At 64.1% G+C, this 56756-nt stretch carries 51 protein-coding genes, 1 pseudogene and 1 riboswitch (2 of these 53 cut by a window edge); of the genes and pseudogenes, 20 read left to right on the top strand and 32 right to left on the bottom strand.

The window, feature by feature from the left end:
- Together PLAV_RS09670 and PLAV_RS09665 are read left to right on the top strand one after the other, a co-directional pair.
- Window positions 1–1162 carry the 3' portion of an acyltransferase family protein gene (locus tag PLAV_RS09670; protein WP_012110820.1) on the top strand. 866 nt of this gene lie to the left of the window's left edge, so only the last 1162 of its 2028 coding nucleotides appear in the window; its start codon lies off the left edge, out of view; its stop codon occupies window positions 1160–1162.
- Window positions 1159–2577, top strand: coding sequence for an O-antigen ligase family protein (locus tag PLAV_RS09665; protein ID WP_012110819.1), 1419 nt, complete (start codon window positions 1159–1161; stop codon window positions 2575–2577). Before PLAV_RS09670 ends, PLAV_RS09665 begins: the two co-directional genes overlap by 4 nt.
- On the opposite strand, the gene PLAV_RS09660 is transcribed toward PLAV_RS09665, so the two are convergent.
- The 6 genes from PLAV_RS09660 to PLAV_RS09635 form a co-directional block, all read right to left on the bottom strand.
- The gene (locus PLAV_RS09660; protein ID WP_012110818.1) at window positions 2574–3302 is read right to left on the bottom strand and encodes a hypothetical protein; all 729 of its coding nucleotides are present in this window, start codon (window positions 3300–3302) and stop codon (window positions 2574–2576) included. The genes PLAV_RS09665 and PLAV_RS09660 overlap by 4 nt on opposite strands.
- On the bottom strand, window positions 3292–5562 hold the full coding sequence (locus PLAV_RS09655; RefSeq protein ID WP_012110817.1) for a GumC family protein: 2271 nt from the start codon (window positions 5560–5562) through the stop codon (window positions 3292–3294). Before PLAV_RS09655 ends, PLAV_RS09660 begins: the two co-directional genes overlap by 11 nt.
- A gap of 157 nt (window positions 5563–5719) precedes the next feature.
- On the bottom strand, window positions 5720–6991 hold the full coding sequence (locus tag PLAV_RS09650) for an outer membrane beta-barrel protein (RefSeq protein WP_012110816.1): 1272 nt from the start codon (window positions 6989–6991) through the stop codon (window positions 5720–5722).
- Window positions 6992–7089: 98 nt separating this feature from the next.
- Complete coding sequence (locus PLAV_RS09645) at window positions 7090–7617, bottom strand: hypothetical protein (RefSeq protein WP_012110815.1); 528 nt, start codon at window positions 7615–7617, stop codon at window positions 7090–7092.
- A 353-nt stretch (window positions 7618–7970) separates the two neighbouring features.
- Window positions 7971–8636, bottom strand: a complete 666-nt coding sequence (locus PLAV_RS09640; RefSeq protein WP_012110814.1) for a polysaccharide biosynthesis/export family protein — start codon at window positions 8634–8636, stop codon at window positions 7971–7973.
- Window positions 8637–8828: 192 nt separating this feature from the next.
- A complete protein-coding gene (locus PLAV_RS09635) occupies window positions 8829–9635 on the bottom strand; it encodes a metallophosphoesterase family protein (RefSeq protein ID WP_012110813.1) in 807 nt (268 codons plus the stop codon).
- A 217-nt stretch (window positions 9636–9852) separates the two neighbouring features.
- Here PLAV_RS09635 and PLAV_RS09630 point away from each other — a divergent pair, with 217 nt between their 5' ends.
- From PLAV_RS09630 to PLAV_RS09625, 3 genes are read left to right on the top strand one after another with little or no spacing between them, the layout of a single operon-like run.
- Entirely contained in the window at window positions 9853–10842 is a 990-nt protein-coding gene (locus PLAV_RS09630; RefSeq protein ID WP_012110812.1) for a KpsF/GutQ family sugar-phosphate isomerase, read from the top strand.
- A 44-nt stretch (window positions 10843–10886) separates the two neighbouring features.
- On the top strand, window positions 10887–11030 hold the full coding sequence (locus PLAV_RS19655) for a hypothetical protein (protein ID WP_168713185.1): 144 nt from the start codon (window positions 10887–10889) through the stop codon (window positions 11028–11030).
- 31 nt (window positions 11031–11061) lie between these two features.
- Entirely contained in the window at window positions 11062–12030 is a 969-nt protein-coding gene (locus PLAV_RS09625) for a YihY/virulence factor BrkB family protein (protein ID WP_012110811.1), read from the top strand.
- Between the two features lie 284 nt (window positions 12031–12314).
- Here the strand turns inward: PLAV_RS09625 and PLAV_RS09620 are convergent, their stop codons facing one another.
- Complete coding sequence (locus tag PLAV_RS09620; RefSeq protein WP_012110810.1) at window positions 12315–15401, bottom strand: hypothetical protein; 3087 nt, start codon at window positions 15399–15401, stop codon at window positions 12315–12317.
- A gap of 18 nt (window positions 15402–15419) precedes the next feature.
- A complete protein-coding gene (locus tag PLAV_RS09615) occupies window positions 15420–16730 on the bottom strand; it encodes a porin family protein (RefSeq protein ID WP_041535930.1) in 1311 nt (436 codons plus the stop codon).
- Window positions 16731–17051: 321 nt separating this feature from the next.
- On the opposite strand from PLAV_RS09615, the gene PLAV_RS09610 reads away from it, so the two are divergent.
- Complete coding sequence (locus tag PLAV_RS09610) at window positions 17052–17630, top strand: D-sedoheptulose 7-phosphate isomerase (protein WP_012110808.1); 579 nt, start codon at window positions 17052–17054, stop codon at window positions 17628–17630.
- On the opposite strand, the gene PLAV_RS18910 is transcribed toward PLAV_RS09610, so the two are convergent.
- Window positions 17621–18403, bottom strand: a complete 783-nt coding sequence (locus PLAV_RS18910; protein ID WP_012110807.1) for a CPBP family intramembrane glutamic endopeptidase — start codon at window positions 18401–18403, stop codon at window positions 17621–17623. The genes PLAV_RS09610 and PLAV_RS18910 overlap by 10 nt on opposite strands.
- Window positions 18404–18411: 8 nt before the next feature.
- The gene (gene rfaE1 / locus PLAV_RS09600; RefSeq protein ID WP_012110806.1) at window positions 18412–19878 is read right to left on the bottom strand and encodes a D-glycero-beta-D-manno-heptose-7-phosphate kinase; all 1467 of its coding nucleotides are present in this window, start codon (window positions 19876–19878) and stop codon (window positions 18412–18414) included.
- A 100-nt stretch (window positions 19879–19978) separates the two neighbouring features.
- Between rfaE1 and PLAV_RS09595 the strand changes: the two genes are divergently transcribed.
- Window positions 19979–20614 carry a D-glycero-alpha-D-manno-heptose-1,7-bisphosphate 7-phosphatase gene (locus PLAV_RS09595; RefSeq protein WP_012110805.1) on the top strand — a complete coding sequence of 212 codons (636 nt, stop codon included), beginning with the start codon at window positions 19979–19981 and terminating at the stop codon, window positions 20612–20614.
- Here the strand turns inward: PLAV_RS09595 and atzF are convergent.
- The 7 genes from atzF to PLAV_RS09560 all read right to left on the bottom strand — a co-directional run bounded on the left by atzF (window position 20611) and on the right by PLAV_RS09560 (window position 30316).
- The gene (atzF, locus tag PLAV_RS09590) at window positions 20611–22401 is read right to left on the bottom strand and encodes an allophanate hydrolase (protein WP_012110804.1); all 1791 of its coding nucleotides are present in this window, start codon (window positions 22399–22401) and stop codon (window positions 20611–20613) included. The genes PLAV_RS09595 and atzF overlap by 4 nt on opposite strands.
- On the bottom strand, window positions 22398–26015 hold the full coding sequence (uca, locus tag PLAV_RS09585; protein WP_012110803.1) for an urea carboxylase: 3618 nt from the start codon (window positions 26013–26015) through the stop codon (window positions 22398–22400). Before uca ends, atzF begins: the two co-directional genes overlap by 4 nt.
- A 33-nt stretch (window positions 26016–26048) precedes the next feature.
- Entirely contained in the window at window positions 26049–26684 is a 636-nt protein-coding gene (locus PLAV_RS09580) for an urea amidolyase associated protein UAAP2 (protein WP_012110802.1), read from the bottom strand.
- Complete coding sequence (locus PLAV_RS09575; protein WP_012110801.1) at window positions 26684–27520, bottom strand: urea amidolyase associated protein UAAP1; 837 nt, start codon at window positions 27518–27520, stop codon at window positions 26684–26686. The genes PLAV_RS09580 and PLAV_RS09575 overlap by 1 nt, the downstream gene beginning before the upstream one ends.
- Before the next feature lie 94 nt (window positions 27521–27614).
- Window positions 27615–28388 (bottom strand): ABC transporter ATP-binding protein, encoded by a 774-nt coding sequence (locus PLAV_RS09570; RefSeq protein ID WP_012110800.1) that lies wholly within the window; start codon window positions 28386–28388, stop codon window positions 27615–27617.
- A complete protein-coding gene (locus tag PLAV_RS09565) occupies window positions 28385–29206 on the bottom strand; it encodes an ABC transporter permease (RefSeq protein WP_012110799.1) in 822 nt (273 codons plus the stop codon). Before PLAV_RS09565 ends, PLAV_RS09570 begins: the two co-directional genes overlap by 4 nt.
- A gap of 30 nt (window positions 29207–29236) precedes the next feature.
- On the bottom strand, window positions 29237–30316 hold the full coding sequence (locus tag PLAV_RS09560) for a putative urea ABC transporter substrate-binding protein (protein ID WP_012110798.1): 1080 nt from the start codon (window positions 30314–30316) through the stop codon (window positions 29237–29239).
- A 92-nt stretch (window positions 30317–30408) separates the two neighbouring features.
- A riboswitch (guanidine-I (ykkC/yxkD leader) is annotated at window positions 30409–30527 on the bottom strand.
- A 159-nt stretch (window positions 30528–30686) separates the two neighbouring features.
- Here PLAV_RS09560 and PLAV_RS09555 point away from each other — a divergent pair.
- Entirely contained in the window at window positions 30687–31580 is an 894-nt protein-coding gene (locus PLAV_RS09555; protein ID WP_049767752.1) for an aldose 1-epimerase, read from the top strand.
- Here PLAV_RS09555 and PLAV_RS09550 read toward each other — a convergent pair.
- Both PLAV_RS09550 and PLAV_RS09545 read right to left on the bottom strand, forming a co-directional pair.
- The gene (locus tag PLAV_RS09550; RefSeq protein WP_012110796.1) at window positions 31577–32317 is read right to left on the bottom strand and encodes a rhomboid family intramembrane serine protease; all 741 of its coding nucleotides are present in this window, start codon (window positions 32315–32317) and stop codon (window positions 31577–31579) included. The genes PLAV_RS09555 and PLAV_RS09550 overlap by 4 nt on opposite strands.
- A 78-nt stretch (window positions 32318–32395) precedes the next feature.
- The gene (locus tag PLAV_RS09545; RefSeq protein WP_012110795.1) at window positions 32396–33046 is read right to left on the bottom strand and encodes a cytochrome c oxidase assembly protein; all 651 of its coding nucleotides are present in this window, start codon (window positions 33044–33046) and stop codon (window positions 32396–32398) included.
- Window positions 33047–33263: 217 nt separating this feature from the next.
- On the opposite strand from PLAV_RS09545, the gene PLAV_RS09540 reads away from it, so the two are divergent.
- From PLAV_RS09540 to PLAV_RS09515, 6 genes are all read left to right on the top strand, one after another.
- Entirely contained in the window at window positions 33264–35372 is a 2109-nt protein-coding gene (locus tag PLAV_RS09540) for a TonB-dependent receptor (protein ID WP_012110794.1), read from the top strand.
- Window positions 35373–35423: 51 nt separating this feature from the next.
- On the top strand, window positions 35424–36872 hold the full coding sequence (locus tag PLAV_RS09535; RefSeq protein ID WP_012110793.1) for a phospholipase D-like domain-containing protein: 1449 nt from the start codon (window positions 35424–35426) through the stop codon (window positions 36870–36872).
- A gap of 108 nt (window positions 36873–36980) precedes the next feature.
- The gene (locus PLAV_RS09530; RefSeq protein WP_041535929.1) at window positions 36981–37250 is read left to right on the top strand and encodes a DUF883 C-terminal domain-containing protein; all 270 of its coding nucleotides are present in this window, start codon (window positions 36981–36983) and stop codon (window positions 37248–37250) included.
- A 9-nt stretch (window positions 37251–37259) separates the two neighbouring features.
- Entirely contained in the window at window positions 37260–37769 is a 510-nt protein-coding gene (locus PLAV_RS09525) for a phage holin family protein (protein WP_012110791.1), read from the top strand.
- Window positions 37770–37771: 2 nt separating this feature from the next.
- Window positions 37772–38263, top strand: coding sequence for a hypothetical protein (locus PLAV_RS09520; RefSeq protein ID WP_012110789.1), 492 nt, complete (start codon window positions 37772–37774; stop codon window positions 38261–38263).
- 25 nt (window positions 38264–38288) lie between these two features.
- Entirely contained in the window at window positions 38289–38891 is a 603-nt protein-coding gene (locus PLAV_RS09515; protein WP_012110787.1) for a glutathione S-transferase N-terminal domain-containing protein, read from the top strand.
- A 90-nt stretch (window positions 38892–38981) separates the two neighbouring features.
- On the opposite strand, the gene PLAV_RS09510 is transcribed toward PLAV_RS09515, so the two are convergent.
- From PLAV_RS09510 to PLAV_RS09470, 10 genes are all read right to left on the bottom strand, one after another.
- A complete protein-coding gene (locus PLAV_RS09510) occupies window positions 38982–40076 on the bottom strand; it encodes a zinc-binding dehydrogenase (protein ID WP_012110786.1) in 1095 nt (364 codons plus the stop codon).
- A gap of 89 nt (window positions 40077–40165) precedes the next feature.
- Window positions 40166–40453, bottom strand: coding sequence for a SemiSWEET family sugar transporter (locus PLAV_RS09505; protein WP_041536563.1), 288 nt, complete (start codon window positions 40451–40453; stop codon window positions 40166–40168).
- A 66-nt stretch (window positions 40454–40519) separates the two neighbouring features.
- The gene (locus PLAV_RS20060; protein ID WP_425357300.1) at window positions 40520–40591 is read right to left on the bottom strand and encodes a type II toxin-antitoxin system RelE/ParE family toxin; all 72 of its coding nucleotides are present in this window, start codon (window positions 40589–40591) and stop codon (window positions 40520–40522) included.
- A gap of 16 nt (window positions 40592–40607) precedes the next feature.
- Complete coding sequence (locus PLAV_RS09500; protein WP_202943977.1) at window positions 40608–40793, bottom strand: type II toxin-antitoxin system RelE/ParE family toxin; 186 nt, start codon at window positions 40791–40793, stop codon at window positions 40608–40610.
- Window positions 40794–41051, bottom strand: coding sequence for a type II toxin-antitoxin system RelB/DinJ family antitoxin (locus PLAV_RS09495; protein WP_012110783.1), 258 nt, complete (start codon window positions 41049–41051; stop codon window positions 40794–40796).
- 155 nt (window positions 41052–41206) lie between these two features.
- A complete protein-coding gene (locus PLAV_RS09490; protein WP_012110782.1) occupies window positions 41207–42301 on the bottom strand; it encodes an acyl-CoA dehydrogenase family protein in 1095 nt (364 codons plus the stop codon).
- 11 nt (window positions 42302–42312) lie between these two features.
- Complete coding sequence (locus PLAV_RS09485; protein WP_012110781.1) at window positions 42313–43506, bottom strand: acyl-CoA dehydrogenase family protein; 1194 nt, start codon at window positions 43504–43506, stop codon at window positions 42313–42315.
- A gap of 153 nt (window positions 43507–43659) precedes the next feature.
- Window positions 43660–45891 carry a putative bifunctional diguanylate cyclase/phosphodiesterase gene (locus PLAV_RS18905; RefSeq protein ID WP_049767751.1) on the bottom strand — a complete coding sequence of 744 codons (2232 nt, stop codon included), beginning with the start codon at window positions 45889–45891 and terminating at the stop codon, window positions 43660–43662.
- 82 nt (window positions 45892–45973) lie between these two features.
- Window positions 45974–46780, bottom strand: coding sequence for a DUF1365 domain-containing protein (locus PLAV_RS09475; protein WP_012110779.1), 807 nt, complete (start codon window positions 46778–46780; stop codon window positions 45974–45976).
- On the bottom strand, window positions 46777–48165 hold the full coding sequence (locus PLAV_RS09470; protein ID WP_012110778.1) for an NAD(P)/FAD-dependent oxidoreductase: 1389 nt from the start codon (window positions 48163–48165) through the stop codon (window positions 46777–46779). The genes PLAV_RS09475 and PLAV_RS09470 overlap by 4 nt, the downstream gene beginning before the upstream one ends.
- 258 nt (window positions 48166–48423) lie before the next feature.
- Here PLAV_RS09470 and PLAV_RS09465 point away from each other — a divergent pair, with 258 nt between their 5' ends.
- From PLAV_RS09465 to PLAV_RS19335, 3 genes and pseudogenes are all read left to right on the top strand, one after another.
- Window positions 48424–49008 (top strand): sigma-70 family RNA polymerase sigma factor, encoded by a 585-nt coding sequence (locus PLAV_RS09465; protein WP_041535928.1) that lies wholly within the window; start codon window positions 48424–48426, stop codon window positions 49006–49008.
- Window positions 49005–49685: a ChrR family anti-sigma-E factor gene (locus PLAV_RS09460; RefSeq protein WP_012110776.1), complete on the top strand. Its 681-nt coding sequence runs from the start codon at window positions 49005–49007 to the stop codon at window positions 49683–49685. The genes PLAV_RS09465 and PLAV_RS09460 overlap by 4 nt, the downstream gene beginning before the upstream one ends.
- A 290-nt stretch (window positions 49686–49975) precedes the next feature.
- Window positions 49976–50314: pseudogene (locus PLAV_RS19335) on the top strand (endonuclease domain-containing protein).
- 161 nt (window positions 50315–50475) lie between these two features.
- Here PLAV_RS19335 and PLAV_RS09455 read toward each other — a convergent pair.
- Window positions 50476–52593 (bottom strand): TonB-dependent receptor, encoded by a 2118-nt coding sequence (locus PLAV_RS09455; RefSeq protein WP_012110775.1) that lies wholly within the window; start codon window positions 52591–52593, stop codon window positions 50476–50478.
- 144 nt (window positions 52594–52737) lie between these two features.
- On the opposite strand from PLAV_RS09455, the gene ppk2 reads away from it, so the two are divergent.
- From ppk2 to PLAV_RS09440, 3 genes are all read left to right on the top strand, one after another.
- The gene (ppk2, locus tag PLAV_RS09450; protein WP_012110774.1) at window positions 52738–53529 is read left to right on the top strand and encodes a polyphosphate kinase 2; all 792 of its coding nucleotides are present in this window, start codon (window positions 52738–52740) and stop codon (window positions 53527–53529) included.
- Between the two features lie 7 nt (window positions 53530–53536).
- Window positions 53537–54376, top strand: a complete 840-nt coding sequence (locus tag PLAV_RS09445) for a 23S rRNA (adenine(2030)-N(6))-methyltransferase RlmJ (RefSeq protein ID WP_012110773.1) — start codon at window positions 53537–53539, stop codon at window positions 54374–54376.
- Window positions 54377–54508: 132 nt separating this feature from the next.
- The gene (locus PLAV_RS09440) at window positions 54509–55831 is read left to right on the top strand and encodes an MFS transporter (RefSeq protein ID WP_012110772.1); all 1323 of its coding nucleotides are present in this window, start codon (window positions 54509–54511) and stop codon (window positions 55829–55831) included.
- A gap of 237 nt (window positions 55832–56068) precedes the next feature.
- Here the strand turns inward: PLAV_RS09440 and PLAV_RS09435 are convergent, their stop codons facing one another.
- Window positions 56069–56365: a DUF2834 domain-containing protein gene (locus tag PLAV_RS09435; RefSeq protein WP_012110771.1), complete on the bottom strand. Its 297-nt coding sequence runs from the start codon at window positions 56363–56365 to the stop codon at window positions 56069–56071.
- 353 nt (window positions 56366–56718) lie between these two features.
- Window positions 56719–56756 carry the final stretch of a hypothetical protein gene (locus PLAV_RS09430; protein ID WP_012110770.1) on the bottom strand. Its footprint extends 1273 nt past the window's final position, so only the last 38 of its 1311 coding nucleotides appear in the window; the start codon falls outside the window, past its right edge — the gene reads right to left on this strand; it ends in the stop codon at window positions 56719–56721.

Below are 56756 nucleotides of genomic sequence, written 5' to 3'. Positions count from 1 at the left end.
GCCGGTGGTCTTTATCGGGCTCATCTCCTATTCGCTTTACCTCTGGCACTGGCCGATCCTCGTCTATACGAAAATCTATCTCTCCCGCGCATTGACACCGGTGGAAATCGCGCTGGCGCTGGCGGTCATTCTCGCCGTGTCGGTGGCGAGCTGGCACTTCATCGAAAAACCCTTTCGCGGGCACAGCGCCACGACGCGAACCCGCAGCCGCATCATCGGCACGGCGCTTGCGACACTCGCCCTTCTCTTCGCCGCCGGCATTGCGACCGATATACGCGACGGCTGGCCGGGACGCGCGAGCGAGGCGACGCTGATCGCGGAGCGGGAACACGACGTTCCCGCGCGCGGGCCGAAGGGATGCGTGGTGGATGCGAACAAGGCGGTGGAACCGCGCGGGCACGGCTGCCTGCTCGGCGCGGGCAGCGAGGCGGAAGCGCGCATGGTGCTGCTCGGCGATTCCCATGCCGGTTCCTACGCCGCGGCCATCGACGCGGCGGGCAAGGAGCGCGGCTTCGGCGCGCTGCAATGGACGAAATCCGCCTGCACGCCGCTTCTCGAGGCAGAACCGCTTTCAACCGGCATCCTCGAAGGCAATTCGGACGGCTCCTGCCGCGCCTTCATGAAGAATGCCGTCGCGAAGCTCGCCGGCATGGAGAGGATCGACACCGTCTTCATTGCCGGCTTCTGGTCGAATGCAACGACCGACCGGGAAGCCGTTGCCGCCCGCGCGCCGGCCGCACCCGAGACCTATCGCGAATTCGCCGAAGGCCTCCAGAGCCTCGTCTCAGCCCTGCGCGGCGCGGGCAAGAGGGTGGTGCTGCTCGGACAAGCACCGGTCTATCCGAATGGCGGCGGCGACTGCGTCATCCGCCAACGCTTCCTGCAAAAGAACGACAGGGAGATATGCAAGGTGCCCCGCGCCTATGAGGAAGCGATGCTCTCGCCCGCCCACGCGGTACTCGCGGACATCGCGGCGAAGGATGAGGGCGTCCTCGTCTATCAGGGCTGGGAGAAGTTCTGCGAGGGCGCCTTCTGCCATGCGACCTTTGACGGGCATATCGTGGTGCGCGACGAACATCACATGAGCTACCTCGCATCGCGGAGCCACGCGCCGGGCATTGCCGTCCTCATCGAAGGGCGGCGGCGGGGAGGCAGGGGATGAGCGAGGCGGCGGCGAAGGACGCGCGCGGAGCGGCCGCCGAGCGGTGGCTCTTCCGGGGGCTGATCGCGCTTGTGGCGCTGGCGCCCTTGCCGCTGGCGAGCAACCGGCCGCTGCCGGCGGCGCTGCTGGCGCTGGGGGCGGGCCTGCTGCTGATCGGCTGGGGCGCGCATATCGCGATTGGAGGGCGCATCGCCGTTTCGCCCGCAAAGCTCCGCCTGCCGCTGATCCTGTTCGGCGCGGTGGCGGCGTGGATCGCGGTGCAGGCGCTGCCCATCATGCCCGCGAGCTGGGCGGACCCGATCTGGACCGAAGCCGCGGCGGCGCTGGGCGAACCGCTCGCCGCCAGCCTGTCGGTGAACCCGGCGGCCACCTTGTCCGGCCTGATGCGGCTTCTCTCCTATGCGGCCGTCTTCTGGCTGTCGCTGCAGCTGACGCGGCATGACGGCAATGCGCGCGTAGCACTCGCCGCCGTCGCCTTCATCGGCGCGGCCTACGCGCTTTACGGCATCGCGGTCTATTTCTCCGGCAACAACTGGATCCTGATCTGGCGGAAATGGGACTATCACGAGGCGCTCAGCGCGACCTTCGTGAACCGCAACTCCTTCGCGACCTTTGCGGGGCTCGCCCTGCTCTGCGCGGTGGCCTGGTTCATCAACGGTTTCCGCCACCTGCTGACGCTGGAGCGGCCAGCCCGCCAGCGCATGGCGCTTGTCGCGGAGGCGATGTTCAGCCAGTCGCTCATCCGCACCATCGCGACGCTGGCGCTGATGACGGCGCTGGTTCTGACGGGATCGCGCGCGGGCATCGTGAGTTCGATGGCGGCGCTCGGCGTTCTCATGCTGGCCTTCGCGGGCGGAGGGACATTGCGGACGAGCCACGCGGCGGCGGCCGGGGCGCTTGTCGCCGCCCTCATGGCGGCGATCTTCGCGGTCAATGGCGGGCTCTTCGCCGACCGCATCGCACGGGCGGACGCGAACCTCGCCACGAACGACCGGGGCATCGTCTATGCGGCGACCATGGACGCTGTGGCGACGGCGCCCTGGAAGGGAACGGGCTACGGCACCTATCGGGAAGTCTTCACCGCCTACCGGCCCGAAGGCCTGCCGACGCAATTCTATTGGGACAAGGCGCATAACGACTATCTGGAAAACGCACTGGAACTCGGCCTCCCCGCCGCCATCGCGCTCAACCTGTCGATCCTGCTGCTCGCGGCCGAGGCGCTGCGCGGCCTGTGGCGGCGGCGGCGCGACCGCACGGGCCCCGCAATCGGCGTGGCGGCGACGGTGCTTGTCGGCCTGCATGCCTTTTTCGATTTCAGCCTGCAAATGCCCGCCGTCTCGGTGCTCTATGCCTTCATCATGGGCTTCGCGATGAGCCAGTCCTGGCCGAAGGCAGGCAGCCGCAGCCCGCGTTAGCGGGGCAGGCGTTCCAGTTCCTTCGTCAGCCCGGCCTTCCACAGCGTGTAGCGAAAGAAAGCATTCCGCTTTTCTTTCTCGCCGAAAGCGACGTCAAGAAAGCGGACGCGTTCGGGATAATCGAGCGATAGATAGAGAAGGCGGAGCTGCCGCCGCAGCGTTCTGTCCTCCCACATCCGCTCGATATCCTGCCGCGTCATGCGCTGCAAATCGGCGGACAGACTGTCCCAATAGGCGAGCGCGACGGCAGGCCGGACCCGCATCGCCGATCTCTCGAAGCGCCCCGTGAGCCAGGACAGACGGAGATAGGCCGATGCCCGCTCCGCCGGCGCATCGCGCAACAAGGCGGTCCGGGCAAGCTCGGTCCAGACAAAGGTATTATTGGGCATGGAAGCGGCCGCATCGCGCATCTCGGCCTCCGCCGCCGCCATCCCGTCCCGATCCCCGGCCGCATGAGCATGGCGAAGGTCCAGCCTGCCGAGATCGAGCGCGATATTGCCGTCCGAGGGATGAAGGGAATGAGCCGCCGAATAGCGGTCCCGGGCGGCGAGCAGCCGATCGGCGGACAAGGGCTTCTGCGCCCTCATCGCCGCCTGCGCGATGCCGCCGTCAGCCGCAATCATGCCATAGGCAGCGGCGCGCGGAAGGGCGAGAGCGACCAGTAGAAGGCCGGCTGCGACGGAAAGACCCGCCGCGATCCGCCGCGATCGTCCGTCAGTTGACATAGTACTTGCTGTAGCGGCCGTAATAGCCGCCATCGCCATAGCCGTAGCGGGCCTGCTTGGCCGTGTCGACAATGGCGAGAACCACGCCGGCGATATTGGCTTCGTAGCGCCGGAGCTCTTTCACCGCGGTCTGCGCCGCATCGCGGGGAGTCGTCGCCCAGCGGACGACAAACACCGTCTCGTCGACAAGCCGGGAGAGAACGCGCGAATCCGAGACCGGCAGGATCGGCGCGCTGTCCAGCACGACCAGATCGTAGCTATCCGCCAGACGCTGCAGAAGCAGCTTCATTTGCGAGGAGCCGAGAACGTCGGGCGGATTGGCCGTGCCGGCCGCGATCGGAATGATGTCGAGGTCGGATTTCGGATCCTTCACGACGACCGCCGAAACTTCGAGACGTTCCGCCAGAAGTTCGACGAGCCCCTCTTGCGGCCGGGCGAGGCCGAAGGTGCGGTGGACCGAGGGATGCCGCAGGTCGCAATCGATCAGAACGACCTTCAGCCCGGACGCCGCCGCCGCGCGGGCAAAGCTTGCCGAGGTGGTGGTCTTGCCCTCGCTCGGCAGCGCGGAGGTGAAAAGGATCAGCTTGGGCGGATTGTCGACATTGGACAATTGGAGCGCGCTGCGGAGACTGCGCAGGGATTCAGAGAAAGCCGATAGCGGTTTGGCGAGGAGATAGTCATGCGGCGGCATGATCTTGCCGTCCGCCCCCTTCTCGGAAGGCACAACGGGAAGCGAAACCAGATGGGGCAGATCGAGCGCCTGCTCGATATCCGACCCGCTCTGGATTGCATTATCGAAATGCTCGACCAGAAGGGCGATGCCAATGGCGATGAACAGCGCGAGAACGAAGCCGATGCCGACAAAGCGCTTGGTGTTCGGATAGGAGGGCCGGGAGGAAGCGATGGCGGCGGAAATGATCCGCGTGTCGGGCGTCTGGAGGCCCTGCTGCTCGGAAGTTTCCTTGAAGCGGTTCAGGAAGGCCTCGTAGACGGTACGGCTCGACGCCGCCTCTCGCTCGAGTTCGCGTAGCTGGATGAGCGCCTGATTGTCCGTGCCCGCGTCGCCCTTGATCTGCCTGAGGCTTTCCTCAAGCGCCGTCACGCGCGTTTCCGCCACCGACACATTGTTCGCGATGCTCTCGATGATGCGCCCGACTTCGGCGCCGATCTGGGAGCCGATATCCGCCTGCTGCGCTTCGATATTGATGATCGCCGGATGCCGGGGACCGTATTTCGCGGAGAGATTGGCCTTTTCGCGCGCAAGCTCCGCCTGTTTCTGGCGAAGGCCGGAGATCGTGGTCGACTGGAGCACGTCCGCCACGCTTTCGATGCTGCCACCCTGGCTGCGGATCTGCCGCGCCCGGGAATATTTGGCCCTCGCCTCGACCAGCGCCGCACGCGCGAGAATCAACTGGGCGTTGAGTTCCGACAATTGCTGCTCACCGACGGTGAGGCCGGATGCCTGCTCCAGCCCGTGCTGGGTACGGTAGATTTCCACGGCGCGCTCTGCCTCGGAGACCTGCACCCGAAGATCGTCGAGACGGCGCGACAGCCATTCATTGGCCTGTTTCGTCGCATCGAACTTGGCCTCAAGCTGATCGACAACATAGGCATCCGCGATGGCATTGGCGATCCGTGCCGCCTTTTCGGGGCTCTCGGATTCGAAGGTGAGTTCGATCACATAGGTGGCGCCACGGCGCAGAACCGTCATCCGGCTGAGAACGGCGCTGATGACAGCTTCTTCCGGCCGCTCTTCGGCTTCCGGCGCATCTTCGGCTTCCGGCGCCGAGGGAGAAATCGCCCTCATCGCCAGCCTCATCCAGTAGCCGGGGTTTGCCCAGCGCCACGGCGACGGCTCCGCAAGGCGCCAGTTGAGCTCGGGATCCTCAACCAGGTTCAGATCCTCGACCACCCGGCGGATCAGGTTGCGCGACTGAAGAACCTGAACTTCGCTGTCGATGGCGGCGGCCTCGCTCGTGCGGCCCGACATCACGGATTCGATGTCGACCACCTGCATCTGCTGATTGCTGAGCAGTATGACGGTTTCGCCGGTGTAGAGGGGTGTCATCTGGGAAACGGCGAGAGCAACCAGCGCCGTCAGGACGACGGTAATGCCGGCGATCATGCCCAGCCGTTTACGCAGGCCGCGCACGACACCGGAAATGTCCAGCGAGAGAATTCCGTCGTCGAGCGCCCCGGACGGGCCGTCGGGGGAACCGCCGGCGGACCTGGCCGACGCGCCTTTAACCGGTGCATTCATCGCCGAATTCCCATATCCGCAGCCTCAAACACTAGCATACACACGCCCGTTTCTTGTTCCTATGCGGAGCCGTCACTACCGGCCCTCAAACAGACAGGGCAGGCCGAGGCTTTCGCCTTGCCTGCCCCCTGTATCTTCGTCCGGCTAAGCCAGCTGTTCAGAGCTTGCCGGTAACGGTGAGCCCGATGATGTTCCGCGTATAGCTGAAGGCCGGAACGCTCGAATCCCGGTCACTGTAGTTGTAGCCGAATTCGAGATCGAGATTACGGTTGAGCAGATAGACGAGACCCGCCCGCGCACCGATGATGTCGTCCTCGCGCGCCGCATCATTGTAGTCGTTATTGGCATAGGACAAGGCGCCGCGCAGGATCAGGTTGCGAAGCAGCTCATGGTCCACTCCAACGCCGAACTGCTGCCTGTCGTAGCCGGAAGAGCCGGCGACAGTGGTTTCCTGCACGCTGGCATCGGCCGTGAACTGGATCGTCGTAAGCGGCGTCACGAACCAGTCGACATTGGCGCCATAAGCGATGCCGTCCGTATCGCCGAACGCGGCATCGTCATATTCGCGCTCCTGATAGCCGACATAGACGCCACCCTGCGCGAGATTGGTGAGGCGGAATTCCGAACCGACGACGATCTGGCGACCATCGGAGTCGCGATTGGTGGCGACGGCGGGCGGCTGCAGGTCGTATTTGCGCTGATCGAGCTGCCCTTCCACATAGACGAGCGTATCGGGCGAGACATTATACCCGAGACGGAGACGCTGGATGAATTCCTCGCGGTCGCGGTCATCCTGCAGGATCGGGGCGCCGGCCGTGGTAACGGCGTTGTCGAAATCATAGCTGAGATATTCGCCATCGAGGCCCACGCTGATCCGGTTGAACCTGTGCTGGATGCCGGCCGCCGCATTGAAGAGCGTGTATTCAATGGGTTCGTCAGCCGCTGCAGGCGCATTCGGATCGCCGCGATCTTCATGAAGCACGGCATAACCCGCATTCGCATTGATCGAGGTGTCGCGCGTCACATCGAGCCGGCCGCCGACGCCGACATTCCAGTTGAAACGGTTCTCGTCGGTATTGTCGGCGTAGAAATCCTGCGCAACACCGGCCCGCAGGCTGATTGCATGGCGGCTCCAGGTGGAGTTCGCATTGACGCGGGCGGCAACGGTGGTGATGAAATCATCCGTCTCGTTGCCGGGCAGCGCGTAGATGTTGTCGTTAAAGGCGCCCGAGATGGAGGCTTCGGGATAAACCATGAAGCCGCCTGCGCGGATGCCGGCGGCATCGTAACCGGGACGCTCCCGCTCCATGACGCTCTGGCCGCGCGCATCAACAAGATTTGCCTCGGCTTCCTGGGCGTCGGCCGCGAAGGCAGACGCCATCAAAATCCCCGCAGCCAGGGATGCAACGCGTGCTTTGCCACGTGTCATGGATATTCTCCCGCTGAAACTAGTCACGACTCGCACCCCCAAAACCGCCCCGCACCGGCCATCCGGGCGGAACGTCGTACCGACGCAATTGTAAATCTTCAGTTGCCGCTCGCAGCCTCTTCAGGCGTCGATTCTTCACCCTCAAGCACATCCGCACCGGTATCCACACCGCGACCGACAAGCGACGCCGTCTGGGCATCGCGACCCTCGACGACGGCGGCGATCAGCGTTTGATCGCCCGACGCCTGCACCAGGGCAAGCATGTTTTCCGCAGCAGTCGGATTAGTGAGCGCAACGATGGCGATCGCAGCGCCAATGCCGCGACCGGCCGCGAGCTTGAGGCCGGGCTTTTCGATCAGCAGCTGCACCAGTTCCGGGTTCTGCGAATTCACGAGGGCCGCAATGACGGCCTGGGTGGCGAGCTCGGGATCCTCGGCGGAGGTGATGTAGGTGGAGATCGCCAGTTCGAGAGCCGCCTCGTCATCCTGGTTTGCCAGGATCAAGGCCTCGACTTCAGCCTGCATCTCAACGCTGCCTTGTGCGGCGGCGGGCGAGACAGCCAGCATCGCCGGGGCAAGAGCAAGGCCAAACGCCAGCACAGCTGCCGCAAAGAAGTTCTTCATCATGGACTTAACTCCCCTGTCAGACCCGATAAACCGGCGCCGGAAAGGGCCGGTTCCAATCCCACAGTCTCACAAAAATACAACAGAACGGCGAAGCGGAAACGGAAGCCTGCAGACCATTCATTCCTAACAAAATCTTACCACAAGCCGCATCCGAGTCCCGCGCGACTCTTGCTCCCGCGGGCCGCAGGCGCCCTGACGGTCGAAGTTTTTTCTCGCCGTTGCGAAAATACCTCGCTTCTGCAACCGCCGGTTTAAATAGCTATACTGCCCCGCAGCATGAATGCGCGGCGCGGGTTTTGTTTCCAGCCGGGGGGCTTTTTTCTGCTGCACAGGCCGGTCGACAGCCAGTCACGTCAGAAGAATCGCTCGGGCACGCGGACCACGTCGCCGGGGAGAACCTTCACGGCCTGGCTCGCCGGATACTCGACCTCGTCGCCCGTGCCGCGTGTGATGTAGACCCGGCTCTGGTTCGCCCGGTAGGTATAGCCGCCCGCCACGGCCACCGCGTTAAGCACGGTGAGGCCGCTCGTGTATGGATATTGTCCCGGTTCGCCCACCTCGCCATAGATATAGAAGGGCCGGTAATTCAGAACCTCGACGCTGACGCGCGGGCTGGTCAGATAGCCTTCCTGCAGCTTCTGCTCGACCGCATCCTCGAAGGTGCTGAGGGTAAGACCTTCCGCCTGGACCTGGCCGATGAGAGGCAGGGCCGCCCTGCCGGAGCCGCTGACATCGAACTCGCCGGAAAGATCCGGCTCGCCGAAGACGATGACGCGGAGCCTGTCGCCCGAGCCGAGCTTGTAATCGATATCGGCATCCGGCGGCAAAGGCACGTCGCCCTCCGAGGTGGCGGCAGCGGGGCCGGCCGCATTGGTCCGCGGACCATCCGTGCAGGCGGAGAGCAGGACCAGGACAAGCAGCCCGCCAGCCGCCAGCGCCGCGCGGCGCAACCATCCGGCGGCCAAAAACCTGCTGCCGTCACCGGGCATAAAATCGAAAAAATCCGCAGTCCAACGCATGGGTAAGCCTCTGTTATCGCTCGAATTTCCGCCCGGGAGGGGTCTTGGGCGAAATCGTTCTGCCGCGAACCGGGCCGCTCGGGTGGCTGGGGAAGCCCTTCAGCAGCCGGAACTCGATATTATGTAACACCTTGTCCGTTTTATGACTTCAAAACAGGCAAATGCCAACCTCCCGGCCGGAAATCTCGGCCGCTAGCTGGCAGCCGCGAAGGACATCGCTTCTCCGGTCTGGAGAAGGCGGCGCGATGCGCCCTCCAGAACCAGCGCCGTCAACACGCCCGTCATATAGGCGCCGGTATCGACACCAATGCGATTGGCCCGGAACACGACTTCCTCTCTCGGCGTATGGCCATGGACCACGACTTTTCCGAAATGACTGCCGGATTCGAGGAAATCCTCGCGAATCCATAGCAGGTCCTCCTCGATCTGGCGGTGCAGCGCCACGCCCGGCCGAACGCCGGCATGGGTAAAGAAATAGTCGCCGAACTCTGCGGAGAGCGCGAGATCGGTCAGGAACCGCCGGTGGCTCTCCGGGAGGACCTCGCTGAAATGTTCCCGCGCCTGCTCGAAATCGCGCGGGTCGTCGGAGAGGGTGAGTTCCTTGATACCGTAGGAATGAAGCGTCTCGAGGCCGCCATAATATTTCCAGGTGCGGCCGAAGGCGGCGTCGGAGAGGAATTGCAGAAGCGCCTGCTCATGATTGCCCTTGAGAAACACCGGTTCGAAGCCCGGTATCAAACCGTCCGTCAGCCGGTCGAGCACCTGCCGCGACTGGAGCCCCCGGTCGACATAATCTCCAAGGAATATCAATATGTTACGGTCGAAGGGCTGACGCCGCGCATCTTCCGCGATGCGCTCCAGAAGCTGGGTCAGCAGATCGGCGCGGCCATGGATGTCGCCGATTGCGTAAAGACGCGTGTTCTCGGGAGCCTGGGCCGGGCTTCCGCCCGACCCGAGCGCGCCACGTAATCGGCTTACCAGTCCGTTGAACACAACCATCCTTTTCGGCACCGCTCCCGGCCCCGTTTCACTTGTCCGTCTGGCTGAGAGTAGAGATTTCAGTTTCACAAACAAGCAAAGGCCCCACCACTTCCGATCCGAAACCCGGCAGTGAGGCAAATAGATCACGCCGCCGCCTGCCAAGCGCCCCCGAGCTGTTATATAAAGGACCGGCGCCGCACCGCCACCGGGCTGCGGCGGCCTCAAGGAGAAGAGCTTGCCCCGTCCCACCGACCAGAAAATCCCGGATACCCGCGCCGCCCATCTCGCCTCTGCCCAGCGCACGCTGATGCTCGAAATCGAAGGGCTGAAGCAGCTCGCCGCCTCGCTTGACGGGCCCTTCACGGAGGCGGTCGAACAACTCGGCGAGGCCACCGGCCGCGTCATCGTGACGGGCATGGGCAAATCCGGCCATATCGCCCGCAAGATCGCCGCGACCCTCGCCTCCACCGGCACACCGGCCCATTACGTCCATCCCGGAGAGGCAAGCCATGGCGACCTCGGCATGATCACCTCGGGCGACGTCATCCTGGCGCTGTCCTGGTCCGGCGAGACGGCGGAACTCTCCAGCATCATTTCGCACGCAAAACGGTTCGCCATCCCGCTCGTCGCCATGACGGCGGAGGCAAAAAGCGCGCTCGGCACCGCCGCCGATATCGGCCTCTTCCTGCCGCGTGCCGAAGAGGCCTGCCCAAACAAGCTCGCACCGACCACCTCCACCACCATGCAGCTCGCGCTGGGCGACGCGCTGGCGATGGCGCTGCTCGAACGGAAAGGTTTTTCCGCCCGCGACTTCAGCGTTTTCCATCCGGGCGGCAAGCTCGGCGCCATGCTCCGCCATGTCTCCGAGGTCATGCATACCGGCGACGCCCTGCCGCTGGCAGCGCCCGCCACCCCGATGTCCGAAGTCCTCCTCGTCATGTCGCAGAAGAGCCTCGGCTGCGCCGGCATCGTGGACGGCGCGGGCAAGCTTGTCGGCGTCATCACCGATGGCGACATCCGCCGCAATTCGGGCGAGGGCCTGCTCGGGCGGAACGCGAGCGACATCATGAACCGGTCGCCGAAAACGGTCGCCCCCGGCCTCCTCGCCTCCGAAGCGGTAAAAATCCTCAACGAGAAAAAGATCACCAGCCTCTTCGTCGTCGAGGACGGACGGCCGGTCGGCCTGGTCCATATCCATGATTTCCTGAAAGCGGGCGTCATCTAGACGGCGACGGAACGTCCGGGCCCTGCCGGCGTTTTTCAGGAAGTATGGAACGCGCCCCTGAACGAAATCGGTCCGGCACCGGGATAACGATCTTTGCCGCCGCCGGCTTGCTGCTGGCCATCGCCCTCCATCTCTGGCTGAGCCTCGGCGCATTGACGGCGCCTCAGCCGGAATCGGCCATGGCGTAATGCCCGGCACAACCACAAGGCCACGGCAAAGATGACGGAAGAAGAACGGCAAAGACAAAGCGGCCGCGGCCGTAGCGCAGAGCAACCCTCCGACATCCCGGCGAAGGGCTGGCGCGATGTCGCTCTTCGTGTCTGGGCGAAAATCAACGAGGACAGCGTGATGCTGGTGGCGGCGGGCGTCAGCTTCTACATTCTGCTCGCACTCTTCCCCGCCCTCGCCGCTTTCGTTTCGATCTATGGCTTCGTCGCCGACCCCAAAACCATCGCCGACCACATCGCCTTTCTCGGCGGCTTCCTGCCCACTGACGGGCTAGAGCTCATCCGTGCGCAACTCGACGGGTTGCTCCGGCAAAAGCCGAACTCGCTCGGACTGGGCTTCCTGCTCGGGCTCGGCGTTGCACTCTGGAGCGCGAACAACAGCGTGAAGGCGCTCTTCGAGGCGATGAATGTCGCCTATGAGGAGGAGGAGAAGCGCTCCTTCGTGAAGCGGCATCTCGTCTCGTTTTCGTTCACGCTGGGCGCGATCGCCATCGGCGTTCTCTTTCTGCTGACGGTTGGTATCGTTCCGGCGGCACTCGCCGTTCTGCGCATCGAGAGCTGGGCCGAAACGCTGATCCGCCTCGGCCGCTGGCCGGTGATGCTGATTGCGGTCGGCATCGCCATCTCGCTGATCTATCGCTACGGACCGAGCCGCGAGCACGCGAAACTTCGCTGGCTAAGCTGGGGCGCGGCGCTGGCAACATTGGTCTGGATCGCGGCCTCTGTCGGCTTCTCCTACTATCTTGAAAACTTCGCCAACTACAACGCTACCTATGGCGCGCTCGGCGCCGTCATCGGCCTGATGATGTGGACCTGGATTTCGGTGATGATCATCCTGATCGGCGCCGAGATAAACGCCGAGATGGAACACCAGACAGCGCGGGATTCGACGACCGGCGATCCGAAACCGATGGGAGAGCGCGGCGCGACCGTCGCCGATACGCTGGGCGAAGTGCCGTAAGCGGCATCAGGGAACCTATTGGCGGCTCTTTCGTTAAGAAAGACAGTTGGAAATCCACACGGAACGGGAGGAATCAAATGCCAATCATCCTGTGGCTTCTTGGCGTACCTGTCAGCCTTATCATCGTGCTCTGGCTGATCGGCATATTCTGATCGCCCCCTGAACGGAACAAGGGCTGGATGTCGCCATCCAGCCCTTTTATTTGTCCGCTTGCTGAGTATTGGTGACATGAAAAAGCGGGACATCTTCGTCCCGCTTTTCCACGGCGTCGTAAAGCGCTTCGCTTATGGCAGCACGATCGGACCGCGCTCGAAGCCCGCGACGCCCTGAACCGCTTTCGCCGTCGGATTGCCGTTGGCCGAGATCGTATAGGCAAGCGCGGCATGGCTGGCGCCGCTGCCGGCCAGCGCGCCCGCAACCTTCGCCTGACATGTCGCGTCGGGACAGGCAACGCCGCCCGTCGCAACATCGATCGTACTGGAGAAGCCGGAGAAGTTGCTCAGGCTCACCTGGCTCGATCCCGGCGTCGCCGTGCCGCCTGTCGTCGCGATATTGTAGGTGTGGCCGCCGATCGAGACGTCGAGATCGAGGCCGATCTTCGTATTTGCCGCATTGAAGCCGAAGGCAACGGCCATCTCGCCCGCAAAGCTGCCGGGAGCAAGCGAACCGTCCGCAACCGTCGGATTGGTGGCGCCGGCCAGCGTGTAGGTGGCGACGCCTTCCGACGGCAAATTCGTTGCCGGCGACCAGGCGAGCACGTGCATGCCCTGATCTTCGCCGAGCACCGTGGTGCGTGGATTTCCGAAGCTTTCTCCGCCGATCAGGCCATCGGACCAGCGCTGCCACGAGACGACGCTCTGCACACCGCCCACTTCAGACACGGTGGCATCGCCGGGCGCATAGGAATTGTTGAAGCCGTGAATCTCCTTCACTTCGTTCGCGATGATGGTGATGTCGGTCGCACCGGCGCTGATATCGCCGAAGCTGCCGGCGAGCACCCCGCTTTGCGGACTGCGGATCGCATAGGTCATGCCCATCAGATAACCGTCCAGCGTATCGCCCACATCGTCGCGGGCGAAGATCGCTGCACCGTAGATGGAGTTGGCCGCCGTGTTGCCGACCGCATAGCGGATGCCGGCCTCGCGCGCCTGCGGTCCGGCAAGCAGCCCTTGAATGCTGACATTGCAGTTTACGGCTGAGCCGGAGCAAGCAGCGCCGTTCGGCGCCTGCACCTGATAGCTGCCGGAAATCTGGCTGCCGAAGACGTCGATCTCGCTGGTGCCTGGCGTCGCTGTGCCGCCCGTGGTCGAGATATTGTAGACGATGATATCGTCGCCTTCGTCCATCGTGACCGTGGCATTGAGGCCCATCTTGGCATTGGCATTGGAAGCCCCGAACTGGATCGCCGCCGTGCCGTCGAATACGCCCGGCGCAAAATTGCCGCCCGCAAAGATCGGCGCGGTTGCGCCGGCAAGATCATAGGTCGCGGTGATACTTTCGGGCCGCAGCGTGCTGCCGAGCATATTGCCGACAAGATAGACAATGCCCTGATAGCCATTGGGCGAAAAGGTCTGGTCGCCACTCATATAGACGTCAATGTCGCCGCCATTCCAGCGGCCAATCTGCAAATACTCCGTACCATAGAGATCCGCCGTGACGGCCGTGCCCCGATCGAAACTCGCAAGCGATGTCTCGGTCGCCTGGATGAAGGTCACCGCCCCATCGTCGCCCCAGGCAACGATGTCGTTCTGCATGCCGAGGCTCTTCCCGCTCGAGAAATTGATCTGCGGAATGTAATAGACGCCGCCATGCCATTTGGTCGTCCCCGGGGAGGCGACGAGAAGCGCATCGACCGCGCCGCTCTCCATCGGCAGCGGCGTGTCCGGCCCGCCACCCGCATCGTAGCTCGCCTGCGAGAAGGCGGCCGCACCGGAAATCCGCTTGGCCCGGCCGAGACTGTCGGGAGCGATGGAGAAATCCATGATCTGGTAGCTGACACCGATATCGGAGGCATCCGTTCCACCGAAGAGCCCATAGACAACCGCGTTGCAATTCGCCGTCGGACAGGCCGCACCGCCCTGCGACATCGCAATGTTGCTCAGGCGGAAGACGCGCGCCGCATTGTCCCAGTAGATGCCGCCCGTCGTCGGGCTGCCGACGCCGCCCGGCGTGCGGATGTTGTAGAGGTGGTCACCAGGCATATCGATATCGAAGTCGATACCGATGCCGAGCGTCGCCCCGAACAGGACCGACATCTCCCCCGAGAAACTGCCTGGCGCAAAGCTCCCGTCATCGATGGTGGGATTGGTCGCCGCCGCCAGCGCATAGGTGGCGACGCCGGCTGCAGGCATGTCCACTGTCGGTTTGCCGTAGGCGATGTGAAAGCCTTGATGGCTGGTACGGCCCATATCCGAATAGAACGTGCCATTGTTGCTGTTGTAGTAATTGCCGCGCGTCTCGCCGCCCGCCCAACGTTCGATGAAGACCGCATTGCCCGAATTGCCGCGCTCAAGGGATTCGTTCGAATTCCGCTCCAGCCGCTCATCAAAATCGGGTTCGACATCATATTGATTGAGCTCGCCATTGGCGCCGATCGTCACCTTCGCCGGGTCACGCGCGTCGATGCCGATGGCATCCGCCGCATAGACCACCGAATAGCCCGCCTCCTCGTCGCCTTCGAGCGGCACGACGACACCGGTTACAGGCGGCGTACCGCCATAGCTGCCACCGCCGCCGCTTCCCCCGCCCGCGGCTTCCTCGACGATCTGCGACCCGCCCGAGCCCTGCTGATCGGCCGGCGAGTAGTTCGTGTCGTCGTCGGGTCCCGTCTGCTGCGCGAGTTGCGTGCTGCCCGGCACGGGCGGCGTGAAGGTGCCCGCAAGGCTCGTCTCGCTCGCCTCGTAACCCTCGCCGCGTGCGAACTCGCGCGTGCCCGATCCGTTCTGAACCGTTGCCGTGCCCTGATTGACGCGGCCATCGAGCCCGCCCTCATCATTGCCATAGGCGCTGAAGACGCCACCCTCCGTGGTGACGGTGACGCCGCCGCGCGAGACCGAAATCGGCGTGCCACTGGAAGCAACGCGCATGGCGCCCGAGACGAGCTCGAAGGAGAGGCTGTCGCCCTCGCCCGTCATGGTGAAGACCGAGCCGGGCTCGACCGTGATGATGCTGCCATCCGGCGCGACAAGCTGGAGAAGCGTCGTTGCCGTCACGGTCTGGCCCGGTTCGATATTGGCGACGTCCATGGTCACGCCATCGACGCTCGCCTCGCCGAAAAGGACGGGCAAGGCGGATGCGGCGGCGGGAAGGAGCGCCAGCGCGGCGGCAAGCGCCGTCGTCGAGAGAAGCCGGTTGAGCGTAGTCGTTTTCATGATCAAGGCTCCCTGGGATCAGAAGTCGAGGCTGAGGGAAACGGAAGCAACGACGCGGTCATACTCGTAGAGCACGATGTTGCTGTCGGAGCGCGTATAGGCGAGTTCCGTACCGAGGGTGAGGTCGTTGCTGAGCTGATAGCGCAAGCCCGCCGAGAGGTCGCTGCGCACCGTAGACCGCTCTTCGAGGAAGAGGGGATCGGGCTCCTCATATTCCGAGACTTCGACGGCGGCGACCGCATAGCCACGCAAGCGCGGCATCAGAGTGAGCTCGCCGCCAGCCCGCAGACCGGCAAAGACATAGGAGAGATGATCGAAGGTGCCGTCGGTGAGCTTTTCGTAGCCCGCATAGCCGCCGCCATAGATGTAAGGCTCGCTTTCGCCGCCGAGCAACTGGCCGATGGTCGCGCCCGCCGTGTAGCGGTTCGCGTTCTGGGCGCTGTTGTTCGGATAATTGAGCTTCGCGTATTGCAGATAGACGGCGTAATCCGTCATGCCCGCCGTGCGATAGGTCCACTGGCCGAGCGCGCCATAGGTGTAGCGGTAAGCCTCGTCATCGACCCAGTAGGACTGGAGCTGTGCCGTGATGGCGAAAGTGCCGTAATCGGGCGTGCGCTGCGCGAAGCCGACATTGAGGCCGGCAAGGCCCTGATTGAACTGGTCGAAGTCGGAGTTCGCCCTGTAGGACGCATTCAGATCGACCAGAAGCTGCTTGTCGATGGCGAGGCCATGAGTAAGCGAGGTGCGGCCCGAGATCTCGCCGAAGAAATCCTCCTCCGATGTCGCGCCCGCGCCGAGCGTCGCGAAGCCGAGGCCGGCAAAGGCCGGGATCAGGATTCGGCTGTCGCTGGTCGAATTGTTGACGTTGGTGTCATAGCCCGCACGCAGCGTGACGCGATTGTCGATGGTCGTGCCGCCGCCCGACAGCCCCGTATCGAGGGCCGCGACATAGCGGTCGATGGTGGCGCGGACACTGTCCGGGACGTCCCGTTGCGCTTCCACGGTGGCGAGTTCGCGCCGCGCCGCTTCCGGCTCGTTCATCGCGATATAGGCGCGGCCAAGCTCCGCCCGCGCCTGCAGATGATTGGGCTCGACGGCGAGCACGCGCTCGAAAGCCGCGACGGCTTCCGCCGGACGGCCTGAATCGATGGCCGCGATACCGAGCATGTAGTCGTAATCGGGCTTGCCCGCCCGGGCCCGTTCTTCCGGTTTCAATATCTGATAGGCGCCGCCCGGATCGCCCTGGGCGAGGCGCTGCGAGGCATCCTCAAGCGTGCCCGCTGTCGCCACCCCAGCCGCGCAAAGCGCCAGCGCCGCCGCGAATGCCACCGGCCGTACGCGGCTCCGGCCCAATTTACTGAATGCGGACCTGCCCGCCCCCCATCGCCCGTTCATCGTTTCACCCCGTTTTTACATCTAACACCCGCTTCACCGGAAAGGCGCCGGCCGGCTTTCGCCGCCCTGCGTCGCATTGGTGAATCGGAAGGCGCTCGGCGCCTCGGGGCACATTAGGAAAACGCGGCAGGCGACCGCATGACGCAATTGGACTAAAAGAGGGAGAAAGGGCGCGGATATGTCGCGCCGCGTCGCTCGTCAGGGGCAACCGTCCCTATATAATGAGTGCCGTCACAAACGCGGGAGACGCTGGCCTTGGGCGCACACGATATTTTCCACGCCGCTTTCGACGAACACATGAAAGTGGCGCATGAGACGGCGAAAAAGCTCGAACAGGACTTCGCCGGCCTCGTGGCGGCCTGCTCCGAAGCGGTGGCGGGCGGCGGCAAGCTGCTCTTTTTCGGAAATGGCGGCAGCGCGGCGGATGCACAGCATATTGCCGCAGAACTTTCCGTGCGCTTCATCAAGGACCGCCCGGCCATCGCCGCCATCGCGCTCACGACCGACACCTCGGTGCTGACGGCGGCGGCAAACGACATGGGCTATGAGCGCGTCTTCGAACGGCAGATCGAGGCGCTGGGACGGCGCGGCGATCTCGCCATCGGCTTCTCGACCTCGGGCAAGAGCCGCAACGTGGTTCTGGCGCTTGAGGCGGCGCGGAAGCAGGGCCTCGTCACCGCCGCCTTTGCCGGCGCCGAGGCGAACCTCATGGAAGGTCTCGCCGATCACATTCTCTGCGTGCCGTCGAAAACCACCGCCCGCATCCAGGAAATGCACATCACGCTCGGCCACATGCTGTGCGGCGCGCTGGAGGAACAGCTCGGCTACGTCTGAACGCCCGTCAGCATGGCCGCCATGCCGGGCGCCAGAAGCGTGAAATTATAGGCCGCATGCATGGCAATGGCGGGGCGGAGCGAGCCGCTCCACCGTACCGACCATGCCAGCACCATACCGAGAATGAAAATCACGCCTGTCAGCACCCACCCGCCAAGGCCGGGAAGGTTGAACAGATGCCCGTGCATCAGCGTGAAAAAGACGGCGGTGATCGCCGCAGCCACGGCAAAGGAAAACCTGCCCTCGAGCACGCGGAGCACGATGCCGCGAAAGTAGAGCTCCTCCACCAGCGGCGCCAGCAGGGCGGCAATGACGAGCAGCATCAGGGCTTCCCCCACCGTCTCCGGCATCAGAAGTTCGCTCCCCTCGACAAGCTGGCGCTGCGTGTCCTCCGGCAGAAGCGACAGCAAAAGCACGGCGAGGATCGCAAGCATGGCGCCGATAGCGACAGCCGCCAGCAAGGAGCGCGCGCGAGTGGCGGCAAAATGCGTTGGAAGGAGGCGGTATCCGCGCAACGCCAGAACCACCCAGACCGAAAAGACGATTGCCAGATAGAGCACCGCCTGTGCGCCATAAACGACATAGGTCGAGCGGAACGCGCGCGTTGCCGTCTCCCGGAGTTCCGCCAGCGGAATTTCCTGCATGAAAACATAGAGAAGGGCCGCACCTCCTGCAGCCACAGCCGCCATCGCCATGGCGAGCAGCGGCACCGCCACAATATCCCACCAGGAGTGAGGAGGACGCGACGCCGGTTCTTCTTCCAGGCCCGGCATATGTTTTCCTAGCCCTTGAGACGCGCGAGCGTGCCCGTGGTGCTGAAGCCCGGCACGATGTCGACGATCTCGACGCGTCCGCCATGCGCCTGCACGAAATCGGCGCCGACGATCTTGTCTATCGTGTAGTCGCCGCCCTTGACCAGAATATCGGGCCTGAGCGCCTTGATGAGCGCCTCCGGCGTATCCTCTTCGAAAATCACCACGAGATCGACAGAGGCGAGGGCCGCAAGCACGGTTGCCCGCGCGATATCCGGCTGGACGGGACGCTCCGGCCCCTTGAGGCGGCTGACGGATGCATCGCTGTTGAGGCCGACGACGAGCCTGTCGCACAGCGCGCGCGACCGCTCCAGCAGCGTTACATGTCCAGGATGCAGAAGATCGAAGCAGCCATTGGTGAAGCCGACCGTGAGCCCGCGCGCACGCCAGCCCGCCACGATGTCCTCGGCGCTTTTGAGACCGGCGACCTTGGCTTCGAGCATGGAGAGTTCGCGTTCGCGCAATTTCGCCAGAAGCTCGTCCTGGTGCACCACGGCGGTGCCAACCTTGCCGACGACGATGCCCGCCGCAGAATTGGCGAGACCCGCCGCCTCCGCCAGCGTGAGGCCGGTGCCGAGCGCGGCGGCGAGCGTGGAGACGACCGTATCTCCCGCACCCGACACGTCGAACACTTCCCGTGCTTCCGCCTTGAGATGCGTAACCGCGCCATCCGCAGTGATGACGCTCATGCCCGCCTGTGCCCGCGTTACGACAACGGCGCCGATGTCATGCGCTTTCATGAGCGCGCGCGCGGCGGCAACGATTTCCTCATCCGTATCGACGGCGGCGCCCGTCGCCTCGCCGAGTTCCTTGCGGTTCGGCGTTACGACGCTTGCGCCCGCATAGAGTGAATAATCGCGGCCCTTGGGATCGACGATCACGGGAATGCCGGCCGCCCTGGCGGCGGCAATCGCGCCGCGCGCGAAGGCAGGCGTCAGCACTCCCTTGCCGTAATCGGACAACACAAGCACCTGCCGGTCTTTCAGTGCGGAGGTGAGCGCGGCGAGAAGCCTTTCCGCCGATGCCGCATCGAGCGGTTGCGTCGTCTCGCGGTCGGCACGCAGGATCTGCTGGCTCATCGCGACGAAGCGGGTTTTCTGGGTCGTGGTCCGGCCCGGAACGACGGTGAGCGCCGCCTCGATGCCGCCCTCGCGCTCGAGTGCCGCCTTCAGGTCGGCGCCCGCTTCATCGTCGCCAACCGCCGAGAGAAAGGTGACCTCGGCCCCGAGCGCGGCGAGATTGCGCGCCACATTGCCCGCACCGCCCGGCATCGCCCGCTCCTCATCCACCCGCAGCACGGGGATCGGCGCCTCCGGCGAGATCCGCTCTACATGGCCATAGACGAAACGGTCGAGCATGACATCGCCGGCAAGCGCCACCCGCGCATGGCCGAGCCCCTCGACAAGCGATTGAATATCCGGGCTTTTTACGGTCATAAGGCGGTCTCTGGTAAACTGGCGGGCGCAATCATGGCGAAGCGGCGCTCAAGATAGCGTAAAAACGGCTGAATTGTTCGGCTCCCATCAAGGCTCCTTCATGCTCACCCAGGACGGCATCTGGCTTTCGACCGGCGACGAACCCTCCGGCAAGGGCGCCCCGGCGCTCTTTCTCGACCGGGACGGGGTGCTGGTCAAGGAGGTCAACTATCTGAAAAACAAGGAAGATGTGGCGCTGGAGGCAGGCGCGGCCGAGATCATCAACTGGGCGAAGGGGTGGCCCCGGGAATATGCCGCCATCTGCGTCACCAACCAGTCCGGCATCGCGCGGGGGCTTGTTTCATGGCCGGAATTCGAGGCTGTGGAAGCCGAGATCACACGGCAACTGGCCGGCAAGGGCGCTGCGCTCGACCTCACCATCGCCTGCCCCTTTCATCCCGACTTCACCCCCGGCTATGGCTCCGCCGAGGACGCATGGCGCAAGCCCGGCTGCCGGATGCTCGAATATGCCGCCGAGCGGCTCGGCCTCGATCTCGCCGCAAGCTGGCTCATCGGCGACAAGGCGGCCGACATCGAGGCCGCGAAACGCGCGGGCCTCAAGGGCGCCCTCCTCGTGCTCACCGGCTATGGCGCCAGGGAACGCGAGGCGGCGCTCGCGCTCGCCGGCGGCACTTTCAAGGTCGCCGTCCTGCCCGATCTCATCGAAGCGCGCGGCTTTCTCGACAGCGCGTTCTAGCTCGCCTTCTCCAGCTTCCGCGCCATATAGGCGCGCCAGCCGCCCAGCGCCGTGATCTCCTCCGCGCCGTCGAGCCCGCTTTCCTCGCAGAGAAAACCCTTCACCTTGCGTCCGCTCGCAAGATCGAGCGTGCCGATGCACAAGGGCTGCGGCACGCCGGCTATGAAGCCGCCAAACGCCGCGCGCGGCAGCCTCCAGACTTCAAGCTCGATCGAAGCGCCGCCGGAGGCAACTCGTACGAGGCCCGGCCGGAAGGGCGGGCCGCCCGCCAGCGCATAGAAGCGGTAGCCCGGCATCGTGCGCGTCCGCTCGACGAACATGCCCCCCCGCGATGTCAGCTCATGATTGAGCGGCAGGCCGGACATATGCGCGCCGACAACGGCAAGTTCGATAAAGCCTTCATCCTCGACAAGACGCCCCGGCGCACCGGGCGCAAGCCCCTGAGCTGCCGCAAAAGCGGAAGCAAGACCGATAAGCTTTGCCTCGGAGAAGGCGGGAGCCGCCAACGTGATGCCGAAAGGCAATCCCTTCGCGCCGATGCCGGCTGGCACCGCGATGCCCGCCATGTCGAGCAGGTTCATGAAATTCGTGTAGGTGCCGAGCCGGCTGTTGAGCTTCACCGGCTCCGCCATCACCTCATCCACCCGATAGATCGTCGGCGCGGTCGGCACGACGAGAAAATCGATATCGGCGAACAGCGTCGTCATGCGCCGCTTCAGCGCCTCGAGCTTGTACATCGCCTCGAATGTCTCGACCGCGCTGCGCGCACCTCCGCCCAGCACGATGCCGCGCACGGTCGGATCGGCGGCCGCCTCGTGCTTCTGGATAAAGCCGCCCACAGCTGCCGTACGTTCCGCAACCCACGGTCCGTCATAAAGCAGGGCGGCAGCCTCGGAAAACATCGAAAAATCGATCCAGCGCGCTCGCCCGCCCAGCTCTTCCAACCGTTCGGATGCCTCACCGAAAAGACGCGCCGCCTCGTCATCGCCGAAGAATTGCAGGTCCGATGCGCGCGGCACCGCGAAGGTGAAACCCGCGTTGGGCAGAGGCGGTGTTCCCGGCATTCGAGCGCGCGCATAGACATCCGCAGGATCGAACACTGCCGCTGCCTCGAACACGGTTTGCGCATCCTCCGCCGTCAGCGCGAAGATGGATACGCAATCGAGCGAACGGCAAGCGGGAACGACGCCGCGCGTGGAGAGCAAGCCCCGCGTCGGCTTCAACCCGACAATATTGTTGAAGGCCGCCGGTACGCGGCCCGAACCCGCCGTGTCCGTGCCAAGCGCAAAGCCGACAAGCCCCGCGGCCACGGCAACGGCAGAACCGGACGACGATCCGCCGGAAATGTAATCGCCGTTGAAGACCGAGCGCGGCGCGCCGTGCGGAGAGCGCGTGCCGACCAGGCCGGTGGCGAACTGGTCGAGATTTGTCTTGCCCATCGGTATCGCGCCCGCCTCGACCAGCCGCTGAACGACCGCCGCGCTTTCCTTCGGCGAATAGGAAAATTCGGGACAGGCCGCCGTTGTCGGCAGCCCCGTGAGATCGATATTGTCCTTGATCGCAATCGGCACGCCAAACAAGGGCATCCGCGCCCGCTGCTCACGCGGTAATGCGTCGAGTTCGCGGGCCCGCGCCAGCACATCCTCATGCGGCACACGTGAAATCCAGATCGCGGGGTCGGCGCAGGCATCCGCGCGCGCGAGCGCCTCCGCCGCGACATCTTCCGCCCGGACGCCTGCGGCGAAGCCCGCCCGAAGCGAGGCGACCGAAAAAGAAAAGCCCTTCATGACGCGGCCTCCAGCCTGGGTTGCACTTCATCGAGCGGCACCAGCGTTACCAGCGCCTGCCCTGCCTGCACCATCTTGCCAGGCGCGCAATGCACCTCATGCACGCGGGCGGGCATCGGCGCGCGCACCTCAATCTCCATTTTCATCGACTCGAGAATGACGAGCGTCTGATCGGCCGCCACCTCGTCGCCGGGCGAAACCCCTATCGACCAGACATTTCCGGGCACACCCGCTTCCACAAGTTGCCCTCCTTCCGGCAGATCGGAAATTTCCTCGATAGCGGCCACTTCGGGCTCCATCGAGGCCATGGCGATGCCTTGCGCCTCCCAGCGGTGCCGCTCCTCCTCGAAAGCCTGCCGTTGCATCGACCGAAAATCGTCAATCGCCGCGGCATTCTCGTCGAGATAGGAGAGATAATCGCTGAGACGAAAGCTTCCTTCCTCCACACGCACTTGATACTTGCCATGCGGGAAAGCCTCACGCGCCTCAAGCAACTCTTCCGCCGATACCGGAAAGAAGCGCAACCTATCGAAGAAGCGCAGCAGCCAGGGCTTCTGGAAATTCTCCGTCTGCCGCCAGCTGTTCCACATCTGCACCGTGCGGCCGACAAGTTGGTAGCCGCCCGGCCCTTCCATGCCGTAGACGCAGAGATAGGCGCCGCCGATGCCGACGGCATTTTCCGGCGTCCATGTGCGCGCGGGATTGTACTTTGTGGTAACGAGCCTGTGCCTTGGATCGAGCGGGGTCGCCACGGGCGCGCCGAGATAAACGTCGCCGAGCCCAAACACCATGTAGTCCGCGTCGAAGACGATGCGCCTTACATCATCGATATGCGCAAGCCCGTTGATGCGGCGGATGAACTCGATATTGCTCGGCACCCATGGCGCATCCGGCCGGACCAGCGTTCCGTATTTTCGCACGGCCTCCTGCGCCGCCTCATCATCCCAAGACAATGGCAGATGCACGATGCGGCTCGGCACTTCGATATCCGCGCTTGCCGGCAGCGCACGCTCCATTTCTTCCAGAATGGCGAGCAGCTTTCGTGCCGGCAGTACATCCGGATCGAAATGAATCTGCAGCGAGCGGATGCCCGGCGTCATCTCGAGAATGCCGGCAAGCGCCCGCGCCTCCAGCGCCGTCATCATCGCATGGGCGCGGAAGCGCAATGCAAAGTCGAGCACGATGGGCCCGTATTCGATCAGCAGATAATCGTCGCCCGCCCGGCGATAGGTCACCGCCGTTTCGAGGTCGGTGAGCCGCGCGAGGACGGCATCCTCCTGCGGCGTTGAAAGGCGTGCGGGCGCGGCGGGCCGCGCGAGCGTCGCAATCCATATTTCTTCCGCCCGGCGCATCTCCGCTGCTTCCTCGTCCGACACGCGGCGGAAGCGAACCTTGTCGCCGGGCCTCAACTGCCCAAGTTTCCAGAGCTCCGCCTTGGCGAGCGTCGCCGGACAGACAAAGCCGCCAAGGCTCGGTCCGTCCGGCCCGAGAATGATCGGCATGTCGCCGGTGAAATCGATCGTACCCACGGCATAGGCATTGTCGTGAATGTTCGATGGATGAAGACCTGCCTCGCCGCCATCCTTTCGCGCCCAGCCGGGCTTCGGCCCGATAAGGCGCACACCCGTTCGGGCGGAGTTGTAATGCACCTCGTATTCCGTTCCGAACAATGTCTCGATGTCGTCATCGAGAAAAAAGTCCGGCGCACCATGCGGCCCATAGAGAGCCGCGATTTCCCATTCGCGAGCGAGCGCGGGCCGCGCGGAAACAGGGAGCCCCGCGGCAACAGGCAAAACCGCGCCCTGGCGATTGATGCGCAGCACATCGCCCGTCTTCAGCGCACCCGGCGCATGCCCGCCGAAGCGCCCCAGCGTGAAGGCCGAGCGCGAACCGAGATAGACAGGTGCGTCAAAACCGTTGCGCACGGCGAGATAGGCGCGCTGCCCCGCGCCTTCGACCGCGCCGAGCGCGAGCGTCTGCCCGCGCGCTACATCTACCGGCTGCCAGAACGGGACTGCCGCGCCATCAAGCGTCGCTTTCATTTCCGCGCCGCAAAGGGCAATCGTTGCATCGCTGCGGAACCGCAATGTGGGTCCGTTCAGCGTCATTTCGAGGGTTGCCGCCTCATCGGGGTTCCCGACAAGACGATTGGCCAGCCTGTGCGACAGCGGGTCCATTGGTCCCGACGGCGGAACCCCGACATTCCAGAGCCCTACGCGGCCGGGATAATCCTGCAGGCTCGACTGTGCGCCCGGCGCGAGAACATCGATACCGGCGCTCTCATAATCATAGCTGCCAAGCGTCGAGGTCAGCATCCGCCCTTCGAGAAATGCGGCGGACCTCGCCAGGGAGCGCAGGTAATCGAGATTGGTCTCGATGCCGTAGACACTGGTCGCATCGAGCGCGGAGGCGAGCTTCGCCGATGCTTCTTCTCTCGTCTCGCCCTTGACGATGATCTTGGCTAGCATCGGATCGTAGAAGGGCGTCACCTCCGTTCCCGTCGCAATCCATCCGTCGATGCGCGCATCGGCCGGGAACGAAACTTCGGTGAGCAGGCCGGAACTCGGCTGGAAGTTGCGCCCGGCGTCTTCCGCATAGAGCCGCACCTCGATAGCATGTCTCTTCGGCTCGCGCGCACAGGCCGAAAGATCGCCCAGCTCGCCCGCCGCCTGCCGCACCATCATCTCGACCAGGTCGAGCCCCGTCACCTCCTCGGTCACGGGATGCTCCACTTGAAGCCGCGTGTTCACTTCCAGGAAGTAGAACTTCCTTTCCGTCTCGTCATAGATGAATTCAACCGTGCCTGCCGAGGCATAGGAAACGCTCTCTCCAAGCCGCACCGCCGCTTCATGCAGCGCCGCGCGCATGCCGGCTTCAAGGTTCGGTGCCGGCGTCTCCTCGATGACCTTCTGGTTGCGCCTTTGCGCCGAACAGTCGCGTTCGCCAAGCGCAATGACGTTGCCATCGCCATCGCCGAAAATCTGCACCTCGATATGCCGCGCGGCAGCCACGTATTTTTCGAGAAAGAGCCCGCTATCCTTGAAGTTCGCCAAGGCAAGCCGCCGCACCGTGTCATAAAGGCGTGGCATGTCGGCGGCTGAGCGGCAAAGCTGCAGCCCGATCCCGCCGCCTCCCGCCGTGCTCTTCAGCATCACCGGATAGCCGATCTCCTCCGCCTGCGTCAGCGCATCGTCGAGATCGACGATCAGCCCTGAACCCGGCAGCAGCGGCACGCCGCTTTTCTCCGCCAGTTCGCGCGCCGTATGCTTCAACGCAAAGGCACACATATGCTCCGGCCTCGGGCCGATGAACGCAACGCCGTCCCGCGACAGCGCGCTCGCAAATTCCGGGTTCTCGCTCAGGAAACCATAGCCGGGATGCACAGCCTCCGCCCCCGACTCCCGTACGGCGTCGAGAATGGCATCCACGTTCAAATAGCTTTCGGCAACGGAAGCCGGGCCGACGCAGAACGCATCGTCGGCAAGCTGCACATGCGGCGCAAAGCGGTCCGCCTCCGAATAGATGGCGACAGGCGACACACCCATGCGCCGCAGCGTCTTGATGACGCGAACCGCGATCTCGCCGCGATTGGCAATAAGGACTCTCGTGAACATCTGGCCTCCAACTGCCCCCGAAAGGGCGGGACATTACGCGTCCCAGATCAATGTGCGGATCGGTGTGGGATTGAAGCCATTGCAGGGATTGTTCACCTGCGGGCAATTGGAAATGACGCAGAGAATGTCCATCTCCGCGCGGATTTCCACATAGTCGCCCGGCTTCGACACGCCATCGACAATGGCGAGCGTCCCATCCGGTTCGACCGGCACATTCATGAAAAAGTTGATGTTCGAGACGATGTCCCTCTTCGTCATGCCATGCCGCGAAAGCTCCATGACGAAATTGTCGCGACAGCTATGCATGTATTTCGTCTCGTGCCCGAAGCGCACGGTGTTTGCCTCCGAGGAGCATGCGCCCGCCGATGTGTCATGTGCCCCCGCTGTATCGGCGACAATGATGCCCATCGCATTTCCCTCATTCGTGAAGAGGCGTGAGCCGGTGCTGAGATAGGGCGAGCCTTGCCGGCGCACAGTCTCCTGCGCGCAATAGCGTTCTTCCGGATCGGACGCGCTGTAGAACAGCGTATCCACAGCCTGCTGCCCGTGAAGATCGACAATGCGCAGCACCTGCCCTTTCTTGACGATATGGGACCAGGGCCTGTTGGCGGGCACGGTGAAATCATAGCTGGCGGTGGCGGGATCGCGCGGCGATGTTGCAAGTGTCATCAGGCGTTCCTCCCCTGCGCGAGATAATACTCGTTGTTGTCGAAGCCGCGTTGCGCCTCCTCTGTTGCCGTCCGACAGAAATCGTCCCGCTCCGGTGGCGGCGAGGACCATGTGACGATCTCGATATCCTTCGGCGCATAATCGCCGGGCGCCAGCGGATGCGGTGCATTCGACACAAAGACGAGAAGGTCGAGCTCAGCGCGAAGATCGACATAATCGCCGTCCGCCGCCCCCTTGTCTTGCCAGGCGAGATGACCTGACGCGTCGACGCCGACCGGCGCGAAAAGCGTCAGACAAGGCGGCACGTCGCGCTTGCCGAGCCCATGCTTCGCGGCGAGCAGAATGAAATTGTCGCGCGTGTTGCGGAGCGCCTCGTCGCCATATTTCTCTTTATTGGTTTGAGCGGTGGAGCCCCCGGCGAGAGCATCGTTGAAGCCGAAACTGTCATCGGTAATGGAAGCAAGCACCCGGCCCATGTCGGAAAAGAGGACACGCCCGCGCGAAAGCCGTGCCGTCCACTGGATTTTCACCGTATCGCCTGCGTTGAAGCGCTCCGTCGGATCGGCGGCATTGTAGAGCAGCAGCGAAACGCCCGCCGTTCCGCCTGTGTTGATGACGCGCATCGTATCGCCGCGCCGCACGAGGCCGGACCAGCCCCAGCCGGCGGGAACCGTCTCCCGGAAAGTGATGAGGCCGGGGTCCAGCGTGGCGGGATTTCCTTTTGCCTCGCTGAAATCCCGGCGCTTCGCTTTCGCGCCGCTGTAAAGCGCTTCGTAGCGCGCCTTGTTCGCCGCATAGGGGCTTGCGGTTTCGCTGCGGGATGATGCCTCTGCCATCGCGCGTCTCCTCTGACGTACCGGAAGCGCACTCCCGGTTCAAACCTGGCCGTCCAGGCGGTAGGTTCAGGTTCGCGGGCCGTCCCGCGACCTTCTATTGCGCCGCCGCCGCGAGCGGTGCGGGCGTTTCCGGCCTTGGCGGAATGATTTTTCCGTCGACCATCAGATCGAATGTCACCGTCGCGCCATAGGCCTTGAGTTCCTCCGGCCGCGTGCGCCGCCGGTCGAATGCGATGACGCGCGTACCGAGCTTGAAGGCTTCCGAAAGGTCATGCGTCACCATGAAAATGGTCATGCCCTCTTCGCGCCACAGCCGCAGCATGATCTCGTGCACCTCCGCGCGTATGCCGGGATCGAGCGCGCCGAAGGGCTCATCCAGAAGCACTATTTTCGGCTTCTTGACCAGCGCCTGCGCGATCGCAAGACGTTGCTGCATGCCGCCGGAAAGCTCTGAAGGATATTTGTTCGCCGACTGCTCGAGCCCCACGCCTTGCAACATTTCGAGCGACGCCGCCCGCGCCTGCCGTCGCGCGCGCCCGAAAAGCCGCCCCGCGATCGGACTCCCGGCAAACTCCAGGCCCAGCATCACGTTTTGAAGCGCGGTAAGATGCGGAAAGACGGAGTATTTCTGGAACACCACGCCCCGGTCCGGCGAAGGCTCCGCTTCGAGAGCCACGCCGTCGATGAGGATGCGTCCCTTCGACGGCGCCTCGTCGCCCAGCATCATGCGAAGGAAGGTCGACTTGCCGCAGCCGGACGGCCCCACCAGCGAGATGAAGGAGCCGGGCTCCGTCACGAAGTTGATATTCTCCAGCACTGTCTGGTCGCCATAGGACTTCCAGAGGTTTTCAACCGTTACGCGCGTCATAGCCCGTTCCCCCGATACATCCAGCGGAAGGCAACTCTCTGGAAGAGCCGCAGCGCAAGGTCGAGCGAGAAGGCAAGGATGGTGATCCAAGCGACATAAGGCAGGATCACATCCATCGCGAGATAGCGGCGCATCAGGAATATCCGGTAGCCGAGCCCGCTGTCGGAAGCGATGGCTTCCGCCGCGATCAGAAAGAGCCAGGCGGCGCCAAGCGAAAGCCGCACGCCGTCGATGAGGCGCGGCAGCATCTGCGGCACCACGACGCGCAGGATGATCTGCCATGTCGAAGCACCAAGCGTTTGCGCCTTGATGATTTCCTCATGCGGAATTTCGGCGGTGCGCAAGGCAAGGTCGCGAATGATAAAAGGCGTGATGCCGACCGCGACCAGAACCACTTTCGCCAGTTCGCCAAGCCCGAAGATGATGAAGAGAATAGGCAGCACGGCAAGCGGCGGGATCATCGACAGAACGCCGGTAAAGGCGTTGAACGTCGCCCGGAAGTAGGGGACGAGTCCCTGAAGAATGCCGAAGATCCCGCCGATGACCGTTGCCACCGCGACGCCGATACCGAGCCGCGTCAGGCTCGAAACCGTGTCGCTCCATAGAAGATAGTTGCCCGTGCGCGGGTCGGGCAGAAACGCCATGCGCTCGATCGCCGCTGCAATGGTCGACCATCCGGGAAGCAGCTTGTCGTTCGGATTTTCCGAAAGCCGCGCCTCGGAGGCCACCATGTAGCAGATGACGACGATGACGAACGGCAGAAGCATGAGCGCGAGCTGCGTCACCGCATCCGGCCGCCGGTTGATGAGTCTGCGCATGGCGTTACTGACCTTGTACTCGCTGGTCTGTTAGAGCTTGCCGTCGGCGGCGAGCTTTGCGTATTCCGTCGTGTAGCGGAGCAATACATTGTCCGCGTTCCCGACGACTTTTCCGTCGGCAAGCTCGATGCCGATATAGCCGGGCGACGTCGCGTCCTGGCCAAGCAGCCCGTGATCGAACAGGAACTTGGTCACGAAGGTGGTTGTCTTTTCGAGGTCGCTCTCCGCGAACGAGATATAGTCCTGCGGCGTGTAGAACATTTCCGTCGCCGCAAGCTGCGCCTCATAGCCTTCGAGGTCGGTGCCGGAAGCGGTGCCCATCGCGGTCTTCGCGGCGATAGCGGCTTCATTGTCGGCGGACATCAGCGCCATCGTCTCGTACCAGATGCCCGTCATCGCCTTGCCGAAGTCCGGGTTCTCTTCCAGCGTCTTCGTGTTGACGACAAGCGAGTCCTGGATTTCGCCCGGCAGCTTCTCCGAGTCGAACACGTTGTTGGCATTTTCCCCGGTGAGGATTTCGGCCGCCATCGGGTTCCAGGTCACCATCGCGGTCACATCATTGGTGCCCCACGCCGCGATCATGTCGGCATCCGAGGTGTTCACCACCGTCACGTCCTTTTCGCTCATGCCCACGGATTCAAGGCCGCGCGCCAGCGTGTAATGCGAAACGGAGAGTTCGACGAGATTGACCTTCTGCCCCTTTATGTCCTCAAGCGCATCCTTGTCCTTCAGGATGATCACGTCGTTGCCGTTGGAATAATCGCAGATGATGAGAATGGTCGAGTCGACGCCACCGGCGGAGGGAATGGCGAGCGCATCCATGTTGGTCGACATGATGCCGTCATAGGCGCCGGCCGTGAACTGGTTGATACCTTCGATATAATCGTTGAACTGCACCAGCTCGATGTTGAGGCCGTATTTGTCGGCCCACTTCTTCACAATGCCGTTGTCCTGCGCATAACCCCAGGGCATCCAGCCGACATAGATCGACCAGCCGACCTTGAAGTCCTTTTTCGGCGCGGCATAGGCAGGAGAAAACGACATGAAAACAAGCGCCATGGCGGCAAGAGCCGCGGCGAATAATTTCGATGAGAGTTTGAAAGAAGTCATATAGCCAGTCCTCCGGATCAAGTGATCGCGTTTCAAAAGTCGGAGGATCGGCGTCACGGCGGTATTGCAATGCCAATCCTCGCATTACATCCGTCTCCCGGGCTTTTGTCCCGCCGTGTACCTGCCCGCTGTTCACCGGACAGGGTGCGGCTCTCGGACCAGCACTTCGCAAACAACTACACGCGAAGCCGGAACCCTAGCCGCTGCCAACCACTGCTTCGCAAGGGCCGTGCCAGAGCTTTTGCCGGTGGCAACCGCTGCAATCGGGGGCTTGGCGCGGGCCGTCCGGCAGTGCAGGCTTAGAAATCAAGCAGACCGCAACGCGGCCTGCCTTTTGTTTGAGCAAACGCCAATACCGGATGCGGATTTCATGCTGACCCTCGCCCATAGCCGGCTCGAAGCCGTCCTCGCGCCGGAAACAGGCGGCTGCATCGCGCGCTTTTCGTTGCGCCATGATGGAGGCATACAGCAATTGTTGCGGCCGCTGGCGCATGACCACGCCTCGCCTGGTCCTCTCGACATGGCGTGCTACCCGCTGGTCCCCTTCTCGGGCCGTATCACCAATGGCCGTTTCCGCTTCGGCGCCGAGGATGTTGCGCTTCCACCGGATCCGATCTGCGTGCCGCATGCGATCCATGGCCGCGGCTGGCGCGCGCCCTGGGAGGTTCTCGAAGCATCGGCCAATACCGCCCGCCTCCGCTTTGTCCACAAGCCGGAAGATGCCGGCGGCTGGTCCTGGCCCTGGTCCTTCGAGACGGAGCAGCATTTCTCGCTCGGCCTCGAAGGTCTCTCGGTCGCGATGCGGCTGACGAACCTCTCATCCGCGCCAATGCCGGGCGGCCTCGGCCTCCATCCCTTCTTCAATGGCCGTGCCAGCGCCCGCCTGCAGGCGCGGCTCCCGGAAGTCTGGGAAAGCGGCCCCGACGGCACGCCAACGGGCCTCGCGCCGGTGCCGGAGAAGTGGCGTTTCGACGAGCCGCGCGACATGAAGGATGTGGATGTCGATCACTGCTTCTCGCGAAGCGAAGGCCGCTTCCGCGTCGACTGGACAGACCGTCCCTTCGCTCTTCGGATCGAGGCCACTGGCGCGCCGCACGCCATTGTTTATGCGCCGCCCGGCGAGGACTTCTTCTGCGCCGAGCCCGTGAGCCACGCGCCAGACGCTGTGAACCGCCCGGAGCGTGAAGACGTCACCGGCCTCCGCACCCTCGTCCCCGGCGAAACCATGGAGCTCCTCTGCCGCTTCCTTGTGGAAGAAGCCTAGCCCCACGGCCCGCGCCGGCCCGCGTTCCGGCCGTCGAACACTTTCGGCGCCGCCTTGTGAAACAAGGGCACATCGCGCCGCTTGAAAAACGGCACCAGCACCATGCCGGCGACAAAGCCGCCGACATGCGCCCAGAAGGCGACGCCTGCTTCCTCGACCGGACTGGCAAGCCCGCTCGCCACCTGAATGACGAACCAGAGACCGAGCACGATGATCGCCGGCACATAGAAGGTGCGCAGCAGAATGACTGGAAAGGGAATGAAGAGAACGCGCACGCGCCCGCGCGGATAAAGCAGCAGATAAGCGCCAAGCACGCCGGATATCGCCCCGCTCGCGCCGACAAGCGGCACCGTGGAAGCCGGCACCAGCAGCGCATGGCTCAGCGCGGCGGCCACGCCGCAGACGATATAGAACAGGATGAAGCGAAGCCGGCCCATCGCCAGCTCGATATTGTCGCCGAATATCCAGAGATAAAGCATGTTGCCGCCGAGATGGGCGAGCCCGCCATGCATGAACATGGAGGTGATGACCGTCGCCCATGCGGGCACCGGCGCATCCGTCATTTCCGTCGAGCCGAACAGCACGCCGGGAATGAGGCCGAACTGATAGACCGCAAGCTCCGCTGCGCCGGGCGCCTGCGAAAACTGCCAGAAGAACACACCGACACAGGCGGCGATGATCGCCCAGGTAACGATGGGCGTCCCCGGTTCGGGATTGTCGTCTGAAATGGGAAACATGGGCCCTGCGCTCCGGGTGGCGGTTCAGGCCAGCCTACAGGGATTGTTCCGGCCGCGGCCAGCCCCACGCGCCTGTTCTTATTGGCGCCGCTGCACGTGGTTGGTGAACTCGGCCGTCTCCGCGCTCGAAAGCTCCCGCACCTGCGCCTCGGATCCCTCACGCAGCGGCCGGGCGGCGGCGATTGCCTCCTCGTCGGAGGCCTGCCGGAAGAATGTGTAGGAGAGTGTGATGACGCGAATATGCTTCGCGTCGACATCTTCCACCATGTCGGGGTCGATGAAGAAGACGATCGGCATTTCCGCGCTTTCGCCGGGCGCCAGCTTCTGCTCCACGAAGCAGAAGCAATCGGTCTTGTTGAAGTAATAGCCGGCGGTGTCCGGCGTCACATTATAGGTAGCGCGCCCAACCAGCGTCTCGTCGCTGTTGTTCGTCGCGTGATAGAAAACCGTGGTCGGCACACCGATATGCGTCTCCACCTCGCGCTGCGCCGGGCGGAAATCCCAGTCGAGCCCCGGCGAGATGTTCGCGTCGAACCGCACCTTGATGGCGGGGCCGATGGCGCTTTCTTCCACATTCAGCGCCCGGCTCACACTCACCGTGCCGCCATAACCCGTCGCCTCGCAGAACATCCGGTAGAGGGTCGGCGAATAGACGACAGCCGTCGTGGCAACGGCGAGAATCGCCACGGACAAGGTGACGGGCGGAATGGAGGTACCGAATATTTTCATGACGGCCGAACTCTAGGACGGGGGGGTCCGGTGGGGCAAGCCGAACCGGCCGCCACAGGCGTGGCCGATTGCCACATTTTTCGGAACCTTCACGGCACTAAGCCGCTGCAACAGGGTCGACCTCGCCGCCCGCCATGATAACAATGCATATTAAGTGGCCGGTGAGTGCCGCAGAGGTGGAGAGAGACAAGGGGTCCCGCCCCGGGGGAGCATTGTAGTGATCGATTTTCGGTTCGCGGCCGGGTTGCTGGCCATTCCTCTGCTGGCATCCGCCGGTCCTGCCGCCGCCCAGCAGCCCGAGACGCCGGAAACCGTCACAACCGGGGAAGCCGGGGAACAGCCTCCTCGCGTCTGGGGCCTCGACCAGATTACGGTCACGACCACCGGCCTCGGCACGCCGCGTGCGACCCATACGGGCAACATCGCCAAAATTTCCGGCGACGATGTCGATTTCATCGCCCCTGTTCAGCCCGCCGAGGCGCTGAACCGCCTGCCCGGTGTCGGTATCCAGCAAGGCAGCGGTGCCGAACATCTGACAGCCATCCGCTCGCCCGTCCTTTCGGGCGGCGCGGGCGCGGGCTCCTTCCTCTACCTGGAAGACGGCGTGCCGATGCGCGCGGCGGGCTTCGCCAATGTGAACGCGCTGATGGAGGCGATGGACGAAGTCTCGGGCGGCATCGAGGTGGTGCGCGGCCCCGGCGGCGCGCGTTACGGCTCGAACGCCGAACACGGCCTCATCAATTTCCTGAGCCGCCCGCCCGCGCCCGACAGCGACGCCGAACTTTCCGCCTGGGCGGGCCCGCACGATCTCTTCAAGATCGCCGGCACCGCGAGCAAGACCCTGCGCGGCGAAGGTCTCGCCACGCATGGCTTTCGCGGCAGCTTCTCCACCCTCCATGATGGCGGCTTCCGCGCCTCCTCCGGCCTCGATCAGCAGAAGGCGCGGCTGCGTTATGATTTCGAAACACCTGAAACACGCATGCAGGCAACGCTCACGGCGGTGAACGTCAATCAGGAAACGGCGGGCTTCGTCGTCGGCCCGGATGCCTACAAGAACCCCGCGCTCTACAAGACCAATCCCGACCCTGATGCCTATCGAGATGCATGGGCCGTCCGCGCGGCAGTTCGTATCGAACGCGACCTCGCCGACGATCTCATGCTCGTGCTGACGCCCTATGCGCGAAAAAACGACATGAATTTCCTGATGCACTTCATGCCGGGAACGCCCGTCGAGGAAAACGCACACTGGAGCGGCGGCCTGCTCTCAAGTCTCGTCAAGGATCTCGACGATGGGCACCGTCTCATATTCGGCTTCGACAGCGAATATACAGACGGGACGCTTACCGAATTCCAGGAAGGCCCAACAGTGGGCATCTCGCCTCAAGGGCTCCATTACGACTACACCGTGAAGGCGCTCGTGCTGGCACCCTATCTCCATAGCGAATGGCGCCTCTCTCCGGCCACATTGTTCACCGCAGGCGTCCGTTTCGAATATACGCGCTACGACTACACCAACCACGCGCCGAACGGCACCTTCGGCCGCTTTCTTCGCATTCCGAGCCGCGTCGACGAATTTGCGGATGTCACACCGAAATTCGGCGTGCTGCACAAATTCAATGACGCCATCACGGGCTATGTGAACATTGCGCGCGGCTCCCGCGCGCCCCAGACGACAGACCTCTATCGCCTGCAGCAATTCCAGGTGCCGGGCGAGGCGAAGTCGGAAGAACTCGACAGCATCGAAATCGGTGCACGTGGCGAGTGGATGGGCGTGAGCTACGAGACCAATCTCTTCTACATGGAAAAGAGCAATTTCTATTTCCGCGATGCCAATGGCTTCAACGTCTCCGACGGCAAGACGGATCATGCGGGCATAGAGGCGGAGATCGCCGCCCCCCTCGGCGCGGGCTTCGACATCGCCGCCGCCGCCACCTATGCGCGTCACACCTATGCCTTCGACAATTTCATTTCTCCGACCTCCACCGAAACCATCCGCGACGGTGACGATGTCGATACCGCCCCGCGCACCCTCGCCAATGTCCGCCTCGGCTACGTCTTCAACGAAGGCGCGGGCCGGGCTGAAATCGAATGGGTCCACATGGGCGCCTACTGGATGGATGCCGCCAACACCGCAAAATATGACGGTCACGACATCTTCAACATCCGCCTCGATTACACGCTCACCGAGCACCTCGCGCTGTTCGGCAAGGTCACCAACGTCTTCGACACCCGCTATGCCGATCGTGCCGATTTCGCCTTCGGCAACGAGCGTTATTTCCCCGGCGAGGACCGTGGCCTGATCCTCGGCGCGTCCTTGCGTTTCTGACCGGGCGATTGGGCGGGACGCGCCTCGCCGCCTGCACTATTCTGGAGCCCGATGGAAACCGGATTTTGGGATATCTGGCCGTTCCTTCTCGCCGTCATTCAGTTTGGCGGAATGGCGGGAGCGGCCATTCATGTCATGCTGACGAAGACGGACGAGCGGGCGGCCGCCGGCTGGGTCGGCTTCGTCGTGCTCGTGCCCTTCGCCGGCTGGGTCATCTATCTTCTCTTCGGTATCAATCGCATCGAGCGCCGGGCGCGCGAGCTGCGTGGCCAGCAGCACGATATGCTTCTCATCGCGCCGCTCCCCGCTCGCTCTGCCCTCCGCGCGACGGAAGGCATCGCCAAGCTGCGCGAGCTGGAAGGCCTCGCCCGTTTCGGTCAGAAAATCCTTCCCGAAAGCTTTGAATCCGGCAATGCCATCCGCGTGCTGCTGAACGGCGACGAAGCCTATCCCGCCATGATCGACGCGATCGACCGCGCCGAGCGTTCGGTCGCCATCTCCACCTACATCTTCAACAACGATCCCGTCGGCCGCCGCTTCGTCGATGCGCTTTCCCGCGCGATGGATCGGGGTGTCCGCGTCCGCCTGCTGATCGACGGCGTCGGCTCATGGTATTCGCGCCCCTCGCTGATCCCCCTGCTCGATGAGCGCGGCATCGATTATGCGCGCTTCCTGCATTCGTTCATGCCTTGGCAGATGCCTTACCTCAACATGCGCAATCATCAGAAGATTTTCGTCGTAGATGGCCGCCACGCCTTCACCGGCGGCATGAACATCGCCGAGGGCAATCAGATCTCCGCCGATCCGCGCAAACCGATCCATGATTGCCATTTCCGCGTCGAAGGGCCCGTTGTCGCGCAGCTCATGCACACATTCGCCTATGAGTGGAATTTCACGACCGGCGAGCTTCTCGAAGGCCCGGACTGGTTCCCCGAAATTGCCCCCATGGGGGAAGTTGTGGCGCGCGGTCTGCCGGCCGGCCCCGACATGGGCCTCAATCCGATCCGCTGGACGCTTCTCGGCGCGCTCGCCGAAGCCCGTCACAATGTCCGCATCGTCACCCCCTACTTCATTCCCGATGCGACGCTCCGCACCAACCTGTCGCTGGCCGCCATGCGCGGCGTCATCGTGGACATCGTCCTCCCCTCCACCAACAACCTCCCCTTCTGCGACTGGGCCGCCACGCCGCAGCTCGAATGGCTCGCACGCGCCGGCTGCCGCATCTGGAAGACGACGGGCCCCTTCGACCATTCCAAGATGATGACGGTCGACGGCATGTGGGCGATGGTCGGCTCCGCCAACTGGGACGACCGCAGCCTCCGTCTCAATTTCGAGTTCAACCTCGAATGCTACGGCGAGACATTCGCCGGCGAGCTCGACAGCCTGATCGAGCGCAAGATTTCGACGGCCCACCCCGTCACCCGGCAGGAGCTGGCGGACCGCTCGCTCCCCATCCGCCTCCGCGACGCCGCCTTCCGCCTCGCCTCGCCCTACCTCTAGCAGAAGCCCCGGCCCGGGCTTGTTTGCCGCGCCTCCTGCGCTATGCTTACTCAACGGGGGCGGCAAACCTGCGTTACGCCTGTAGCGCCCATCCGGGAGACGCCGCAAATGGCCGAAAAAAAGGCTCAAGACAGTTCGATCGAAGATCTTCAGGCCCAGGTCGAGTCGCTGAAAGCCGCGCTGGAGGAGGCTCATGCCGCCGCTGCCGCCGCAACGGCCGAAGGGCTGGAGCAAGGCCTCGAAAGCCTCGAAATGCTGCGTGAGCGGATGCAGGAAAGCCTGCACGACGTGCAGAGGCGTATCGACGAAAATCCGATCCCGAGCGCCCTTGTCGCTTTCGGCGTCGGCTTTCTCCTCGGCCGCCTGCTCGCGCGATAGGAGACAGGATTGTCCAGCCCCGTCAACAAGGTCCGCAATCTGGCGCTTGCCGAATTTTCCCGGGCTGAGATCGAGGCCCGCAGCCTCGCGCGCCGCGGTCTCTTCATCGCCATCGCTTTCCTGGTCGCGCTTTTCGCCTTCGCCATGCTGACGGTGTCGGGCTTCCTCGCCCTCTCCGAAATCTATGGCTATCCGCTCGGCGCCCTCATCACCGGCGGCGTCCTCATCGCCCTCGCCGGCATCGCGCTCTTCATTTCCTCGCGCGGTCCCTCGCGTTCGCGCAGGCTCGAAATCGAACTTGCGAACCGCAATGTCGAGCAGGCCCGTGCCGAGGTTCAGCTTGAGCTCGACCTGATGGACCGCAAGTTCAACAACATGACCTTCGGCCTCTTCAGCACGAAGAATGATGGCGGCGGCCTTTCCCTGCCGACCATCCTCCTGGGCGCGGTCGCGGCCTTCAGTCCCAAGCTCCGCGCCTTCATCCTTCCTCTTCTTCCGTTTCTCCTGCGAAAGAAATAATCATGCGCGGCCCTCGCGTCGTCACACTGTTCATTCTCGCGGGCGTGCTGGCCGCCTGCGCGGACCAGCGCCTGCCGCAGCCGGATGTGACGATGCGCCAGCCGCAAGGCATGGTCGATGTCCCGGTCGACGATAGCGGCACGCGGCTTGCCGGCCCCGCCGGCGGCGCCCTGCTCGGCATGGCCATCGGCACGGGCGGCGGCACGGAGGTTGCGGTCGGCGCCGGCGTCATCCTCGGCTACATGGTCGGCGGCTCGGAAGGCCCGACGCTTTCCGGCCTCCCCGCCCAGGCACGAAATGAAGCCGTCGCGAAAATGATGACGGTGCCGCTCCGCGAACAGGTCACATGGTTCACCGCCTCTGAAAAGGCGAGCGGCAAGATAACCCCCACCCGCGAATTCACCGATGAACGCGGCCGCCGCTGCCGCGAATTCGTCGAGTGGCGTACACTGCGCGGCATGAACGGCCACACCTCCGGCACGGCCTGCCTCTAGGCCGGCCCTCACGCGAAGAAATCTCATGAAGCTTTATCATTCGCCGACCTCGCCCTTCGCGCGCAAGGTGCGCATCCTCATCCGCGAAAAGGGCGCGGCAAACCGCGTGAGCGAAGAGCTGATCTCCACCATGGAAGATCCCGCTGCCCTTCATGCTGCAAATCCCCTCGGAAAAATTCCCGCGCTGGTGATGAATGACGGCACGTCCTATTTCGACAGCCCGCTCATCTGCGAATATCTCGACGTCGCGCTCGAAGGTCCAACCTTCATCCCCGCCTCCAATATCGAGCGCTGGCGCGTCCAGCGCCTCCACGCGCTTGCCGATGGCATCATGGACGCATCCGTCTCCCTCACCTTCGAGAGAATGAGGCCGGAGGCGCAGCGGTCGGAAATGTGGATGGGCCGCTGGCGCCGCGCCATCGAGCGGGGCATCGCGGTGCTCGAGGCGGAAGTAACGGATCTCGACGGCGCCCTCGACCTCGGCGGCATCGCCACCGGCGCGGCGCTCGGCTATCTCGATTTCCGCCATGCCGGACTCGACTGGCAATCGAAAGCCCCCGAGCTCGCCGGCTGGTGGAAAGACTTCGCGAAGCGCCCCTCTCTCGTGGAAACGGCGCCCCCCGCGTAAGAAACCGAAAAATCTCCCACCCTCCCCTTGGGGGAGGGTCGAAAAATTTGAAAAATTTTTCGGGGCGGGGTCGCGGCGCTGACGGAGCCCCTACCTCCAGGGCTCCACCAGAATCTTCGCGTGCTTCTCCGGATTGCCCAGCTCGCTGAACGCTTCCTTCACGCCCTCGACGCCCACCTTGCCCGTGACGAGCGGCGATCCGTCGATCTTCCCTTCCGCGAGATGCGTCAGCGTCAGTGCAAATTCCTCCGGCGTATAGCCGAGCACGAATTGCACGTTCAGTTCCTTGTTGATGCCGAAGAACGGCTCGAACTTGTCCTGCTCCATGCAGACGCCGACAACGACGACACGCGCCTGGCGCGGCGCGCCCTCGAAAATCTGCTGGATGACGCCCGGCACGCCGACACATTCGAAAATGACGCCCGGCCGCAGCTTCGGCCCCATCCCGAGCAGCGTCATGATGTTGGTCGGGTCGTAGCCCTCCGGCGTCGCTTCCTTGGTCCAGCGCGCGTAAGGCGCGTCGACCTTCGGGTCGAGCACGATATCGGCGCCCATCTGCTCGGCAAGCTTCCGCCGCGCCGGGCTGAAATCCGCCGCGATGATCGGATGAATGCCCTTGATCTTCAGTCCTGCAATGACCGCAAGCCCCACAGGTCCGCAGCCGATGACGAGCGGAATGTCTTCCGTCGTCATGTTTGCCTTCTGCACCGCGTGCCAGCCCACAGCCATCGGCTCGGTCAGCGCCGCCTGCTCCGTCGGCAATCCGTTCGGCACTTCAAGCAGCATCAGCTCGTTCAGCACCATCTGCTCGGCAAAGCCGCCCGGCATCGTGTTCGAATAGCCGACCGGCTGCACATTCGCCTTGTCGCCATTCATGGTGATGGCAAGCGGCATGGAGCAGACGCGCGTGCCCGCCTTCAGCTTCTTTTCCGTCCCCGGCCCGTGATCCAGCACCTCCGCGCAGAACTCATGCCCGAACACGATGTCCCGTGTCAGGTCCATCGAGAAACTGGAGCCGGAGCGTTGCGCCGTCTCGACCATCTTGTCCGCGTGATGAAAGGCATGCAGGTCCGAGCCGCAAATCCCGCAGGCCAGCGTCTTGACGAGCACCTGCCCTGCCTGGGGTTCGGGATCGGGAATGGTGGCGGCGACAAGATCGCCCTGACGGAATACGGCCGCGCGCATGAGGATATCCTCCCTTGGAGATTATTTTGTTGGCGACATGCAAGCAGGCGGCGGCCCGCCGCGCAAGCAATAAATAGACCGGGGTCTAGTTATTGGGCGCGGGACTTCTCCTTGAGCGCCCGCCGCGCCGCCCGCTCATTTGACAGAATGATGAGGAAAATCGGCAGCGCCAGCAGCAGCGTCGCCCCGTTCGCGCCAATCAGCGCATAATCCTGCTTGTTGAGTCCGTGCATCAGCCAGAAAAAGATGCCGACCGTCAGGCAGGCATACATGGCCAGTGACAGCCCCGACGTGTCGCGCGTGCGGATCGTCTTTATCGCCTGCGGAATGAAGGCAAACGTCGTGAGAAAAGCCGCGATATAACCGAGATTGTCCATGATGCACCGGCAAGGGAAACCAACGCCGCGCATATGAGACCCGCCGCTGGCCTTTGGCAAGCTGGTCTATTCTTGAAAGAGATCGGCGTGAGACCCTGTCCGGGCGAGGAGCAGTTCATCGCCCGCTATCCGATAAATAAGGAGCCAGTCGGGCTCAATGTGAGCATCCCTGAATCCGCTCCAGTTTTCCTTTGAGCGGATGGTCGCGATAGGCTGAAGGCAGAGGCTGCCGTTCGATCAGCAATGCGAGCAACCGTTTCAGCTTGCCGAGATCCTTGCCACGCTTTTCCGCTCGCTTCACGTCACGCTTGAATTGCGTCGAACGGACGGGCGACAGCATCTAAAGCCCCATATCGTCGAACAATTCCTTTGCGGACGTAAACTTCTTGCCTTTGCCTTTTTCAAGCTGCTCAATCGCCTTGGCTGTTGTTGCGTTCGGCACCTTCACATCGAAAGGCAATCGCTTCTCGTCGGCAACCCGTAGCAACAGCAGGCGAATGGCATCTGAAATCGACAGTCCCATCGCGTCGAGCGCAGCGGCGGCCTTCTTCTTGGTTCCGGAATCGATACGCGCGCGAACGACGCTGTCGGCAGCCATCTCGGCCTCCATGGATTTGTAGGCCCAACGTAGCTACAAACTCATGGAAATTCAAGCCCTCTCTTCCCACCCTCCCCCTGTGGGAGGGTCAAACGGCTGCAAGCCGTTTGGGGAGGGGTCGCTGATGTCGCCTTGTGGCATAAACCTCTCGAGGTTTAATCCGCCGCCCAGCCCTGCATCTTCGCCGCCTCGCCGCGCACCCGCTCCGGGCTCCCCAGCAACTGCCGGTCGAGACCGATCCGCTTGAACCAGTAGTGAAGCCCCACGAGATCGGTAAAGCCCATGCCGCCATGCACCTCCGTCGCGGTGCGGGCGACGAAGCGGCCCACCTCCGTCGTCAGCGATTTCGCATGTGCCGCCATCAGGCTCGACTCTTCCGGCACCTCGTCAAAGGCATGGCCCGCATACCAGATGAGCGAACGGCACGGCTCAAGCTCCGACGCCATCTCCGCGCACATATGCTTCACCGCCTGGAACGAGCCGATCACCCGGCCGAACTGCTTGCGCTCCGCTGCATAGGCCACCGCCTTGTCGATCATCGCCCAGCCCGCGCCCAGCGTGTCCGCCGCCAGCATCACGCGCCCCGCATCGATCATCCGCGTAAGCGTCGCGCCCGCATCGCCTGCCGTCAGCGCCTCCGCCTCCACCGCCTCAAACTGCAATTCCGTCAGCGAGCGCGTAAGGTCGATGCTGGTCAACGCAACCTTGGTCAGCCCCTTTGCGTCGCCCTTGACGAGATGAAGCCCGCCCGCCTTGTCCGCAACGATCAGAATGTCGGCGCCTGTCGCGTCCATCGCGAAGAGCGCGCTCCCGCTGAGCTTGCCGCCCGCCGCCGTCACGCCCGCGCCGTCGCGCGCGCCCGCCGCGCGCTCCGCCACCGCCACGCCCGCAATCGCCTCACCGCCGGCAAGCTTCGGTAGCCACGCTTCCTGCTGCGTCGCGCTTCCCGCGCCGGTAAGCGCGATGGGCGCCATTACCGCGGTCGCAACGAAAGGCACCGGCGCAATGTGCCGCCCGAGCATTTCCGCCACCAGCGCCGCGTCGAGCAGCTTCATGCCCATGCCACCGAAATCTTCCGGCACCATCATGCCGGGAACGCCAAGCTCGACAAGCGCCGTCCACACGTCGCGGGCATAATCCTCGCGCGTCTCCGCCGCCTTCCGCACCCGGTCGAGAGACGACACCTTCTCCAGTGTCCGCCCGACGCTTTCCTGAAGCAGCTTCTGGTCTTCCGACAATCCGAATTCCATGGGTCCGCTCCTTACGCTTTCACGAGCTTCGGTTCACGCGGCATGCCGAGGCCGCGTTCCGAAATGATGTTCTTCTGGATCTGCGCCGTGCCGCCGCCAATGATGAGGCCGAGATCGAACATGTAGCGATGCTGCCAGCTCCCCCGCGCGCGCAAATGCGGGCTGTCCTCGTAAAGCACGCCAAGCTCGCCCAGCGCGTCGATGGCGAGCGCCGCAAGCTGGTGGTTGATCTCGCAGCCCTGCAATTTGACGATCAGCCGCGCGATGCCGGGGTCTTCCTTCTTCGCGGAAGCCGTCAGCAGCCGCAGCCCGTGAAACTGCATGGCGAGCACACGGCTCTGCAGATGCACCAGCCGGTCGCGGTAAAGCGGATTGTCGATCAGCCGCTCCCCGCCCACCGTCTCCTCATGCATGAGGTCGATGATGTCCTTCAGCCGCGTACCCGCCTGGTTCGGATCGCCCAGCATCCCGCGTTCATGCTTCAGCGTGGCGTTGGCGACGAACCAACCCTGGCCGCGCCCCGCCACGATGTCCTTCTGCGGTACGCGCACATCGGTGAAGAACACCTCGTTGAATTCCGCGTGCCCCGTCATCGTCTTCAGCGGCCGCACCTCGATGCCGGGCGTCGTCATCGGAAAGATCAGATAGGAAATGCCTTCATGCTTCGGCTTGTCCGGCTCCGTCCGCACAAGGCAGAAAATCATGTCCGACGCATGCGCCGTCGAGGTCCATATCTTCTGCCCGTTGATAATGAAATCGTCGCCGTCTTCCGTCGCCTTCGTTTGCAGCGAGGCAAGGTCCGAGCCCGATCCAGGCTCCGAATAGCCCTGGCACCAGATCACTTCGCCCCGGAGCGTCGGCGCGATCCATTTCTTCTTCTGCTCTTCCGTACCGAGTTCCAGCAGCGTCGGCACCAGCATCGAAATGCCCTGGCTCGCCAGCCCCATCGGCAGCTTCGCCCGCGTGAACTCCTCCGCGATGATCCGCGACTTCAGGATATCCGGCTCCGCGCCATAGCCGCCATATTCCTTCGGCACCGTCCGCGCCGCATAGCCATGTTCGAGCAGCAGCCGCTGCCAGGCGAGCGATTCTTCGGACGGCCGCGATACGCCGAAGCGTTTCGGCGCCTGGTCCTTGTGCGTCTCGGTAAACTTGCGCACTTCCGCGCGAAAGGCCTCGTATTCGGGCCCATAGGCGAGATCCATCTGGCGTCTCCCGGTATCGGCGCGGGCTCGTGGGCCCTCGCTCATTATGTTTGCTGCCGGGAGTTTAGCCCACGCGGTGCCCGCGTAAAGCACCGCCCGCGTGCCAAGGCGCCCGCTGCGTCAACGAAGGAAGCTTGCTATGAGAAAAAGATGTCAGGCGGCCGAACCGCGCGAGGCGTCGTCCGCCGTCCTGTCGGCCGTCTCCGCGGAAGCCTCGATCTGCGCGATGCCCCGTCCCGCCGGCGAATTGCGCAGAAACACTTCGAACTCCGCCGCCGGCATCGGCCGCCCGGCGAAATAGCCCTGCACCTCGTCACAGCCAAGATCGCGCAGCATGTCGTACTGGTCGGCGCTTTCCACGCCCTCCGCCACCACCATCACGCCAAGCGCATGCGCAAGGTCGATGATGACCTTCGGGATCACATGCCCGTCCCGCCCGTCGGCAATATCGCTGACGAAGGTGCGGTCGATCTTCAGCCGCTTCACGGGGAAGCGTTTCAGATAGGCGAGCGATGAATAACCCGTCCCGAAATCGTCGATGCCGATGCCGAGGCCGAGGCCGCGCAGCCGCCGAAGCGTGCCGATCACCACGTCCACATCCTGCATCACCATGCTCTCGGTGACTTCGAGTTCGAGATATTGCGGCGACAGGCCCCTTCGGATCAGCGTGCTCGCGATCGTGTCGGTGAGGTCGGTCCGCTTCAGGTCCACCGCCGATACGTTCACCGCAACGCCGATCTTCGGCAACCCGAGCTCCTGCCATTCGCGGTTCTGGCGGCAGGCCTCGTCCAGCACCCATTTCGTCAGCGGCACGATAAGCCCCGTCCGCTCGGCCACGGGAATGAACTGCGCCGGCGAGATGAAGCCGCGCTCCTCGTGCCGCCAGCGGATCAGCGCCTCCGCGCCGGTCACGCGGCCGGTCGCCATGTCGATCTTCGGCTGGTAGAAAAGTTTCAGTTCATTCCGCGCCATCGCCACGCGCAGGTCGCGTTCAATCGTGTTGCGTTCGATCGCGCGCAAATGCAGTTCGTGGCGGTATAGCACGCAGGCGCCCGAGCCTTCATGCTTCGCGCGCGACAGCGCAAGGTCGGCATTCTTCACCAGCACATCGGCGTCGCGCCCGTCCTGCGGATAGAGCGTAAGGCCCACACAGGCGCCCTGCGTCAGCTCCTGTGTGCCCAGCCGGAACGGTGCGCTCACCGCCCGCACCAGCCGGCTCGCCAGCTGCAGCACATCATCCGCATTCTTGATATCCGTCACGATGACGCCGAATTCGTCGCCGCCGATGCGCGCCACCACGTCTTCGCCGCGCCGGCATCCCTTGAGAATATCCGCCGTGCGCCGCAGCACCTGGTCGCCCGCGTCATGGCCCAGCGTATCGTTGATGTCCTTGAAATTGTCGAGATTGAGGATCATCACGCCGACGACGCCTCCATGCCGCTCCGCCCGCGAGATTTCATCGCCGAGGCGCGACTTGAAGAAGCTGCGGTTGCCGAGTTCGGTCAGCCCGTCCGTCGCCGCAAGCCGCTCCAGCCGGTCTTCCCCGTCCCGCTTCGCCTGGAACGAATCCGACAGCGCCCGCGCCACGATCCCGATTTCGTCATCGGGTCCGGCGACATCCGCTTCCGCGCCGCCGCCCGCTTCCGCATAGCGCCGCAGCGCCTCGATCGGCGCCACCACCACGCGGTGGATCAGCATCGAAACCGTCAGCACCGCGAGGATCACCGAAATGGTGAGCCACATCATCCTGGTCCAGGCCTGCGCCGAAATCCGCTCCGCCAGCAGGTCCGCATCGACACGCACCACCGCCAGCGCGCTCTTGCCGAGCCGCGGCAGCTCGATGCCGATGATGAAGTCGCCTCCATGTTTTCCATATCCGGGGAGATATCGGAGCGTCCCCGCCGGAACGGCGCGGCCGATAGCCGCTTCCTTCACCGCCGCGCCGCGCAGCCCCTGGCCGAGCCATCCCGAATGCGACGACACCGCCACGCGCCCGTCTTCGCCCGCCACCGCCGCATCGCGGATCGTGACCGCGCCGGTAATGGCCGACAGCACCGGCTCCATCTCCTCGAGGCTGCCCGCCCGCCGCGCCGCCAGCGTCAGCACATCCACCGCGCCCACCGCGCGCATTTCCATCTGCGCGCGCAGCGCCTCATTGAAGTCGTAGACCGTGAGAGCCCCGCTCACCGCGATGAGCACGCCGCCGACAAGCGTCAGCAGGCTCACCACCTTGGCGCGCACCGAAACGAAATGGCTCTTGAAGCGCAATTGGAGCGCGGTTGCACAGGCGCGCGCCCATGCGCGCGGATCGCGCCGCATCGGCACGTTCTCCACGGGGCTGGTCAAGCCATCGGGCTTGTTCTCGCCTTCGCTGCTGATAGCCACTTGCACCTTCCGTCTCGCCCGCCAGGCGGCCGGTTCTCTCGGAAACTCAAGCTTTTATATTGGGAGGGAAGCTAAGATTGCGTTACGCGCACACACCCGGACCAGGCGCTTTGTCCCGAAACGGAACAATCGTAACCGGGCTGGCAGGCGCCGCCGGCCGCTCGGCGAGCTTCACGCCCTTGAGCCAGAGCCTCAGCGCCTCGAAATGGATGCCGCCGACTACTTTCAGCGTCATCAGCGGATGCCGGAGGAAGGTGAGCGCGAGCTCCCCGTCGCTGAAGGCCCGCGCCTCGCCCGCGAAGGAAGCGGTGAGCAGCGCCCCCTCCCCGTCGCTTTCGCGAATGGTCATCGTCACCCGCGCGCCCGGCCGCCGCACCTTGAAGTGATAACGCCCGCTCACCGGAATGAAAGGCGACACGTAGAATGCCTTCTCGCATTCCTGCGCAACCGTTTTCGCCGCGCCGTCTTCCACCGGAATGAGATAGCTGTGCCGGTCTCCGAACGTGTTGTTCACCTCGTAAAGCATGGCGGCAAGCCCGCCATCCTCGCGGTGGCAGAAATAAATCGTCAGCGGATTGAACACATAGCCGAGCACACGCGGAAAAGTGAGTGCGACGATCCGCGCACCGCCATCCTCGATCCCCGCCCGCGCCAGTTGCGCCTCGATCCAGGGCCGAAGCCTGCCGCCATCGCCGTGATCCGCGTCATGAAAGCCGAACAGCGAAAACCCGTTATAGGAAAAAAGCCGCGAGCTGCGGTCAAGTGCCGGCAGCTCGTCGAGATCGAGCGCCATGTAGAAAACGCTGTAGGAAAGCGCATGCACGCGCGGCCTCAGCCGGCGGTGAAAAACCCGCCCCGGATAGATCCGTGAACGGAATGCCGTCTTCATGCAACCTCTTTCAGAACCGGCGCAAGGCTGATCCGCCCTGACGGGTTCGCCACCCTCCAGGGCCGCGTCACGCCGCCCAGTTCTTCCGCCACCGCCAGCCCCGCCTGCAGCCCGTCCTCGTGAAATCCCGAACCGAAATAGGCGCCGCAAAACCATGTCCGCCGCCGCCCCTGCATCTGCCAGAGCCGCCGCTGCGCCGCAAAGGCGCCCGAGTCGAACACCGGATGATCGTAGTCGATCCGCGTCACCACGCTCTCCGGCGCCGGTTCATGCGAAGGATTGAGCGTCACGAAAAGCTGCCGCTCCGTTGGCAGCTTCTGCAGCCGGTTCATCCAGTAGCTGACGCAGACGGGCGTTCCCGCCCCGCCGCCCATATAGTTCCAGCTCGACCACACGCGGCGATTATCCGGCATGAAGCTCGTGTCGGAGTGGAGCCACGCCACATTGCGCTGATAGGGCATCGCGCCCAGCAATTCCCGCTCGTGCCCGTCCGCGTCGGTCAGCATGGCAAGCGCCTCGTCGCTATGCGATCCGATGACCACATGATCGTAGCGTTCCACGCCGTCCCTGTCGTCGACGACAAGTACGCCCCCCGCGTCGCGCGTTACCGCGCTGACGCCGGTCCCGAGCCGGATGCGGCCCTCAAGCGCGCCTGCAAGCTTCGTCACATATTCGCGCGAACCGCCCTTCACCGTCCGCCAGGCCGGCCGTCCCTTGAGCCGCATCAATCCGTGATTGTCGAAAAACCTGAGAAAGGCGAGCGCCGGAAACTGTTCCACCCGCTCGACCGGCAGCGACCAGATCGCCGCGCACATGGGCAGCAGGTGGTCGTCGCGCAGCGATGCGGAATATCCCTGCTCCCGCAGGAACTGGCCAAGCGGCTTCTCGTCGAGCCCCGTCATGGAAATGAGATCGGGCGCCGCGCGGTAAAGCTTCACGATGTCGCCGATCATCCGCCACATACGCGGGCTGACGAGGTTCAGCCGGTCGGCGAAAATCCCGTTAAGCCCCGAGCCCGAATATTCGAAACGCCGCGCGCCGCCTGTTTCCAGCGACGCCGCGAACGACATATTGCTCGCCTGCGTCTCGACATCGAGATGCGCGAACATCGCCGTCAGGTTCGGATAGTTGAGCTCATTATAGACGATGAAGCCGGTATCGACCGGCACCGGCCCCTCCGCGCATTCCGCCGCCACCGTGTTCGAATGCCCGCCCAGCCGGGCGTTCTTTTCGTAAACGGTGACGTCGTGCCGCGAGGACAGCAGCCATGCGGCCGAAAGGCCCGAAATGCCGGTGCCGATAACGGCGATGCGAAGCCGTTTGGCTCCGCCATGATGGGCGCCAGGGCCGGAAGGTCCGGCGGCGTCGGTGTCGAACGGGGCCATGAAGGTCCTCTGGAAAACGCGGAAGTTACCCGTGCCTACGCCGCCCGCGCCCCGGCGGATCACATCGCCCGCTTTTCCGGGCCGCTTTCGCATTTTCTCCGCTTTTCCCCTAGACTCGAGAAACCGCCGGTCACCGCGTGTGATCCGCCGTGGGACAGGCGGCGTATCTGCCACATGCGAACGAAACACGCAGTGCAGATCGGACCGGCTCGCGCCGGCCGCCAAATGTGGCGGCCGAACCTGAGGAAGCTAGGCCTGATGGATGAAGGAAAGGCGCCCGCAGAGGTGTCGCCGGGAGGTGCCGAAGAGATGGCCGGGCTCATCGCCGCCATCGCCCTTCATGGCGACCGCACCGCCTTTGCGCGGCTTTTCGGTCATTACGCGCCGCGCGTGAAATCCTATCTGCGGCGCCTCCGCGTCGACGAGCGGCTCGCCGAGGATCTCGCCCAGGAAGTCATGTTGACGGTCTGGCGCAAGGCTTCGCAGTTCGACGGAACCAAAGCCTCCGCCGGCACCTGGATATTCACCATCGCGCGCAACCGTTTCATCGACACGGTGCGCCGCGAGCGCCGCCCGGATTTCGATCCGTCGGATCCGATGCTGCAGCCGGAAGAAGCCCGCCCCGCCGACGAGGAAATGGCGGGCGCCGAGATCGGCCTTCGGGTCCGCGCCGCACTCGTCACCCTGCCGCCAGATCAGGCGGAAGTCGTGGAGCTGTCCTTCCTCGAAGGTCTGCCCCATTCGGCCATCGCCGAGCGGCTCGATATTCCGCTCGGCACCGTGAAGTCGAGATTGAGATTGGCGTTTGCGCGTTTGCGTCCGGCGCTGGAGGATCTGAAATGAGCGCCCATTTTCTACATCATCCTGTCCGGCACCCGCTCGGCGAGGAATGGCTGATGGCCTATGCCGCCGGCGCCTTGAGCGAAGGCCAGTCGCTGCTTGTCGCCTCGCATCTGAGCTATCTCGATGATACCGCGTCGCGTCTCGCCGTCGCCGAGGCCGCGGGCGGCGCGCTGCTCGAGGCCGTCGACCCCGCGCGCATGGCGCCGGAAGCCCTGGCGAACACGCTTGCCCGCCTCGATGAAACCCGGCAGGAAACGAAGGCCGCACCGCGCGCCAAGGATCAGACGAACGACGTCCTTCCGCCGCCGCTCCGCGCCTGGCTCGGCCGCGGCGTCGATGAGTTGAACTGGAGCCTTCTCGGCCCCGGCATGAAAAAGGTGAAGCTCTGGCGCGGCGGTCCGAACGATCAGCGCCTCTGGATGCTCCGTGCCCGTCCCGGCATCGAAATCCCGATGCATGGCCATAGCGGCACCGAACTCGTCCTCGTCCTGAAGGGCAGCCTCGAAGACGAGCACGGCATCTTCCGCGCCGGCGATGTGGAGGAAAGCAATGACGATCGCATCCACAGCCTGCGCACCGGCCCGGAAGAGGAATGCATCTGCCTCGCCGTCACCGAAGGCCCCACCCGCTTCCAGGGCTGGCTGGCCCGCGCCCTCCAGCCCCTCATCGGCCTGTAGAGTAAAAGCCCTGCGCCTCTACCCACCCTCCCCTTGGGGGAGGGTCGACAAAATTCGAGCGCAGCGAAGAATTTTTCGGGGGTGAGGGGCATCTTGCGTACGCAAGCGAAAAGGCCCGGTGGACCTTTTCGAGCACCGAACGCCCGGAGCGTCAGCGAAGGGCAGGTCGCGGCCTCGCCACAAAAACCACCTCCCTCCGTACCCGCATCTTCCTCCCAAACCCCGCCCCAAACGGCTTGCAGCCGTTTGACCCTCCCCCAAGGGGAGGGTGGCAGTGCTAGGCTAAGCTCATGGCGGATCTCCAGGCACGTCACTTGAGGCGCAGCATGACCGACGCGGAAAGGCGACTCTGGAGCCGCCTGCGTGGAAATGCGCTCGGCTTCCATTTCAGACGCTAGCACCGTATCGGCACCTACATAGTCGATTTCATCTGCCTCGACCGAAAACTGATCGTCGAGGTCGACGGCGGCCAACATAATTTCAAGGCAGGCATCGAGGCCGATACGCGCCGAACGAAATGGCTGAATGACGAGGGCTACGAAGTCTTGCGCTTCTGGAACAATGATGTCCTCGCCCGAACAAACGAGATCGTCGAAACCATCTGGCACGAATTGAGAAAGCCGGGCTGACCCAAAGCCTCCCCTTCCTTCCCACCCTCCCCTTGGGGGAGGGTCGACAAAATTCGAGCAACGCGAAGAATTTTTCGGGGCGGGGTCGCGGCGCAAACCGCAACGAGCCACCCCTCATGTGGCAAGTCGCGGCGCCCGCCGAAGCGAACGCCGCCATCGCCTCAGAACCGCGCCGTCACCACCAGCCGCACATTACGTCCCGGCTGCAGCACGTCGTTCTTCTTGAACGACACATGGTTGCGGATGTCCTCATCCAGCAGGTTCTCGCCCACCAGCGCGAATTCCAGCGCCGCGTTTCCGCCCATGACGGACGGCACGAGATAGCGGATTTCGCCCTTGAGGTTCGTATAGCTTCCCGTCTCCGTCTCATTCGCCGAAATCCGGTCCTGCTCGAACGCATGCAGGAAACCGAACTCGCCGGCGACGGTCTCATCCGCATAGAAGACGCCAGCGCCCGCGCGCATCGGCGGAATGCGCGGCACGTCGCCGCCCGCGTCAAGCTCCGCGCGTACCATGTCGAACTGGCCGCTGAGCCCGGCCCTCGCCGTGCCCCACCGTGCAAGCGTCACGCGGCCCGCCGCTTCCAGTCCGCGGAAGGTCGCGTCCTCCTGCGTGAACAGCACCTGGTCGAGTTCCGTGCCCACACCGCAGGAAGCGAAGTCATCGTCGCAGGTGATGCCGGTCAGCCGCTTGTATATGAAGTCGCTGAACTTCGTGTGAAACACCGCCGCCTCGAACGAATAATCATCGCCCACGCGCTTGGCCGTCAGCTCGAAGGTCTGCGCGGTCTCCTTGTCGAGTGTCGGATCGCCGATCTCGAAAGTCTCCGTCGCTTCATGAGGCCCCTTGGAATAAAGCTCCAGCGCATCCGGCGCCCGCTCCACGCGCTGCGCATTGAGGCCGAACACCCAGCCATTGCCCGCATTCGCCACCAGCCCCGCCGCGAAGCTGAGCGGCGTGAAGCTCCGCTCGCTGTCGAATTCGAGCGCCGTCACCGTGTCAAGCGCCGTGCCCGTCACATTCACATGTTCGGCGCGGCCCGATGCCTGCAGCTTGAACCATTCGCCCGCAAGCGGCATCTCCTCGAAGATGAAACCGGCAATGGCGTCCGTATCCGAAGGCGCGATCAGCTCGCCGCCTTCGCCCGCCGCTTCAAGCTGGCGCCCGCGCGCATGAATGCCGATGGCCCCGGTGAACGGCCCAACCGCGCGATGCGACAGCTCGCCGCGCGCTTCCCATTCCTCATTGTCGAAGCGTGAGCCCGTCGCGCCTGCGCTGTCGATCTCGCCATGCGTATAATCGCTGTAGCCGCCGGTCAGCGCGAGCTTGCTGAACGGCCCGCCATTGAAATCGAGTTCGCTCGCGACCTGCAGCTTCGCCTGCCACATGTCGATATGGATCGGGTCGAGCGGGTCGCCCGCCGGTATACCGTAATTGCTGTCGTAATAGCTGACGGCCGCGCCCGCATATCCGCTGAACGCGTCCGCGTCGAGAAGAACGGAGGCGCCGCCCGCGATGCCGGAGGTTTCCGTCCATGTATTCGTCTGCCGGTCGAACGCGCCGGGAATGCGGTAATCGTCCGTCTTGCGCGCAAAGCTGTCGAGATGGAACACGACATTTCCCTCGCCCGCATTCATCTCGCCGTAAATGCGCCGTCCGTCATTCACCGTGTCGTAGGAAACCGACGCCTCGCCCTCGAAGCCATCCTTCGGCAGCTCGGTCGGAATGCGGTTGTTGATGATGTTGACGACGCCGCCGATCGCCTCGCTGCCATAGCGCAGCGTTGCCGGCCCGCGCACCACTTCCACGCGCTCCGCCGAAAGCGGATCGATCGGCACGCCGTGATCCTCGCTCACCGCCGACACATCGCCCGCGCCGAGGCCGTTTTCCTGCACGCGCACCCGCGTATTGTCGAGGCCGCGAATGATCGGCCGGCTGGCGCCCGCCGCAAACGAGCTTTCGGTAATGCCGGGCTTGTCCTTCAGCAGCGCGCCGATGGTCGCGGCGGGCGAGGACAGCACCTCGTCCCGCGAAACCACCGTCACCGGCGTAGCGAGTTCATCGAGCGGCGTGGCCAGCGGCGATGCCGTCACGAAAACCGGGGCGAGTTCCACGGCCTCTTCTTCGGCCGCCGCCTGCGCCGCCTCTTCCTGGGCCGCCTCTTCTTGCGCTATGGCGGGCAGCGCGCACAGCGCGGCCATCGAAACGCCCCCCATCAATGTGCCGATGAAAAGCCCGCGCCGCGTCTGCGCCGCCATACCGAAAACCCGCGATCCCATGAACCCGCCCCTATTAAATGTTACGTTATAACATACCTCTCAATAGCCGCATCTTCCCCGCCGATCAAGCCCGCACCGCCAAATTCGTCTAGGCTTGCCCTCGGGGGGCAGGACCGGAAACCGCTAACCCGTGAAAGGCGCGTCATGGCAAAGTCGAAGCCCAAATCGAGGGAATCCATATCCGGCAAGCGTTACCGCGAGGAGCTTTACGAGCTGCAGGTCGAGCTGGTGAAGCTCCAGCGCGAGATCATCGCCAACGGCCTCAAGGTGCTGGTCCTCTTTGAAGGCCGCGACGGCGCCGGCAAGGATGGCGTCATCAAGCGCATCACAGCCCATCTGAGCCCGCGCGAAACCCGCATCGTCGCGCTGGGCAAGCCGTCGGACCGGCAACAGACCGAATGGTACTTCCAGCGTTACACCGAGCATCTCCCCGCCGCGCAGGAACTCGTGCTCTTCAACCGGAGCTGGTACAACCGCGCCGGCGTCGAGCGCGTGATGGGGTTCTGCACGGATGACGAGTATGAACGCTTCATGCATTCGGTGCCGATGTATGAAGACATGCTGATCGGATCGGGCATCGTGCTGGTGAAATATTATCTCGACATCTCGAAGCCCGAGCAGAAGGCGCGCCTCGCCGCCCGCGCCCGCGATCCGCTGAAACAGTGGAAGGTTTCGCCGATCGACCATGTGGCGCTGAAGCATTGGCGCGATTACAGCCGTGCCCGCGACGAAATGCTCGCCCGCACCCACAGCCTCCGCGCGCCCTGGAACATCGTTTGCGCCGGCGACAAGAAGATCGCCCGCCTCAATGTCATCCGCGATCTCCTGACGCGCATCGACTACCCCGGCAAGCGCGTGGAGATCGTCGCGCCGGACCGCGCCATCGTCACGCCCTTCGAACCCAGCCTGCTGAAATCGGGCGTCATCGCGCCATGAAGGACAAATGAATTACCGCCACGCCTACCACGCCGGCAATTTCGCCGATGTGATGAAGCACGCCGTCTTCGCCCTCGTGCTCGACTACATGAAGCGGAAGGACAAACCCTTCTTCGTCCTCGACACCCATGCCGGCACCGGCGAAACCGACCTCTCCGGCATCGAGGCGCAGAAGACCGGCGAGTTCCGCGAAGGCATCGCCCGCGTCCTCGCCGCGCCCGCGCCTCATCCCGCCCTCGCGCCCTACCTCGCCGCGCTCCCCGCACCGCTCGACATCTATCCCGGCTCCCCCGCCCTTGCCGCAAAACTGGCACGCCCCGAAGACCGCCTCGCCTTTTGCGAGCTCCACCCGGATGACGCCGCCGCCCTCGCCGCGCGCTTCCGCCGCGACGCCCGCGTGAAGACCCACGCCATCGACGGCTACACCGCCCTCAAGGCGATGCTCCCGCCGAAGGAGCGCCGCGGCATCGTGCTGATCGACCCGCCCTTCGAGCAGCGCAACGAATATGACCGCCTCGTCGATGCGCTGAACGAAGCCGTCGCCCGCTTCGCCACCGGCACTTTCATGATCTGGTATCCCGTGAAGGACCCCTCGGTCTCCGGCGCCTTCCTCGAACGCCTCGCCGCTGAGGGCCCGGCGAAAACCCTCGCCCTCGAGCTCCACATCATGGCCGCCGACCCCACCCGCATGACCGGCTGCGGCCTCATCATCGTCAACCCGCCCTTCGCCCTCACCGAGTTGGGCCCGGACGGCAAGAGCACCGCCCGCTCCCTGATGGACTGGCTCGCCCAAACCCTGGCCCAGGCCCCCGGCGCCCGCGCCCGCGAGGAATGGCTGCGCGACTGAGCCCCGTTCACCCGCGAACACCCTCCCCGAAACTTTTGACCACAAGCCCACTGACCCGAACGCCCGAACGAGTCTATAAAGACGCCGACGCCACTCCTGACAAACAGTCAGATAACAACAGGGACCAGGCGCTTGGACCGGGAGACACCCCCAACGGACGACCGGCTGACCGAAGACGAGATCGCGCGCCGCGCCGCCGACGCCGAAGCCGCCTACGAGGCCGAGATCGAGCGGAACCTCCCCCGCAACTACGTCGCGAACCTCGCCCACGGCCTGCTCGGCCAGACCGGCTTCCGCCTCGTCAACGCGCCGACCTTCGTCCCCGCCTATATCTTCCTGCTGTCCGGCTCCGAATTCGCCGTCGGCCTCGCGCTCGCCGCGCAATGGATCGGCGCCTCCGCCTCCTCGATCTTCGGCGCCACGCTGATCGAACACCGGAAGCGCGTCCTGCCGATGGGCCTCCTGATCGGCTGGGGCATGCGCGCTGGCGTTCTCGGCCTCGCACTCGGCGGCTTTTTCCTGCCGCCCAACCTCGCGCTGATAACGGCCATCTTCTTCCTCTGCCTCTTCGGCCTCTTCAACGGCATGCAGGCGGTGATCTTCAACACGCTGATGGCGAAGGTGATCCCGCTGCGGCTGCGCGGCCGCCTCACCGGTTTCCGCAATTTCACGGCGGGCCTCACGGCGGCGGGCGTCTCCTATCTCGGCGGCAAATATCTCGTCGAGGGCGACGCCTTCGGCAACGGCTATTCGACGACCTTCCTCGTCGCCTTCATCCTGACGTCGATCGGCCTCTCGCTGCTGATGCTGGTCCGCGAGCCCGAACCGCCCACCATCCGCGCCCGCGCCACGCTCGGCGGCCGCCTCCGCGAAATCCCGGCCATGCTCCGCGCCGACAAGGCGCTGACGCGCTTCTACCTCGCCGCCGGCCTCGCCGCGCTCGGCACCATGGCGGTCCCCTTCTACATTCTCTATTCGGGCGAGCGCATCGGCCTTTCCGGCACCAATCTCGCGGTGCTCTCCACCGCCTTCCTGCTTGCGCAGACGGGCGCCAACCTCGCCTGGGGCACGCTCGCCGACCGCTTCGGCAACCGCATCGTCTTCATGTCGTCGGTCGGCCTCTGGGCGGCATCGACGCTCGCCCTCCTCTTCACGCATGACCTTCTCGGCCTCGCCCTCGTCTTCGCGGGCCTCGGCGCGGGGCAAGGCGGCTTCCAGAACAGCAATCAGAACATCATCGTCGAGTTCGGCGCCCGCGACGACCTGCCCATGCGCATCGCCGTCCTCAACACGGCCACCTCGCTCATGCAGGCGGCCGGCCCGCTGCTGGGCGGCCTCATCGCCCACAACCTCTCCTTCCCCGCCCTCTTCGCCGCCTCCATCGCGGTGCTGACCGGCGCCGTCATCCTGATGTTCTTCGTCGACGAACCCCGCAAGCGCCGCAAGCTGCTCTAGAAAAACATCGTCATTGCGAGCCGAAGGCGAAGCAATCCAGAAGCCGCAAAGCGGCGTCAGGAAAAACTGCTGCGACCCTCCGCCCCCAACCAAAAAACAAATGTCATCCCGGCGAAAGCCGGGACCCATTGGTTCCCTCAGCAAGCGCGACTACGCCCCGCCCTCTCTCCCAACACCGTCATTGCCGGGCTTGACCCGGCAATCCAGAAGCCGCGGAGCGGCGTCAGGAAAAAACCCTCACGCCCGCGCCTTCACCTCCCGCGCCACCAGATAAAACAAGATCCCGAACGCCCCGGCAGCGAGCGTCAGCACCACGAACGGCCAGGGCGTCACGCCACTCACCTTCGCATCCCGCACCATCCAGACAATCGCCAGCACACAGACGATCGCAAGATCGGTGAGCACCTGCATCCCCGCATAATTCTCGAAATGCTGCGCAAAAATCCCGAAATACCCCGCCTCCATCAACGCCATGAAACTCAGCGCCCCGAAGGCAAGAATGACGGCAAGAAGAACGAGAAGTCGGGCGGACATGAACAGGCTCCCAAAGATTGTCGATCCATGGGAGCCATCCTTCCCCCACCTGCGTCGGCACGGCAATTACGTGAGAGGTAAGGAAAGAAAGACAGCGGTTTCACGGAAAGGCCCCCGCCTCCCCCTCAGTGTCATCCCGGCGAAAGCCGGGACCCACTCGCAGCGCCTCTTGCTGCAGCACTCAAGACAGCGGGCCCCTCCCCCCCAAACGCGTCATGCCCGGGCTCGAGCCGGGCATCCCGTAGCCGCCACAGGCGGCGTCCCGCTGCATAAGAATTCTTCGAGAGTCCCCCAAAACAAAAAACCCGGCATCTTGCGAGACCGGCTTTTCCGTACCCGGACAAACCAGCCCCTCAGGCCTTCAAGCAAAGCACCACAAAGTCCGACAGAG

This window comes from Parvibaculum lavamentivorans DS-1 (assembly GCF_000017565.1).
In the GTDB taxonomy this organism is placed as follows: Bacteria; Pseudomonadota; Alphaproteobacteria; order Parvibaculales; family Parvibaculaceae; genus Parvibaculum; species Parvibaculum lavamentivorans.
The sequence above is the reverse complement of the archived record's forward strand: the minus strand, read 5'-3'. Positions and strand labels throughout refer to the sequence as shown.

Coding starts and splice junctions, on each gene's coding strand:
- PLAV_RS09665 (WP_012110819.1), top strand. CDS start 1,159: ATGAGCGAGGCGGCGGCGAAGGACGCGCGCGGAGCGGCCGCCGAGCGG.
- PLAV_RS09660 (WP_012110818.1), bottom strand. CDS start 3,302: ATGTCAACTGACGGACGATCGCGGCGGATCGCGGCGGGTCTTTCCGTC.
- PLAV_RS09655 (WP_012110817.1), bottom strand. CDS start 5,562: ATGAATGCACCGGTTAAAGGCGCGTCGGCCAGGTCCGCCGGCGGTTCC.
- PLAV_RS09650 (WP_012110816.1), bottom strand. CDS start 6,991: ATGACACGTGGCAAAGCACGCGTTGCATCCCTGGCTGCGGGGATTTTG.
- PLAV_RS09645 (WP_012110815.1), bottom strand. CDS start 7,617: ATGATGAAGAACTTCTTTGCGGCAGCTGTGCTGGCGTTTGGCCTTGCT.
- PLAV_RS09640 (WP_012110814.1), bottom strand. CDS start 8,636: ATGCGTTGGACTGCGGATTTTTTCGATTTTATGCCCGGTGACGGCAGC.
- PLAV_RS09635 (WP_012110813.1), bottom strand. CDS start 9,635: ATGGTTGTGTTCAACGGACTGGTAAGCCGATTACGTGGCGCGCTCGGG.
- PLAV_RS19655 (WP_168713185.1), top strand. CDS start 10,887: ATGGAACGCGCCCCTGAACGAAATCGGTCCGGCACCGGGATAACGATC.
- PLAV_RS09625 (WP_012110811.1), top strand. CDS start 11,062: ATGACGGAAGAAGAACGGCAAAGACAAAGCGGCCGCGGCCGTAGCGCA.
- PLAV_RS09620 (WP_012110810.1), bottom strand. CDS start 15,401: ATGAAAACGACTACGCTCAACCGGCTTCTCTCGACGACGGCGCTTGCC.
- PLAV_RS18910 (WP_012110807.1), bottom strand. CDS start 18,403: ATGCCGGGCCTGGAAGAAGAACCGGCGTCGCGTCCTCCTCACTCCTGG.
- rfaE1 (WP_012110806.1), bottom strand. CDS start 19,878: ATGACCGTAAAAAGCCCGGATATTCAATCGCTTGTCGAGGGGCTCGGC.
- PLAV_RS09595 (WP_012110805.1), top strand. CDS start 19,979: ATGCTCACCCAGGACGGCATCTGGCTTTCGACCGGCGACGAACCCTCC.
- atzF (WP_012110804.1), bottom strand. CDS start 22,401: ATGAAGGGCTTTTCTTTTTCGGTCGCCTCGCTTCGGGCGGGCTTCGCC.
- uca (WP_012110803.1), bottom strand. CDS start 26,015: ATGTTCACGAGAGTCCTTATTGCCAATCGCGGCGAGATCGCGGTTCGC.
- PLAV_RS09580 (WP_012110802.1), bottom strand. CDS start 26,684: ATGACACTTGCAACATCGCCGCGCGATCCCGCCACCGCCAGCTATGAT.
- PLAV_RS09575 (WP_012110801.1), bottom strand. CDS start 27,520: ATGGCAGAGGCATCATCCCGCAGCGAAACCGCAAGCCCCTATGCGGCG.
- PLAV_RS09570 (WP_012110800.1), bottom strand. CDS start 28,388: ATGACGCGCGTAACGGTTGAAAACCTCTGGAAGTCCTATGGCGACCAG.
- PLAV_RS09565 (WP_012110799.1), bottom strand. CDS start 29,206: ATGCGCAGACTCATCAACCGGCGGCCGGATGCGGTGACGCAGCTCGCG.
- PLAV_RS09560 (WP_012110798.1), bottom strand. CDS start 30,316: ATGACTTCTTTCAAACTCTCATCGAAATTATTCGCCGCGGCTCTTGCC.
- PLAV_RS09555 (WP_049767752.1), top strand. CDS start 30,687: ATGCTGACCCTCGCCCATAGCCGGCTCGAAGCCGTCCTCGCGCCGGAA.
- PLAV_RS09550 (WP_012110796.1), bottom strand. CDS start 32,317: ATGTTTCCCATTTCAGACGACAATCCCGAACCGGGGACGCCCATCGTT.
- PLAV_RS09545 (WP_012110795.1), bottom strand. CDS start 33,046: ATGAAAATATTCGGTACCTCCATTCCGCCCGTCACCTTGTCCGTGGCG.
- PLAV_RS09535 (WP_012110793.1), top strand. CDS start 35,424: ATGGAAACCGGATTTTGGGATATCTGGCCGTTCCTTCTCGCCGTCATT.
- PLAV_RS09530 (WP_041535929.1), top strand. CDS start 36,981: ATGGCCGAAAAAAAGGCTCAAGACAGTTCGATCGAAGATCTTCAGGCC.
- PLAV_RS09520 (WP_012110789.1), top strand. CDS start 37,772: ATGCGCGGCCCTCGCGTCGTCACACTGTTCATTCTCGCGGGCGTGCTG.
- PLAV_RS09515 (WP_012110787.1), top strand. CDS start 38,289: ATGAAGCTTTATCATTCGCCGACCTCGCCCTTCGCGCGCAAGGTGCGC.
- PLAV_RS09510 (WP_012110786.1), bottom strand. CDS start 40,076: ATGCGCGCGGCCGTATTCCGTCAGGGCGATCTTGTCGCCGCCACCATT.
- PLAV_RS09505 (WP_041536563.1), bottom strand. CDS start 40,453: ATGGACAATCTCGGTTATATCGCGGCTTTTCTCACGACGTTTGCCTTC.
- PLAV_RS09500 (WP_202943977.1), bottom strand. CDS start 40,793: ATGCTGTCGCCCGTCCGTTCGACGCAATTCAAGCGTGACGTGAAGCGA.
- PLAV_RS09495 (WP_012110783.1), bottom strand. CDS start 41,051: ATGGCTGCCGACAGCGTCGTTCGCGCGCGTATCGATTCCGGAACCAAG.
- PLAV_RS09490 (WP_012110782.1), bottom strand. CDS start 42,301: ATGGAATTCGGATTGTCGGAAGACCAGAAGCTGCTTCAGGAAAGCGTC.
- PLAV_RS09485 (WP_012110781.1), bottom strand. CDS start 43,506: ATGGATCTCGCCTATGGGCCCGAATACGAGGCCTTTCGCGCGGAAGTG.
- PLAV_RS09475 (WP_012110779.1), bottom strand. CDS start 46,780: ATGAAGACGGCATTCCGTTCACGGATCTATCCGGGGCGGGTTTTTCAC.
- PLAV_RS09470 (WP_012110778.1), bottom strand. CDS start 48,165: ATGGCCCCGTTCGACACCGACGCCGCCGGACCTTCCGGCCCTGGCGCC.
- PLAV_RS09465 (WP_041535928.1), top strand. CDS start 48,424: ATGGATGAAGGAAAGGCGCCCGCAGAGGTGTCGCCGGGAGGTGCCGAA.
- PLAV_RS09460 (WP_012110776.1), top strand. CDS start 49,005: ATGAGCGCCCATTTTCTACATCATCCTGTCCGGCACCCGCTCGGCGAG.
- PLAV_RS09455 (WP_012110775.1), bottom strand. CDS start 52,593: ATGGGATCGCGGGTTTTCGGTATGGCGGCGCAGACGCGGCGCGGGCTT.
- ppk2 (WP_012110774.1), top strand. CDS start 52,738: ATGGCAAAGTCGAAGCCCAAATCGAGGGAATCCATATCCGGCAAGCGT.
- PLAV_RS09445 (WP_012110773.1), top strand. CDS start 53,537: ATGAATTACCGCCACGCCTACCACGCCGGCAATTTCGCCGATGTGATG.
- PLAV_RS09435 (WP_012110771.1), bottom strand. CDS start 56,365: ATGTCCGCCCGACTTCTCGTTCTTCTTGCCGTCATTCTTGCCTTCGGG.